The 57,671-nt window shown below is 64.7% G+C and carries 47 protein-coding genes and 2 pseudogenes (1 of these 49 only partly in view); 32 read left to right on the forward strand and 17 right to left on the reverse strand.

Annotation, left to right across the window (positions count from 1 at the left end; all coding sequences use genetic code 11):
* The 13 genes and pseudogenes from ACVWWJ_RS21860 to ilvN form a co-directional block, all read left to right on the forward strand.
* A protein-coding gene (locus ACVWWJ_RS21860) for a bifunctional 2',3'-cyclic-nucleotide 2'-phosphodiesterase/3'-nucleotidase (protein WP_456969461.1) crosses the window boundary here: on the forward strand, positions 1 to 1,402 show its 3' portion. The gene continues 590 nt to the left of window position 1, outside the view; the window shows 1,402 of its 1,992 coding nt (coding positions 591-1,992); its start codon lies off the left edge, out of view; its stop codon occupies positions 1,400 to 1,402.
* Between the two features lie 447 nt (positions 1,403 to 1,849).
* Positions 1,850 to 3,004, forward strand: a complete 1,155-nt coding sequence (locus tag ACVWWJ_RS21865) for a homoserine dehydrogenase (protein WP_456969755.1) — start codon at positions 1,850 to 1,852, stop codon at positions 3,002 to 3,004.
* Positions 2,998 to 3,948, forward strand: coding sequence for a homoserine kinase (locus tag ACVWWJ_RS21870; RefSeq protein ID WP_456969756.1), 951 nt, complete (start codon positions 2,998 to 3,000; stop codon positions 3,946 to 3,948). The genes ACVWWJ_RS21865 and ACVWWJ_RS21870 overlap by 7 nt, the downstream gene beginning before the upstream one ends.
* Positions 3,949 to 3,950: 2 nt before the next feature.
* The gene (gene thrC, locus ACVWWJ_RS21875; RefSeq protein WP_456969462.1) at positions 3,951 to 5,228 is read left to right on the forward strand and encodes a threonine synthase; all 1,278 of its coding nucleotides are present in this window, start codon (positions 3,951 to 3,953) and stop codon (positions 5,226 to 5,228) included.
* Positions 5,229 to 5,765: 537 nt separating this feature from the next.
* Positions 5,766 to 6,962 (forward strand): annotated as a pseudogene (locus tag ACVWWJ_RS21880) (2-isopropylmalate synthase); the annotation flags it as partial.
* 44 nt (positions 6,963 to 7,006) lie between these two features.
* A complete protein-coding gene (locus tag ACVWWJ_RS21885) occupies positions 7,007 to 7,957 on the forward strand; it encodes a branched-chain amino acid transaminase (protein WP_456969463.1) in 951 nt (316 codons plus the stop codon).
* Positions 7,954 to 9,369 (forward strand): 3-isopropylmalate dehydratase large subunit, encoded by a 1,416-nt coding sequence (gene leuC, locus ACVWWJ_RS21890; RefSeq protein WP_456969464.1) that lies wholly within the window; start codon positions 7,954 to 7,956, stop codon positions 9,367 to 9,369. The genes ACVWWJ_RS21885 and leuC overlap by 4 nt, the downstream gene beginning before the upstream one ends.
* On the forward strand, positions 9,366 to 9,962 hold the full coding sequence (gene leuD / locus ACVWWJ_RS21895; protein ID WP_456969465.1) for a 3-isopropylmalate dehydratase small subunit: 597 nt from the start codon (positions 9,366 to 9,368) through the stop codon (positions 9,960 to 9,962). Before leuC ends, leuD begins: the two co-directional genes overlap by 4 nt.
* The gene (leuB, locus tag ACVWWJ_RS21900) at positions 9,959 to 11,023 is read left to right on the forward strand and encodes a 3-isopropylmalate dehydrogenase (protein ID WP_456969466.1); all 1,065 of its coding nucleotides are present in this window, start codon (positions 9,959 to 9,961) and stop codon (positions 11,021 to 11,023) included. The genes leuD and leuB overlap by 4 nt, the downstream gene beginning before the upstream one ends.
* Before the next feature lie 26 nt (positions 11,024 to 11,049).
* Positions 11,050 to 12,789 (forward strand): dihydroxy-acid dehydratase, encoded by a 1,740-nt coding sequence (gene ilvD, locus ACVWWJ_RS21905; RefSeq protein ID WP_456969757.1) that lies wholly within the window; start codon positions 11,050 to 11,052, stop codon positions 12,787 to 12,789.
* Positions 12,790 to 12,833: 44 nt separating this feature from the next.
* Positions 12,834 to 13,853 carry a ketol-acid reductoisomerase gene (ilvC, locus tag ACVWWJ_RS21910; RefSeq protein WP_456969467.1) on the forward strand — a complete coding sequence of 340 codons (1,020 nt, stop codon included), beginning with the start codon at positions 12,834 to 12,836 and terminating at the stop codon, positions 13,851 to 13,853.
* 233 nt (positions 13,854 to 14,086) lie between these two features.
* Positions 14,087 to 15,880, forward strand: coding sequence for a biosynthetic-type acetolactate synthase large subunit (ilvB, locus tag ACVWWJ_RS21915; protein WP_456969758.1), 1,794 nt, complete (start codon positions 14,087 to 14,089; stop codon positions 15,878 to 15,880).
* Between the two features lie 2 nt (positions 15,881 to 15,882).
* The gene (gene ilvN, locus ACVWWJ_RS21920) at positions 15,883 to 16,389 is read left to right on the forward strand and encodes an acetolactate synthase small subunit (RefSeq protein ID WP_456969468.1); all 507 of its coding nucleotides are present in this window, start codon (positions 15,883 to 15,885) and stop codon (positions 16,387 to 16,389) included.
* Here ilvN and ACVWWJ_RS21925 read toward each other — a convergent pair.
* The 8 genes from ACVWWJ_RS21925 to ACVWWJ_RS21960 form a co-directional block, all read right to left on the reverse strand.
* The gene (locus ACVWWJ_RS21925) at positions 16,366 to 16,998 is read right to left on the reverse strand and encodes a hypothetical protein (RefSeq protein WP_456969469.1); all 633 of its coding nucleotides are present in this window, start codon (positions 16,996 to 16,998) and stop codon (positions 16,366 to 16,368) included. The genes ilvN and ACVWWJ_RS21925 overlap by 24 nt on opposite strands.
* Positions 16,998 to 17,669 carry a hypothetical protein gene (locus ACVWWJ_RS21930; protein ID WP_456969470.1) on the reverse strand — a complete coding sequence of 224 codons (672 nt, stop codon included), beginning with the start codon at positions 17,667 to 17,669 and terminating at the stop codon, positions 16,998 to 17,000. Before ACVWWJ_RS21930 ends, ACVWWJ_RS21925 begins: the two co-directional genes overlap by 1 nt.
* A gap of 25 nt (positions 17,670 to 17,694) precedes the next feature.
* The gene (locus ACVWWJ_RS21935) at positions 17,695 to 18,363 is read right to left on the reverse strand and encodes a DUF1120 domain-containing protein (protein ID WP_456969471.1); all 669 of its coding nucleotides are present in this window, start codon (positions 18,361 to 18,363) and stop codon (positions 17,695 to 17,697) included.
* Between the two features lie 35 nt (positions 18,364 to 18,398).
* On the reverse strand, positions 18,399 to 19,568 hold the full coding sequence (locus ACVWWJ_RS21940; protein ID WP_456969472.1) for a hypothetical protein: 1,170 nt from the start codon (positions 19,566 to 19,568) through the stop codon (positions 18,399 to 18,401).
* A 17-nt stretch (positions 19,569 to 19,585) separates the two neighbouring features.
* Positions 19,586 to 22,054, reverse strand: a complete 2,469-nt coding sequence (locus ACVWWJ_RS21945) for a fimbria/pilus outer membrane usher protein (protein WP_456969473.1) — start codon at positions 22,052 to 22,054, stop codon at positions 19,586 to 19,588.
* Positions 22,055 to 22,061: 7 nt separating this feature from the next.
* Complete coding sequence (locus tag ACVWWJ_RS21950) at positions 22,062 to 22,793, reverse strand: fimbria/pilus chaperone family protein (RefSeq protein WP_456969474.1); 732 nt, start codon at positions 22,791 to 22,793, stop codon at positions 22,062 to 22,064.
* A gap of 56 nt (positions 22,794 to 22,849) precedes the next feature.
* Positions 22,850 to 23,506 carry a hypothetical protein gene (locus tag ACVWWJ_RS21955; RefSeq protein ID WP_456969475.1) on the reverse strand — a complete coding sequence of 219 codons (657 nt, stop codon included), beginning with the start codon at positions 23,504 to 23,506 and terminating at the stop codon, positions 22,850 to 22,852.
* 184 nt (positions 23,507 to 23,690) lie between these two features.
* The gene (locus ACVWWJ_RS21960) at positions 23,691 to 24,290 is read right to left on the reverse strand and encodes a short chain dehydrogenase (RefSeq protein WP_456969476.1); all 600 of its coding nucleotides are present in this window, start codon (positions 24,288 to 24,290) and stop codon (positions 23,691 to 23,693) included.
* Positions 24,291 to 24,337: 47 nt separating this feature from the next.
* Between ACVWWJ_RS21960 and ACVWWJ_RS21965 the strand changes: the two genes are divergently transcribed.
* The 7 genes from ACVWWJ_RS21965 (at position 24,338) to ACVWWJ_RS21995 (ending at position 31,420) form a co-directional block, all read left to right on the forward strand.
* Complete coding sequence (locus ACVWWJ_RS21965) at positions 24,338 to 25,264, forward strand: AraC family transcriptional regulator (RefSeq protein ID WP_456969477.1); 927 nt, start codon at positions 24,338 to 24,340, stop codon at positions 25,262 to 25,264.
* 254 nt (positions 25,265 to 25,518) lie between these two features.
* On the forward strand, positions 25,519 to 26,886 hold the full coding sequence (locus ACVWWJ_RS21970; RefSeq protein WP_456969478.1) for an ABC transporter substrate-binding protein: 1,368 nt from the start codon (positions 25,519 to 25,521) through the stop codon (positions 26,884 to 26,886).
* Positions 26,883 to 27,761, forward strand: coding sequence for a carbohydrate ABC transporter permease (locus ACVWWJ_RS21975; protein ID WP_456969479.1), 879 nt, complete (start codon positions 26,883 to 26,885; stop codon positions 27,759 to 27,761). Before ACVWWJ_RS21970 ends, ACVWWJ_RS21975 begins: the two co-directional genes overlap by 4 nt.
* A gap of 11 nt (positions 27,762 to 27,772) precedes the next feature.
* Positions 27,773 to 28,603 carry a carbohydrate ABC transporter permease gene (locus tag ACVWWJ_RS21980; RefSeq protein WP_456969480.1) on the forward strand — a complete coding sequence of 277 codons (831 nt, stop codon included), beginning with the start codon at positions 27,773 to 27,775 and terminating at the stop codon, positions 28,601 to 28,603.
* A 9-nt stretch (positions 28,604 to 28,612) separates the two neighbouring features.
* Complete coding sequence (locus tag ACVWWJ_RS21985) at positions 28,613 to 29,683, forward strand: ABC transporter ATP-binding protein (protein ID WP_159894320.1); 1,071 nt, start codon at positions 28,613 to 28,615, stop codon at positions 29,681 to 29,683.
* Between the two features lie 9 nt (positions 29,684 to 29,692).
* Positions 29,693 to 31,177: a mannitol dehydrogenase family protein gene (locus tag ACVWWJ_RS21990; RefSeq protein ID WP_456969481.1), complete on the forward strand. Its 1,485-nt coding sequence runs from the start codon at positions 29,693 to 29,695 to the stop codon at positions 31,175 to 31,177.
* An 84-nt stretch (positions 31,178 to 31,261) separates the two neighbouring features.
* Positions 31,262 to 31,420: a hypothetical protein gene (locus tag ACVWWJ_RS21995; RefSeq protein ID WP_159894316.1), complete on the forward strand. Its 159-nt coding sequence runs from the start codon at positions 31,262 to 31,264 to the stop codon at positions 31,418 to 31,420.
* A 556-nt stretch (positions 31,421 to 31,976) separates the two neighbouring features.
* Here ACVWWJ_RS21995 and ACVWWJ_RS22000 read toward each other — a convergent pair.
* Positions 31,977 to 34,190, reverse strand: a complete 2,214-nt coding sequence (locus ACVWWJ_RS22000; RefSeq protein WP_456969482.1) for a hypothetical protein — start codon at positions 34,188 to 34,190, stop codon at positions 31,977 to 31,979.
* Positions 34,191 to 34,288: 98 nt separating this feature from the next.
* Between ACVWWJ_RS22000 and ubiA the strand changes: the two genes are divergently transcribed.
* The 3 genes from ubiA (at position 34,289) to ACVWWJ_RS22015 (ending at position 39,423) form a co-directional block, all read left to right on the forward strand.
* Positions 34,289 to 35,296 carry a 4-hydroxybenzoate octaprenyltransferase gene (ubiA, locus tag ACVWWJ_RS22005; protein ID WP_456969483.1) on the forward strand — a complete coding sequence of 336 codons (1,008 nt, stop codon included), beginning with the start codon at positions 34,289 to 34,291 and terminating at the stop codon, positions 35,294 to 35,296.
* A gap of 138 nt (positions 35,297 to 35,434) precedes the next feature.
* Entirely contained in the window at positions 35,435 to 37,930 is a 2,496-nt protein-coding gene (locus ACVWWJ_RS22010) for a TonB-dependent receptor (RefSeq protein ID WP_456969484.1), read from the forward strand.
* Positions 37,930 to 39,423 (forward strand): CehA/McbA family metallohydrolase, encoded by a 1,494-nt coding sequence (locus tag ACVWWJ_RS22015; RefSeq protein WP_456969485.1) that lies wholly within the window; start codon positions 37,930 to 37,932, stop codon positions 39,421 to 39,423. The genes ACVWWJ_RS22010 and ACVWWJ_RS22015 overlap by 1 nt, the downstream gene beginning before the upstream one ends.
* Here ACVWWJ_RS22015 and ACVWWJ_RS22020 read toward each other — a convergent pair.
* The 3 genes and pseudogenes from ACVWWJ_RS22020 to ACVWWJ_RS22030 all read right to left on the reverse strand — a co-directional run bounded on the left by ACVWWJ_RS22020 (position 39,417) and on the right by ACVWWJ_RS22030 (position 40,361).
* Positions 39,417 to 39,905: a ComF family protein gene (locus tag ACVWWJ_RS22020; RefSeq protein WP_456969759.1), complete on the reverse strand. Its 489-nt coding sequence runs from the start codon at positions 39,903 to 39,905 to the stop codon at positions 39,417 to 39,419. The genes ACVWWJ_RS22015 and ACVWWJ_RS22020 overlap by 7 nt on opposite strands.
* A 42-nt stretch (positions 39,906 to 39,947) precedes the next feature.
* A pseudogene (locus ACVWWJ_RS22025) lies at positions 39,948 to 40,139 on the reverse strand (double zinc ribbon domain-containing protein); the annotation flags it as partial.
* 15 nt (positions 40,140 to 40,154) lie between these two features.
* Entirely contained in the window at positions 40,155 to 40,361 is a 207-nt protein-coding gene (locus tag ACVWWJ_RS22030; protein WP_159892876.1) for a hypothetical protein, read from the reverse strand.
* Positions 40,362 to 40,757: 396 nt separating this feature from the next.
* Here ACVWWJ_RS22030 and bioB point away from each other — a divergent pair, with 396 nt between their 5' ends.
* From bioB to bioC, 5 genes are read left to right on the forward strand one after another with little or no spacing between them, the layout of a single operon-like run.
* Positions 40,758 to 41,765, forward strand: coding sequence for a biotin synthase BioB (bioB, locus tag ACVWWJ_RS22035; RefSeq protein ID WP_456969486.1), 1,008 nt, complete (start codon positions 40,758 to 40,760; stop codon positions 41,763 to 41,765).
* Positions 41,762 to 42,976, forward strand: coding sequence for an 8-amino-7-oxononanoate synthase (gene bioF, locus ACVWWJ_RS22040; RefSeq protein ID WP_456969487.1), 1,215 nt, complete (start codon positions 41,762 to 41,764; stop codon positions 42,974 to 42,976). The genes bioB and bioF overlap by 4 nt, the downstream gene beginning before the upstream one ends.
* Before the next feature lie 28 nt (positions 42,977 to 43,004).
* The gene (locus tag ACVWWJ_RS22045) at positions 43,005 to 43,754 is read left to right on the forward strand and encodes a sulfurtransferase (protein WP_456969488.1); all 750 of its coding nucleotides are present in this window, start codon (positions 43,005 to 43,007) and stop codon (positions 43,752 to 43,754) included.
* Complete coding sequence (bioH, locus tag ACVWWJ_RS22050; RefSeq protein ID WP_456969489.1) at positions 43,751 to 44,524, forward strand: pimeloyl-ACP methyl ester esterase BioH; 774 nt, start codon at positions 43,751 to 43,753, stop codon at positions 44,522 to 44,524. The genes ACVWWJ_RS22045 and bioH overlap by 4 nt, the downstream gene beginning before the upstream one ends.
* The gene (bioC, locus tag ACVWWJ_RS22055; protein WP_456969490.1) at positions 44,521 to 45,408 is read left to right on the forward strand and encodes a malonyl-ACP O-methyltransferase BioC; all 888 of its coding nucleotides are present in this window, start codon (positions 44,521 to 44,523) and stop codon (positions 45,406 to 45,408) included. Before bioH ends, bioC begins: the two co-directional genes overlap by 4 nt.
* 3 nt (positions 45,409 to 45,411) lie before the next feature.
* Here bioC and ACVWWJ_RS22060 read toward each other — a convergent pair whose 3' ends face one another.
* The 4 genes from ACVWWJ_RS22060 to ACVWWJ_RS22075 form a co-directional block, all read right to left on the reverse strand.
* Complete coding sequence (locus tag ACVWWJ_RS22060) at positions 45,412 to 46,275, reverse strand: DUF72 domain-containing protein (RefSeq protein WP_456969760.1); 864 nt, start codon at positions 46,273 to 46,275, stop codon at positions 45,412 to 45,414.
* Positions 46,276 to 46,321: 46 nt separating this feature from the next.
* Entirely contained in the window at positions 46,322 to 46,876 is a 555-nt protein-coding gene (locus ACVWWJ_RS22065) for a DNA-3-methyladenine glycosylase I (RefSeq protein ID WP_456969491.1), read from the reverse strand.
* Between the two features lie 92 nt (positions 46,877 to 46,968).
* Positions 46,969 to 47,913: a threonine ammonia-lyase gene (locus tag ACVWWJ_RS22070; protein WP_456969492.1), complete on the reverse strand. Its 945-nt coding sequence runs from the start codon at positions 47,911 to 47,913 to the stop codon at positions 46,969 to 46,971.
* Positions 47,910 to 48,914: an aldose epimerase family protein gene (locus ACVWWJ_RS22075; protein ID WP_456969493.1), complete on the reverse strand. Its 1,005-nt coding sequence runs from the start codon at positions 48,912 to 48,914 to the stop codon at positions 47,910 to 47,912. Before ACVWWJ_RS22075 ends, ACVWWJ_RS22070 begins: the two co-directional genes overlap by 4 nt.
* A 75-nt stretch (positions 48,915 to 48,989) precedes the next feature.
* Here ACVWWJ_RS22075 and pepN point away from each other — a divergent pair, with 75 nt between their 5' ends.
* Entirely contained in the window at positions 48,990 to 51,638 is a 2,649-nt protein-coding gene (pepN, locus tag ACVWWJ_RS22080; protein ID WP_456969494.1) for an aminopeptidase N, read from the forward strand.
* 21 nt (positions 51,639 to 51,659) lie between these two features.
* Here the strand turns inward: pepN and ACVWWJ_RS22085 are convergent, their stop codons facing one another.
* On the reverse strand, positions 51,660 to 52,022 hold the full coding sequence (locus tag ACVWWJ_RS22085; protein WP_456969495.1) for a hypothetical protein: 363 nt from the start codon (positions 52,020 to 52,022) through the stop codon (positions 51,660 to 51,662).
* Between the two features lie 397 nt (positions 52,023 to 52,419).
* Between ACVWWJ_RS22085 and mnmG the strand changes: the two genes are divergently transcribed.
* The 3 genes from mnmG (at position 52,420) to ACVWWJ_RS22100 (ending at position 57,607) form a co-directional block, all read left to right on the forward strand.
* Positions 52,420 to 54,294 (forward strand): tRNA uridine-5-carboxymethylaminomethyl(34) synthesis enzyme MnmG, encoded by a 1,875-nt coding sequence (mnmG, locus tag ACVWWJ_RS22090; protein WP_456969496.1) that lies wholly within the window; start codon positions 52,420 to 52,422, stop codon positions 54,292 to 54,294.
* Positions 54,295 to 54,379: 85 nt separating this feature from the next.
* On the forward strand, positions 54,380 to 55,156 hold the full coding sequence (locus tag ACVWWJ_RS22095) for an RDD family protein (RefSeq protein WP_456969497.1): 777 nt from the start codon (positions 54,380 to 54,382) through the stop codon (positions 55,154 to 55,156).
* 105 nt (positions 55,157 to 55,261) lie between these two features.
* Complete coding sequence (locus ACVWWJ_RS22100) at positions 55,262 to 57,607, forward strand: Tex family protein (protein ID WP_456969498.1); 2,346 nt, start codon at positions 55,262 to 55,264, stop codon at positions 57,605 to 57,607.
* Positions 57,608 to 57,671: the final 64 nt, after the last annotated feature.

Consider the following 57,671-nt stretch of genomic DNA (forward strand, 5'->3'; position numbering starts at 1 on the left):
GGCCATGGGCAAGGTCGTTCCCACCACCCTGCGAATTGGCATCATCGGTTTCACGCCCCCGCCGATTCTCGACTGGGACAAGCGCAACCTGCAGGGCAAGGTCACCGTCGACGGCGTGGTCGAAGCGGCGAACAAGTACATGCCCGAAGTGCTCGCGCAGAAGCCGGACCTGGTCGTCGCGATCCTTCACGGCGGCCTCAACACGGCGCCGTACACACCGCAGATGGAGAACGGCGGCTGGTACCTCGCCGGCGTACCGGGTATCGACGCGTTGCTTCTCGGGCATTCGCACACCGAGTTCCCCGGGCCGCGCTACATGGACATGAAGGACGTCGACGCCAGGCGCGGCATCGTGCGTGGCGTGCCGGCCGTGATGGGCGGCTTCTTCGGCAAGGACCTCGGCGTGATCAACATGTCGCTCAAACGCGAGGGCGATCGCTGGGTGGTGGAGAAGGACAAGAGCCACAGCCAGGTTCGTCCCATCTGCCCGAAGAAGAACGAATGCGTCGCCGCGGATCCCGCCATTGCGCCGATCGTAAAGGACGCACACGAAGCCGCCATTGCGTACGTCAACACGCCGATCGGCGCGACCGATCACGATCTCAGCAGTTACTTCGCTGACGAGGGCAACATGAGCGCGATTGCCGTGGTCAACGCCGCCCAGGCCGACTATGCACGTGATGAGCTGAGCCGCACGCATCCGGAATGGAAGGACGTGCCGGTGATCTCGGCGGCCTCCGCGTTCCGCACGGGCTTCGGTGGTCCGGACGATTACACCGATGTGCCGAAGGGTTCAATGACCATCCGCAACGCGGCGGACCTGTACTTCTATCCGAACACCCTTGCCGCGGTGAAGATCGACGGTGCGGGCGTGAAAGCCTGGCTGGAGGAGTCAGCGCGCCGCTTCAACCAGATCGATCCGTCGAAGGACGGCGAGCAGCCGCTGACCGGCAAGTTCGTCGCGTATAACTTCGACCAGATGCAGGGCGGCATCACGTACACCATCGACATCACCAAGCCGGAAGGGCAGCGCATCGGTAACCTTCGCTACAAGGGCAAGGCGGTCACGGACAGCCAGCCGTTCATCGTAGTGACCAACAGCTACCGTGCGAACGGCGGCGGTGGCTTCCCTGGTATGAACGGCGCGTCCGTCGTGCTTAACGCGCCGGACGGCAACCGCGAAGTCGTCATCAAGTGGGTGGAAGCGAAGAAGACCATCACCGCAAAGGACGTCGACAAACGTTCGTGGAGCTTCGTGCCGGTGAAGACCAAGGGCACGCTGACTTTCTCGGCCGCCTCCGGCAAGGAAGACATCGCCAAAGCCCAGCACCTCGCCATCAGGCAGCTCCGCGACAACGGCGACGGCACCGCCGTCTACACCCTGGACCTCTCAAAACACTGACCTTCCCAGTCGGTGCGGATCGCTTCCTGTGGGAGCCGCTTCAGCGGCGATAGGGGACTTGCCCAAACCCCCATTCGCCGCTGAAGCGGCTCCCACACGAGGCAGCAGACGACTCCCCCGGCCGCTTCAGCGGAATCCACATAGGCCATCCGGCCAGCACGGGCCCGCTTGACAGCCCCATACACGCGGGCATAACGTCGGGCCATGCATCTCAACGCGCCAGCGCTGCGTTTCACCACCCCGGCCCTCACGGCCGGTGCGCTTGCGTCCGTCATCACCACCGCGACTACAACGACAACGGCCACTACCGTGGTCGGAGGATCGGAGTTCGCGCGCGCCTAGTTCCTTGTCGCTGCCGGCCCCGACCTCCCGCAGGACGGGATCGGCGCCGGGACTCCCAGCGAAGACACCCCACCTGATGTGACGAAGGGCCTCTCACCGGAGGCTTTGATCGTGTCCATCGCTGTCGCACTACCCCGTTCACCCTTACGTGTCGCGCCTGTCCGCGCGGCCGTCGCCCCCCTCGTGATCAACATCGGTGTTGTCGGACCGGGCAAGGTAGGCAGCGCCTTCCTGACCCAGTTGCGCCTCGCCGCGCCCCGCCTGCTGCGCGAGTGCAACCTTCAGCTCAGCCTGCGGGCGGTCAGCGACAGCCGGCACATGTGGCTGGACTGCGACGACGACGCCCTCAACGGACGCCAGCACGGTGCCCAGATATGGCGCCCGGCCGAACTCGACGAGTTCGCCGCGTATGTGTCCGGCCGCGAGGGCGAGGTGGCCGTGCTCGCCGATTGCACCGCCAGCGAGATGGTGGCCAATCACTACGCCGGCTGGCTCGCGGCCGGCATCCACATCGTCACCCCGAACAAGCGCGCTGCCAGCGGGCCACTCGATCGGTGGCACAAGATTGCCCGAGCGTCCGACGCCAGCGGCGCCCGCCTGCACTACGAAGGTACGGTGGGCGCCGGCCTCCCCGTGGTCCAGACCCTGCGCGACCTGATCGACACGGGCGACGAGCTGCTCGCGGTGGAAGGCATGCTTTCCGGCACGCTGGCCTGGCTGTTCAACCGTTTCGACGGCTCGGTGCCGTTCTCCGCACTGGTGCGCGAGGCGCACGCCATGGGTTACACGGAGCCCGACCCGCGTGACGACCTCTCCGGCATGGATGTCGCCCGCAAACTGGTGATTCTCGCCCGCGAAGCCGGCGTGGCGATCTCGCTGGACGACGTCGGCGTGCGCAGCCTGATCCCTGCCGAACTGGCCGAGGGGTCCCGCGAGGACTTCATGGATAACCTCGCCGTGATGGACGCGCCGATGGCGGCTTTGCTCGCCGATGCCCGCGCCGCCGGCGGCGTCCTTCGCCATGTGGCCCGCCTCGACGGCCGCCACGCGTCGGTAGGTGTGCAGGTGATCGGCTCCGACCATGCCTTCGCCCATTCGCGACTGACCGACAACGTGGTGCGCTTCGCCACGCGCCGTTACTGCGACAATGCCCTGGTCGTCCAGGGGCCGGGTGCCGGCCCCGAGGTCACCGCCGCGGCGGTCTTCACGGACCTGCTGCGCGTGGCCGGTGCCATGGGAGTAAAACGGTGCGCATGCTGAAAGAAGAATCCTCGCCCCTGGTCCGTGCGGATGTCGCCGTGGCCGAGGCATACGCCAGTGTCGGCAATGTCGGCATCGGCTTCGACATCCTGGGCCACTGTGTAGAAGGCGCGGGCGATCGCGCTGAAGTTCGCCGCATTCCCGAGCGCGAGGTGCGCATTGCCGCTATCGACGGCGTGATCACCGACCTGCCGATGGCTGCCGCGGATAACACCGCCGGTGCCGCCCTGCTGTCGATGATGCATGCGCTCGACTTGCCCTTCGGGTTCGAGCTGGTCCTGCACAAGGGCATTGCGCTGGGCTCCGGCATGGGTGGGTCCGCCGCTTCCTGCGTCGCTGCCGTCGTCGCCGCGAATGCCTTGCTCGACGAGCCGCTGTCACGCGAGGCGCTGTATCCCTTTGCACTGGATGGCGAGGTCGTCGCCAGCGGCAGCCGTCATGGGGACAATCTCGGGCCCATGCTGCTCGGCGGCCTGGTCCTCGCGACGGACAAACGCCTCGTCCGTATTCCGGTGCCGGCCGAGTGGCACTGCGCGCTGGTCCACCCGCACGTGGTGCTGGAAACCCGCCGGGCCCGCGCCGCGCTCGCCGGGCCTTACGCGCTGGGCGAGTTCGTCGCGCAGAGCGCGAACCTTGCCCTGGTCCTCGCCGGTTGCTATCGCGGCGAAGCAGCCCTCGTGCGTGAAGGCCTTTCCGACGTTTTGATCGAGCCGCGACGCGCTCCGTTGATTCCCGGCTTCGCCGCCGTCAAGCAAGCCGCGATCGACCATGGCGCCTTTGGTGCCAGCATTTCCGGTGCGGGCCCGAGTGTCTTCGGCTGGTTCGAAGACCGCGCCTCCGCCGAAGCCGCGTCACGCGACATGCGTGCCGCCTTCAGGGCTGCCGGTCACGACAGCGATGTACTCGTCGCGCCCATCGACGGCCCCGCCGCCCGGCTGCTCTGACCATGCGCTATGTCAGCACGCGCGGCGGTGCCGCGCCCACACGTCTTTCCGATGCCATCGCCGCGGGCATCGCGCCCGATGGCGGCCTGTATGTTCCCGAGAAGATGCCGCGGGTGCCGTTGCCACCGGCAAACGGCTATCTCGCGGGTACCGCGCTGCGCATGCTCGAGCCGTTCTTCGAGGGAGACCCGTTGGAGGACGACCTGCCGGCGATCTGTGCCGAAGCGTTCTCGCATCCGGCGCCGCGCCGTGAGCTGAGGATCGAAGGCGCCTACCTCCTCGAGCTATTTCACGGACCGACGGCTGCGTTCAAGGACTTCGGCGCACGCTTTCTCGCCGCTTGCCTGAGTCGCCTCCGGCGCGAAAGCGATCGCCCACTGACGATTCTGGTAGCAACCTCGGGCGATACCGGTGCGGCCGTCGGTGCCGCCTTCCACAATCTTCCCGGTGTACGCGTCGCCATTCTCTATCCCGACAACCGCGTGTCTCCGCGGCAGGCCCACCAGCTCGGTAGTTTCGGCGGCAACGTACGCGCGCTACGCGTGGAAGGCAGCTTCGATGACTGCCAGCGGCTGGTCAAAGGCGCGCTCGGCGATGTTTCGTTACAGGGTGACGTGCCGATGTCCTCGGCGAACAGCATCAGTCTCGGTCGTCTGTTGCCGCAGATGGCGTACTTCGGGCACGCCTCGTTGAACGCGGATGGCCCGATGAACGTGATCGTGCCGACCGGCAATCTCGGTAATGCCGTGGCCTGCCTCTGGGCACGCGATATCGGTCTGCCTATCGGCGAAGTGGTCTTCGCCTGTAACGCGAACGATACATTGCCGGAGTTCTTTGCCGGTCAGCCGTACCGGGCGCGCGACGCCGTGGCGACCATCGCAAACGCGATGGATGTCGGGGCGCCGAGCAACTTCGAGCGATTGAGTCACCTGTTCGGTGGCGATGACAACGCACGCCGCCAGGGCCACGCGGAAGGCGTCGACGATGCCGAGATCCGCGATGTCATACGCCGCCATGCTGCCAGCGATAGTGAAGTCTTCTGCCCACATACAGCGACGGCGATTCGTGTGTTCGAACGTTGGCGCATGGCGGGTGATACCCGGCCTTGGACGATTGCCGCTACGGCGCATCCGGCCAAGTTCGATACAGTCGTGGAACCACTGATCGGGCGTTCGGTCGAGGTTCCTGAGGCACTCGGCGCGATGCTCGAGCGTGAAGCTCACGCCGAGCCGCTGGCGGCGGATGCGGGAACGTTCGCGGAGTGGCTACGTCGCTGGTGAGGGATTCGCGACCGGGTTATCGCCGATGAATCGGCTCCCACAGAGAGCATCGCCGATGAATCGGCTCCTACATAGGGCTTGGGCGCGCCAATCGCTCATGTGGGAGCCGATTCATCGGCGATGCTTTTCGTCCAGATATCCCGTCAATACCACTTCCAGATTCCCCCGCCAGAATGCGATCTGTGACGGCAAACCACGCCCTCAGGCGTCTAGCCGTCCAAACGTCCCGGGAAACAAGTTTCAAGAGAAAGTGTTGACACGCGTCGACGAACTGACTTACGTTCGGTGACATGACGCAGCGCACCACCAATGGCCGCTTTGCCCTGAACCGCCTTCCGGCGGCAGCAGGCAAGCTGCGTCTCGGCGGCGGCCTCCTTCTTATTAACCTTGTACTTATTACCTGCGGAGGTGCGGGCTAAGGGCAAGTGTCCAGGTAACCAGAAACAAACCTGAAGACTCCTGAAAACCCCGCACCCGGCAACGGATGCGGGGTTTTTTATTGCCCCAGGCCCGCCTCATTCACGAGCGGAGCCAGACATGAAACCAGCGACCCAGGGCAGCACCGAATCCGTCGAGAGCGACGTAGGCGGCCGCGTGCGCATCTTCGACACCACCTTGCGCGACGGCGAGCAGGCCCCCGGCTTCTCGATGGACCGACGTGCGAAATTGCGCATGGCACATGCCCTGGAGGAACTGGGCGTCGACATCATCGAGGCGGGCTTCCCCCAGGCCTCACCCGATGATTTCGCCGCCGTGGCGGAGATCGCGAGGACGCTGAAAACGCCCACGATCGCCGCATTGGCCCGATGCCAGCCGGCAGACATCGACAGTGCGGGCAAGGCATTGCAAGGCGCGCGACACTCCCGGATCCACCTGTTTCTGTCTACCAGTCCCCTGCACCGCGAGCACAAGCTCGGTAAGAGCAAGCAGGAAGTGATCGATATCGCTGCAACGGCGATCCTCCGGGCCAAGGCCCTCGCTCACGAAGTCGAATTCTCCGCCGAAGACGCCATGCGCACCGAGCCGGACTACCTCGCCGAGATCTTCTCTGTTGCTATCGAGGCGGGTGCCTGTGTCCTCAACGCGCCCGACACGGTCGGCTACGTGACGCCGCAGGAAATCACCGAGATGTTCACCTACCTGCGCAAGCACGTGCGCGGCGCGGACCGCGTGGTGTTCTCTGCGCACTGCCACGACGATCTGGGCATGGCCACCGCCAACAGCCTGGCCGCCATCAGCGCCGGCGCACGGCAGGTCGAGTGCACCATCAATGGCATCGGCGAACGTGCCGGCAATGCCGCGCTGGAAGAGATCGTCATGGCGCTGCACACGCGCCGCCCGCTGTTCAAGGTCGATACCGGCATCGTCACCGAGCGCCTGTTCCCGACCTCGCGCCTGCTCGCCGAAGTCACCAGTCAGGCCGTGCCGCGCAACAAGGCCATCGTCGGCGACAACGCGTTCGCCCACGAGTCCGGCATCCACCAGCACGGCATGCTCAAGCACCGCGGCACCTACGAAATCATGCGGCCGCAGGACGTCGGTGCGAAGACTTCGCTGGTGCTGGGCAAGCATTCCGGTCGCCACGCCCTGCGCCAGCGCCTCGTGGAACTCGAGTTCGAGATCGACGAAGCCACGTTTGACGCTGTTTTCGACCGCTTCAAGGTACTGGCCGACAGCCAGCGCTCGGTCACCAACGACGATCTCAGCGCGCTGATGCGCGCCCACCAAGACCACCACACCACCGCGCGCGTCGCGGTCGAGTCCTGAAGGAGCAACACATGGAAGCCCCGACCCATCTCTGGCACAACGGTCGCATCAAGACCTGGGCCGACGCCACCGTGCATGTCGGCGCACACGCGCTGCACTACGGCTCCTCCGTGTTCGAAGGCGTTCGCGTATACGCCACGCCAGACGGACCACGCTATTTCCGCCTGGAAGAACACACCGAGCGTCTCTTTCATTCCGCGCGCATCTACGACCTGGCGATGCCTTACGACGCCGATGCGATCAATCGCGCCTGTCGCGACGTCATCGCCGCCAACGGCCTCACCTCGGCCTATGTCCGCCCGATCGTCTTCCGCAGCGGCTTTACCTTCAGCCTCGCGCCGCCGTTGGACACCGCCGTGGATGTGGCCATCATCGCCCTGCCATGGGGGGCTTACCACGGTGCGGACGCCATCGAGAATGGTGTCGACGTGTGTGTCTCGTCGTGGAACCGCGCTGCGCCCAATACCTACCCGAGTGGTGCGAAGGCCGGCGGCAACTACCTCAACAGCCAGCTGATTGCCCGTGAAGCGATCAATGGCGGTTTTGCCGAAGGCATCGCCCTGGGCACTGACGGTCTGCTGAGCGAAGGCGCCGGCGAGAACCTGTTCATCGTGCGCAAGGGCACCATCTACACGCCGCCCGCCGCCTCCTCCATCCTCTGCGGCATCACGCGCGACTCCGTGCTGACCCTCGCCCGCGAGCGCGGGTTCAACGTGGTGGAACAATCGCTGCCCCGCGAGATGCTGTATTTCGCGGATGAAGTCTTCATGACCGGTACCGCGGCAGAAGTCACCGCCGTTCGCTCGGTCGATCGCAAGCCTGTCGGCAACGGTCGTCCCGGGCCGATCACCCGCCAGCTGCAGGAAGACTTCTTTGGCCTGTTCGATGGCCGCACCGAGGACCGCTGGGGCTGGCTGACCGCCATCGAAGAACCGGCCGTCGCCGGGAGGGCCGCCGCATGAGCGCCCGTACCCTCTTCGACAAGCTGTGGGACAGCCATCAAGTCGCACCGGAAACCGACAGAACACCCGGCGTGTTGTACATCGATCTGCATCTGGTCCACGAAGTGACCTCTCCGCAGGCCTTCGATGAACTGCGCTCACGCGGCCTGAAGGTGCGCCGCCCGGATCGCACCCTGGCAACCCTCGATCACTCCACGCCCACGCTGCCCGCCAATGCGAGTGGCGTCCGCCCCTATTACACGAAGGAAGCCGAAGCGCAGGTAGCAAAGCTGGAGTCCAATGTCCGCGAGTTCGGCATCGACCTGATGGGCTGGGACAGCCCGCAGCGCGGCATCGTGCACGTGGCGGGCCCCGAGGTCGGCGCGACGCAGCCGGGCATGACCATCGTCTGCGGCGACAGCCACACTGCGACGCATGGCGCCTTCGGAGCACTGGCTTTCGGTATCGGCACGACTGAGGTGGGCCACGTACTGGCGACGCAGTGCCTGCTCCAGCGCAAGCCGAAGTCGTTCGCGATCCACGTCGACGGTGCGTTGCAGCCCGGCGTCACCGCGAAAGACCTCATCCTGCACATCATCGGGACCATCGGCATCGGCGGTGGCACCGGCTACGTGCTCGAGTACATGGGCGACGCCGTGCGTGCGCTGTCGATGGAAGAGCGCATGACGGTTTGCAACATGTCGATCGAGGCGGGTGCGCGCGCCGGCTTGATCGCACCGGACGAGACGACGTTCACGTGGCTTGAAGGTCGCGAACGCGTGCCGAAGGGTGAGGCGTGGGACCGCGCTGTCGCGCGTTGGCGTGCACTACCCAGCGACGAAGGCGCGACCTACGACCGCGAAGTACGCATCGATGCTTCGAAGATCCAGCCGTCGGTAACGTACGGTACGCACCCCGGCATGGTCGTCGCTATCCACGCCAACGTCCCCGCCGCAGCGGACGCCGTGGAACAGCGCGCGCTGGATTACATGCAGGTCGTTGCCGGCAAGGCCATTGCTGGCGAGATCGTCGATGTCGTCTTCATCGGTAGCTGCACCAATGGACGCCTGTCCGATCTGCGCGCGGCCGCCGGCATCCTGCGTGGGCGCCGGGTCGCCGCCGGGGTGCGCGTGCTGGTGGTGCCGGGCTCGGAACAGGTCCGCCGCGACGCCGAGCGCGAGGGCCTGCACGAGATCTTCCGCGCGGCCGGTGCCGAGTGGCGGGAACCGGGCTGCTCGATGTGCATCGCCATGAACGGCGATCTCGCCCAGCCGGGTCAGCTCGTCGTCGCTACCAGTAACCGCAACTTCGAAGGACGCCAGGGCAAGGGCGCACGCACGGTGCTGGCCAGCCCGCTCGTCGCCGCCGCGTCTGCGGTGGCCGGTTGCGTTGCCGATCCCCGCGAATACATGACCCAGGAAGTTGCCGCATGAGCCAGACCAGCCGCCCACTCGCCTACGTGCATTCCTGCACTGCTGTGCTGCGTAATGAAAACATCGACACCGACCGGATCATTCCCGCGCGCTTCCTCACCACGACCGAACGCACGGGCCTGGGCAAGCACTGCTTCGAAGACTGGCGCTACGCCGCGGATGGCAGCGACAACCCGGAGTTCCCGCTGAACCAGTCCAGTGCCCGGGGCTGCGCGATCCTTGTTGCCGGGCATAACTTCGGCTGCGGCTCGTCGCGTGAGCATGCTCCCTGGGCCTTGCTGGATTACGGCATCCAGGCAGTCATCTCCAGCGAGATCGCCGACATCTTCCGCGGAAATTCCCTGAAGAACGGCCTGCTCGCGATCGTGGTGAGCGCCGCCGAGCATCGCTGGCTGCTCGACAACCCCGGCATCGAACTGCGCATCGACATCGCCGAAGGCTCCATCCGTCTGCCCGACGGTGGAACGATCCGCTTCGATCTCGACGCTTTCTCACGCCACTGCCTGCTCAACGGCGTCGACCAGATGGGCTTCCTGCTGCAACAGGAAGCAGCGATCGCCGCTTTCGAGCATCACATGGAGGAAGCCGCATGAAGGCCGAGATCGTCGTATTGCCGGGTGATGGCATCGGCCCGGAAGTCGCTGCGGCAGGTGTCGCCGTGCTGCGCCAGGTTGCCGAACGCTTCGGCCACCAGTTCACCTTCAGTGAGCACGCGATCGGCGGCGATGCGATCGACCGCTTCGGTGATCCACTGCCGCCCGAGACGCGCGAAGCGCTGCTGGCGGCCGACGCCATCCTGCTGGGTGCGGTCGGTGGGCCGAAGTGGTCGGATCCGAATGCAAAGGTCCGTCCTGAGCAGGGTCTGCTGGCCATGCGCAAGCTGCTCGGTGTTTTCGCCAACGTGCGTCCGCTCAAGCTTCATCCGCGCACCGCCGCGCTGTCTCCTTTGAAACCGGAGCGGACGCAGGGCGTGGATCTGGTGTTCATCCGCGAACTCACCGGCGGCATCTACTTCGGCGCAAAGACACGCAGCGAGACGGACGCCACCGACGAGTGCCGCTACAGCGTCGAAGAGATCGAACGCGTCGTCCGCCATGCCTTCGAACTGGCACGCACACGCAAGAAGAAGGTCACCTCGGTCGACAAGGCCAATGTGCTGGAGACCTCGCGCCTGTGGCGCTCGGTGGCGACGCGTGTCGGCGCCGACTATCCCGACGTCGAGCTGGAACACCAGCTGGTCGACTCGATGGCCATGCACCTGCTGACGCGCCCCGCCGACTACGACGTGATCGTTACCGAGAACATGTTCGGCGACATCCTGACCGACGAGGCGTCCGTGCTGGCCGGTTCGCTGGGCCTGTCACCCTCCGCCTCGGTCGGCGGTCCGGGGGCGGGCGTCTACGAGCCGATCCACGGCTCCGCGCCGGATATCGCCGGGCAACAGCTGGCCAACCCGCTCGGCACGATCCTCTCGGTCGCCATGCTGCTGCGTCATTCGCTGGGGCTCGCCGAAGAAGCCGCCGCGGTGGAAGCCGCCGTGGATCACGTACTGGAGCACGGTAATCTCACGCGCGACCTGGGTGGCACGGCGAGCACGAGTGCTGTCACGCACGCGGTTCTGGATGCATGTAACGCCAAGGCGGAGGCCGCATGAACAAGAAGACCATTCCCATTCGTACGCTGCGCAGCGACGCGATCAAGACCGGCCCGGATCGCGCACCGGCGCGCGCCATGCTCCGCGCAACGGGCCTGGACGATGAAGCCATCGCACGGCCGATGGTTGCCATCGTGCACAGCTGGTCCAACGTGTCGCCGTGCAACCTCAACCTGCGTGATCTGGCTGAAGCTGCTGCCGAGGGCGTACGCGCCGCCGGCGGTACGCCGGTGGAGTTCAACACCATTGCGGTTACCGACGGCATCGCCATGGGCACGTCCGGCATGCGGTCCTCGCTGGTCAGCCGGGAGCTGATCACCGACTCGATCGAACTGGCTGTCGACGGCCATTGCCTGGACGCCATGGTGGTGTTGTGCGGCTGCGACAAGACCATTCCCGCCGCCGCCATGGCGTTGGCACGGCTCAATATCCCGGGCGTCGCACTATATGGCGGCAGCATCGCCCACGGCAGCCGCAACGGTTGCCCGATTACCGTGCAGGAGGTGTTTGAAGCCGTCGGCGCACATGGCGCGGGCAAGATCGACGACGCCGAACTGGAAGACGTCGAGCGTCACGCCTGCCCGGGCGCCGGGGCCTGTGGTGGCCAGTTTACGGCCAACACCATGGCGATGGTGCTGACCACGCTGGGACTGTCGCCGGTGGGCCTGAACGATATACCGGCGACCGACCCGGCCAAACGCGACGCTGCCTTCCGCTGCGGCGAGCTCGCCATGGCATGCCTGGACAACAACCGCCTTCCGCGTGATGTCATGACGCGCGCGGCCTTCGACAATGCCGCACGCATGGTGGCCGCCACGGCGGGATCGACCAACGCCGTGCTGCATCTGCTGGCGATGGCCAACGAGGCACGCGTGCCCCTGAGCATCGAAGACTTCGAGCCCGCATCGGCGAACACGCCGGTGATCGCGGATCTGAAACCCGGCGGTCGCTATAGCGCCGTCGAGCTGACCGCCGCCGGCGGTACCGCTATCGTGGCGCAGGAACTGCGCAAGGCAGGACTGCTCACCGACACGCCGACCGTGACCGGACGCAGCCTGTTCGCCGAACTGGATGCCGCGCCATCCGCGACCCAAGGACAGCAGGTTGTTCGGCCCGTCGCTCATGCGTTCAAGCCGCGCGGTGGCTACAGCATTCTCTACGGCAATCTCTCACCTGAAGGTTGCATCCTGAAACTGGCGGGCCACGGGCGTACCAGCCATGCCGGACCTGCGCGCGTCTTCGAAAGCGAAGAGGACGCCTTCGCTGCCGTACAGGCAGGACGCATCCGTTCCGGCGACGTCATGGTCATTCGCAATGAAGGCCCCGCCGGTGGGCCGGGCATGCGCGAGATGCTGGCGGTGACAGCGGCACTCGTCGGTCGCGGCCTGGGCAACGACGTCGCACTGATCACGGACGGGCGATTCAGCGGTGCCACCCACGGTTTCATGGTGGGCCATATCGCTCCCGAGGCGGCGCGAGGTGGACCGATCGGACTGCTCCGCGAAGGCGACGCGATTTTCATCGACGCATCGACCCGCGAACTGCGCACTGACGCCGACCTCGCCTCACGACGTGGCACGTGGCAACCCACGGCACCGAGGGTGACTCGCGGCGTATTGGCGAAGTACGCGCGTCTGGTGGGCTCCGCGGCGGAAGGTGCTGTGACGCAGGCCTTCGATGACGCACCCGCGACCGCACCCGCCGCGACGCCCGGCCGCCGCAAGACCGACGAAGAAAGCATGACCCAGGAACTGATAGGCAACTGATCCATCTTTTTGTGCCACAACCTTCGCACCCCAGGAGACACCCCGTGACCGACAAGCAAGCCACCACCGCTCCCTTGCAGAATGCCCGTATCGCCGTGCTCGGCTACGGCAGCCAGGGTCGTGCGCATGCGCTCAACCTGAAAGACTCCGGTCTCGACGTCGTGGTTGGCCTGCGCCCCGGCGGTCCGTCGTGGAGCCGTGCCTACGTCGACGGTTTCGCCGTGGCCGAACCGGGCGACGCCGTGCGCGGTGCGGACCTGGTTGCCGTGCTGACGCCGGACATGACCCAGCCGGGGATCTACAAGGACGCGATCGAGCCGAACATCAAGCCTGGCGCGGCACTCCTGTTCGCCCACGGCTTCAACGTGCATTTCGGTCAGATCGAACCGCGCAAGGACATCGACGTGGTGCTGGTCGCGCCAAAGGGTCCCGGCGCGCTGGTTCGCCGCGAATACGAGATCGGGCGCGGTGTGCCCTGCCTGTATGCGGTGCATCAGGACGCCACCGGTCATGCCACCGAGCGCGCTACCGCCTATGCGGCTGGTATCGGTGGTGCACGCGCCATGCTGATCGAAACCGACTTCAAGGAAGAGACCGAAACCGATCTGTTCGGCGAACAGGCCGTGCTCTGTGGTGGTGCCAGCGAACTGGTGATCAAGGGCTTCGAAACCCTCGTCGAGGCCGGCTACCGACCGGAAATCGCCTATTACGAGGTGATGCATGAGCTCAAGCTCATCGTCGACCTGTTCTACGAAGGCGGCATCGCCCGGATGCTCGAGTTCATTTCAGAGACGGCGCAGTACGGCGACTACACGCGCGGCCCGCGCATCGTCGACGAAGGAACGAAGCAGCGCATGAAAGCCGTGCTCACCGAGATCCAGGACGGCACGTTCGCCCGCGAATGGACAGCCGAGTACAAGGCCGGCCTTCCGAACTACAAGGCATTCAAACAGCGCGACCTCGATCACCCGATCGAGAAAGTCGGTGCTCAGCTGCGCGCACGCATGCCCTGGCTGGCAACCAATCAACCGAAGCCGGACGTGCAACCCGCAAAGACCGAATAACCAAGCCGCACCCCGCCTCTTGTAGGAGCCGATTCATCGGCGATCCCGCGTAAGCGGGCAAGCGCGCCAGCACCTCAGGTCTCGGCGAGCACCCTTCGCCGATGAATCGGCTCCTACAACGGCAAGCCAAGGCTCCTCGCAATCGAAGGAAACGACACACCGTGAATGCGCAACTGGAATCCGTCGGCGACATTAGTCGCCGACCCGCAAAGCATCCCCTGGCCGGCACATCCATGACCGGGGCGGACATCGTCGTGCAGATCCTCGCCGATGAAGGGCTCGACGTACTTTTCGGTTACTCCGGCGGCGCTATCCTTCCCGTCTACGACGCGGTATTCCGTTACAACGAAACCCATCTCCGCGAGGACCTCAGCGAATCCCTGCCGCTCATCGTTCCGGCCAACGAGCAGGGCGCCTGCTTCATGGCAGCCGGCTATGCGCGCGCATCGGGCCGCGTCGGCGTGGCACTGGTCACCTCCGGACCGGGTGCGACGAACGCCGTGACCCCGGTGCGCGACTGTATGGCAGACTCGATTCCCCTGGTGGTCGTCTGCGGCCAGGTCCCGACCGGCGCAATCGGCACGGACGCTTTCCAGGAGGCGCCGATCACGGCGATCATGGGCGCGTGCGCAAAGCATGTGTTTCTGGTCACCGATGCCACCACGCTCGAGGCCACCCTGCGCACTGCGTTTCACATCGCACGCAGCGGACGGCCCGGACCCGTGGTCATCGACATCCCCAAGGATGTGCAGAATGCGCCACTGACTTTCGAAGGTCGCCGCGAGCTCGCCGTGCGTGGCTACCGTTCGCGCCTCCACGCGGTGGAGTCTGCCGTCATCGACGACGCGCACTGCTCGGCATTTTTCGCCATGCTCGCTCAAGCCAGGCGGCCGCTCATCTACGCCGGCGGCGGCATCGTTTCGGCGGGTGCGACGGACGCACTACGCGAGTTTGCGCACGCCTTCGGCTTGCCGGTCGTTACCACCCTGATGGGCATCGGTGGTTTCGACACCACCGATCCGCTCGCCCTCCACATGCTGGGCATGCACGGCGCTGCCTATGCGAACTACGCCATGGACGACTGCGATTTCGTCTTCGCCCTGGGTGCGCGCTTCGACGACCGCGTGGTGGGCGTCCCTGCCAAGTTCGCACCCAAAGCCCGAGCGATTGCCCAGATCGACATCGACCCCGCGGAGATCGGCAAGGTGAAAGCAGTCGACTGGCAACACATAGGTTCACTCGACACCTCACTGGAACGCCTGGTCGCCCACGGCCGCCGCATCGGATTCCGTGCGGACTACGCGCCGTGGCACGCTCACGTGGCCACATTGAAAAGCAGCCATGCCATGGATTTCTGTCGCGATGGCGAAGCGATCCACCCCTGTGCGGTTATCGAGGCGATCAACCGGATCACCGACGGCCGCGCGATCATCAGCACCGGCGTCGGTCAGCACCAGATGTGGGCGGCACAGTACTTCGACTTCCGGGAGCCACGGCGCTGGCTCACCTCGGGATCGATGGGCACGATGGGCTTCGGCCTGCCTGCGGCCATCGGCGCGCAATTCGCCCGCCGCGACCTCACCGTCATCGACATCGACGGCGATGCGAGCATCCGCATGAACATCGGCGAACTGGAAACGGTCACGACCTATGGCCTGCCGGTGAAGGTCGTGGTGATGAACAACGCCGGCGACGGCATGGTTCGCCAGTGGCAGAAGCTCTTCTTCAAGGGTCGCTTCTCCGCGTCGGACAAGAGCCTGCACAAGAAGGATTTCGTGCGCGCCGCGCAGGCCGATGGTTTCGAGTGGGCACAGCGTCTGGCCAACCCGGCTGATATCGAGTCGACCGTCGCGGACTTTCTCGCTTTCGACGGCCCGGCCTTCCTCGAAGTGGTGATCGACCCCGATGCCGGCGTCTACCCGATGGTTGGCCCGGGCTCGACGTACGCCGAAATGATCACGGGCGACTGGATCGCCAGCCGCCATGCGCCGGTGACCGATACCGCCGAACCCACAGGGATGTTCTGACCATGCGCCACCTGATTTCCATGCTCCTGCAGAACGAAGCCGGCGCACTCGCCCGCGTCGCTGGCCTGTTCGCGTCGCGCGGCTATAACATCGAAACGCTCACGGTGGCTGGGACCCAGGATGAAGATGTGTCACGGCTCAGCCTGACGGTGTCTGGTGACGACACTACTGTTGAACAGATCGTCAAACAGTCGGCGAAGCTCGTCGACGTGATCGAGATCGCCGACCTCACCGCACGCGAACACGTGGAGCGTGAACTGGTGGTGGTCCATATGACCGCCCCGCATGGTGCCGTGGACACATGCCTGGCCCGCCTGGGCGGCCGCCTCCTACAGCGGACCGAAGCGGGATCGATCGTCGAATACACGGGGCCGAGCAAGGCGATCGACGCGTTCCTCGATGCCATCGGCCCCGTGGACCCCCTCTTCACCCACGCCCGCAGCGGCGTCGCCGCCATCGGCCGGGCGTGGGCGCATGCAGTGGACTCAGAGGTACTCGATGTCGAATGAAACGTGACCTACAAGGTTGAGTTCGTCTTCCAGCACCAGGTCGATCTTCGGTGCAACGTAGACCGCAATGCTCAGCCACATCGACGCCGAGCCGACGAACGCAGGACCCGAGGTGGCGCCCTTGATCTTGTTCACACCGAGGTAGTACGCACCCTGGGAGAACGGGACGCTGGCATCGGTCGAACCGGTCCAGCCCTGCAAGTCTTCCGATGCAGTGACATAGGCCGCAACACCGTCAGCCAGCGCGCCGTTGTACTGCTCGGTCATCACGAAGTATCCGGTTGCCTTGCCGTTGCTTCCAAGCCCGAGGCCATATCGCTCCCGTGTATTGCCACCGCCGGTGGAAAGGTCGCGAGCCTTCATCGCGAACTGCGTCGGCCCGTCGCAGCCGATGAGCACCTTGTTGTCGAGATCGACGAAATGCGTGTACTCGGTCTCGATGGGGTTCAGATCTGACACGTGAAGATGTCCCAGATCCAGGGTGTCGCTATCGAGGGATACGTTGCATGACGACGGCCGTAGCGTCCCGCTGACCGCCAGCTCGGCACTCCCCCCAGCGAGAGCCGCCATGGGCACGCATATCAGGGCCAGGCCGATGACTCGCACCATCAGAAGTACCTGATCTCGAGACCCAGATCACTGGCAAACCCGATGTCGTCTGCAAGGTTCAGCTCGCTGGTCGGATCGATCTGCGGTCTGACGAGGAGGTCGACGCTCAGGTCCTTGATGCTGACCGGTACGTCGGTGCTGTACTCCGCCGTCACGAAGCCCACCGCATAACGTCCGTTGGTGATGGGCAGGTTCTCCCGCGACGGCGTGGATGGCCCCCACGTCGCGTGCCCAAGGTCACTCGTACCCTCGTTCGATCCCGTTGCATAGCCCTGCTTGCCTTCGATCTTGGTCGACTGTGCATCGAAAAGAAGGAACAGTTTTCCGGGCGTGCCACCGTCATCGTCGGCGCGCATATCGAAGACGAGTGGATGGGTGGCATCCGTGCCACCTGCCTCTGTCACGACAAACGCGTAACGCCGTGCACTCGGGCAATTCACCGCCGTCTTCACGCGCTGCTCGTCGAGTTTCGTCGGCTGGGCCGGGTCGGGATTCAGCATGCCTCGATGAATAGTGCCCAGATCCATCGCCGTGCTACCGAGCGTGACCGTGCACGCCGCGCCCGGCGTGATCGTGCCACCGACGGACAACTGGGCAGTGTTCGCCATGGCAACGCCGGACGCGACCAGAAGCAACGGTGCCGCGACAAGTGAAGGGATTCGGTAAGTCATTCAGCGTTTCCTTGTTGGGTGGTGATCAGAAGTACCGGATCTCGAAGCCCAGCTCACCGACCAGGCTGATCTGGTCGGTCAGGCCGATCTCGGACGTCGGCTTGATGTTTCCGTTGACGAGAAGATAGGTGTCGAAATCCTTGATCGGCAGCGGCGTCTCCCGACTGTCGTTACTCGTGACGAACCCCATGGCGTAGTGGCCGTTGGGGATGGGCCAGACACTGAACGTCGAGGGGCCCCACTGGGAAGTCGCAAGATCTCCCGGCAAGGCAGCGCCGGTGTAAAAGCCGGCCTTCCCCTCGATATGCGCTGTCGCGCTGTCGAAGCGAAACGTGAGATGCCCCATCACGGCCTGGTCGACATCCGAAACCAGCCTGAAGTTATCGTTGCTGCCAGCGCCCGTGCCGGTGCCGTCGCTTGCGATCAGTGCGTAGCGCCTCGCGGCAGGACAGTTGATGTACAGCTTGACATTCTTCTGTTCGAGTCTCGTCTCGCTGGCAGGATCGGGATTGAGCTCGATCCGCCCATAGTCCAGGGAACCCGCCTGGTCACCCAGCGTCATGACGCAGGCACCACCGGGAACAAGGGTTCCGCCGACGCGAAGGTCGGCGCTGGACGCGCCGGCCGAGCCGACCGAACTGGCAGCGACAAGCGCGAGAGATGCGCTGACAAGACCCAACAATCGATTCTTCATTCCAAGCTTCCTTATGTGAGATGGGTTTACGGTTTTCAATAGATGATCTCGAAGGTCACCAGCCCGTCCGCCTCGATCTCTTCGTCGAGGACAAGCGAGGACCGTGGTGCGATGTAGATCGTGGCGTCGAGATCGACGCTCAGGGCGGTGAGAGGGATGGGACCCGTGGTACTGCCGGGCACGCGGGCATAACCGTGTCGCTCCGATCCGTCATGGCTCGCCACGACGACGTCTCCTGCCGGCATCCACGATCGGCCACCATCCACCGAACGCGTCGCGTGAAGCTCGCCTTGATCGGATGTGGCAATCGCGGCCCAGCGCAGGACATAAGCACCGATCGGCCTTCCTGTACGGGTCGTCCCCAGCCCGAACAGCTCGCCAGGCAAGAGGCTGACGCCCGTATCAACGGGAATCGAGACCGTTCCCGATCGTTCGTCCCGCATAATGCGGAAGGCAAACGGCATCGGCGCGTCGCAAAGCACTTGCAAACGGCCTTCCCGGGACGACGGCACTCGCGTCGACGCACCGTGCGCATCGAGGTCCGTCGAACGAAGCGGCGCGAAAGTGATGTGCCGTGCCACGTCGACTTTGCAGTTACCGGCCAGCACGTCCGCCTGCAGCGACAACGTGCCCGAGGCTCCGGACACGAGCGCTTCAACCGAACCGGTGGCGGTCACTCGCGTGGTGTCACGAACATCCAGGGCGCGCTCATCCATCTGCGTGTCGATATCGATCTGTGCGGTAAAGACGCGACCCGGAAGCGCACTTCCGTCCTTCACTGGCACCAAGACCTGATCGGGCTCCCAAGGGAGGGAATCTGCCAGGCGGATCAGCTCGCCTCCTTCGCGACCCTGTTGTCCCACCTCCACCGATGCGCCATCGAGCGAAGCGTCGCGAAGGCGAAGCGTGAAACGCCCCCGGTCGCCGAAGCGATACGTCGTCGCGTCCACAGCCACACCTTGAAAGCGCACCGCCATGTCGCCGGGCTCGGGGCAGACGATGCGTAGCGAAGCCATGCGCGCTGGCAGGACCAGCTGGCCACTGGCAGAGACCTCCATCGTGGCGCGGCTCAATCGGCCGTAGTCGACCTGCGCCCCCGTCAGGCTTACGTCGCAGCCCGCGTCCATGCCGCGCACCGTCGGAACGAAGCCCACCAGCAACAGTACCGCCGCGACCCAGCGATACGTTGCTCCTCTGCGCGCCATGAACGCCGACCTTGCGGTCACGGCGCAAGCCCTCCTACCGCTCGGCACACAGCGGCCGCGGTCTCGTAGTACGCCGCCCTGTTCGTCTCGGAGGGCAACTCATAAACCAATTCGCAACGCGGCACCTCGGGGCCACTGACCCAAAGGCGCGAGGCCTGCAGCGCGTTGGGAACGAAGATCTGCCCGTCGCCCTGGACCAGGCTCACGAGGTCGCCGCTCTCGTCAGTCACGGTGGCGCCAACCGGAAAGCGACGTCCTTCGACCGTCGTCGCACTGAGCAGGACGCGGCGCGTGGTCGAGACGGCGAAGGCCAGAGTCGTCACCGCGCCACGTCCGACCTCGATGACGGCAGCGCCGTTCTCGATATCCACGTTGCGTGGCAAGGAACCCGTGTCGACGGCGATGCGGCTCTTGCCGAACGCACTCAATTGAGGAATCACCGCGTAGCCGCGTGCATCTGTCCAGACCGGCCCACCGGGAGTCGACACACGAACGTTGGGTGTATCACCCACCGACACCACACCAAAGGTATCGCGGACGGCATAGGGCGACGCGGTCAGGCCGTGGTTGTGGACAACGAGGCCGCCCCGAAGGCCAAGGCTATAGCTGTCACTTTCCGGGTTTCGCGTGTACCCCGTATCGAGCTGGAAGTATTTCGGCAGGAATGACATACCCGCCGACACACTGCCGCGCCGATCACTGGACCGATATTCCAGGCTGGTGCGGTAACTCGCGTACTCGTTGATCTGGTCCGAGAAGTTCGCGCCATAGCGAGTCTCGCCCCCGTATCGACGCACCGACGTTCCGAGACGGCGGTTTTCCCCGAGCGGAACGCTGAGATTGAGGTAGATGCTGTTGCCGTTGCGATCGGTACCGCGTTCGCGGTCCGGATTGCCCAGGCTCCATTCGGCCGACACCGACACCGAAGCGCGCCCCACGCGCGTTCCCCACGATGCCATCGCCCTGCTGGTCCGTCGCCCGTCGAAAAGCATCGTGCGCGCGTAGCCCGCACTCAGGCTGCCGAAGTCCGCGCGTGACCACGACAGGGAAGCCGAGGACTGGTCGCGCGTCCGGGTACGGCGAGAATCGATATTCGTCGTGACCGTGGTATCTGCGAGCTCACGATAGCCTCGCCCCTGTCGGGTATGCGACACCGCAAACGACCACTGATCGTCAAGGCGCTGTGACAGCGTCAACAGGGCCTGCAACCCCGATGATGCTTCTCGTGGCGCCTGTGCGGCGCTGAGATTGAATTGAAGCTGTGAACCAAAACGAGTCGACGCGACGACACCCAATCCCGCCGCCCGGTACCTCGATGCGCCCAGGACGCCACCGCTCAACAGGACGCCCCGGCGGAGTGGACGTGTCCACCCGCCACTCATCAGCCACGGCGCTTCACCACTGCCCGTGTTTCGTGCCCTGCCCGCGCCGAACGAAAAACCGGAGGAGGACATCGTGTCGCTGGCCATCGCCGCGCTGACCACGAAGTGCTGCGCATCGCCGCCTGACCCTATGACGGTGACATCCAGATCGGCGTAACGATTGATACGAGGAATGTCCGAGAGCGAAAAGGGGCCTGCGGGCACGACCGTGGTGTAAACCAGCACGCCGCCCTGGCGAACCTCCACGCGCGCCTGGCTCTGCGCGATACCCTCGACGGCGGCCCCGCTACGCTGGGTAGCCAGCGCCTGTTCGCTCAGGATCTGCGCACCGACCATCTGCGCGCCGGACAGGACCGGATTGACAAGGTTGATTTCGCCTACCTGCAATACGGCGCGGTGTCTGGCAAAGGTGCGCTGTGCGTAAGTGTCCAGCACCTCCGTGCGGCGCCGACCATCGGTCATCGTGGAGACCTGGCGGCTACGAACGACCCAGTCGCCGGCATTGACACCCAGCTCGGTGTTGGCGGACCCATAGCGGCTCGAACGCGATCCCCAACGACTATCCAGCGCGACGATCTCGTAGTTCAGCAGTGCCGCGGTACCGCCGCCGGAGAATTCCGGGGCGTCTTCAGTGGGTCGACGCAAGGCATCGGTGGGCACCAGCAGGGCGACGCTCGCCGCGCTGGAGTCGACCTCGATGCTCGCCTGCGGCCAGTGCGCCATCAGGTCGACGCAGGCCGGCTCCGCGGATGTCTCGCGCGTCGATGGTGGGTCGATGCCTGCGGACTGCAGCAGTGTCGTATCCGCGCAGAGCTCGCCGTCGCGATCGAAGCGCGCGCTGACCTGCCCGAGCGGCCGGCCATTCACGTGCAGCGACACGGTGTGGCGTCCGGTAGTGAAGCGAGGCGCTTCGCGAAAGTAGCCGGCGAGCTTCGGATCGATACCTCGTAGCCGGAGCATGTTTTCATCGAACTCGACTCCCTTCTCCCGGGGCGGTGATGCCGGCGACGCGACAGGGTCTTCGGGTGAAACGCCATAGGCTTCGACCATCTCGGAGACGCATGCGAGCGGCAACCACACGAGTCGCATGGGAGTAACGCGCATGAGACTTTCAGGGCGTAACGGCGACGACGGGTGCGTCGTAGGCATCCACCGCGAAGCCATAGACGGTGGCCGGATACATGCGTACGGATGTCGCAGTGCGGGCCGCATCGGGTAGTGCCAGGGTATGCCGTGTTCCCGGCAACACGTACGACGCAGGAAACTGCACTGAGGCCATCATGGGCAGGAGCTGGAGTTCCTGGCCCATGCGAACCACGTACGGTGTGTCGTTGCGAACGATCAGCTCACCCTGGACGATCGACCATGTGAGGCCCTTCCAGGGCTCGCGATTCGGCGACAGCCCCTTGGGATGGATGATGACCGGGAGGTTCTGCCTGATGTTGACAGCGACGCTGGCGCGACCCGGTTCCAGCTTGTTCTTTGCCTGCAGCCCCTCGAAGAGCACGCGTTTCAACCGCTGTGTCTTCAACGGCTCGGCGTTGCGCAGGATGAATCGCACGAGTTGGCTCTGGCCCGGCTCGACGCGCGACACGGGCGGCGTGACAAACAGGAGCGGCTCGGCATCCTCGGGGATGTCCTGCAACGTGACGTGGAGCAGGGACGGACGCGGATCCGTGTTCCTGACATTGACCGCAGCCTCGCCTTCGTCCTCATACACGATGACCACCGAGGTTTCCGGCAGCATGCCATCAGCGAGTACAGGCGCCGCGGTCAGGCACGCGAACGGCATCGCGACGAGCGCAAGGTACTTGCGGCCGTTGCGCAGGATGATGGTATTCATTACATCGACACTCCGGACTGCCTGGCCCCCGGCATCGGCGCCGGGGGCCGCATCACTTAGTAAAGGATTTCGATCGTGGCCGTTCCGCCGAACTCGAGTTCTTCCGTTACTACCGGATCCTTCGCCAGTACCGCATCGATCTTGAGCGGGACGATGAGCGAAGCCAGCTTCGCCGGCTCGGTGGCCGCGCTGCTCGCTGCGAAGGCGAAGGCTTCCTTGTCGATATGGTCGAATGGAACGATGCCGGTGACGGGCGCAGCCCAGACCTTCCCTTCGCCTTTATCCATGGATTTCAGGACGAACGTGTTGTCCGTCATCTGGGCCGCGTCGATGCTCAGCTTGAAATAGCCATTCGCGACGTTCTTGCCGCTCTGGTCGTTGCGTCCGAGGCTGTAATGATTGTCACCCGGCGTTGAGACGCCAAGGCCCGAGTCCGTCGCCTTCAGGCGAAACTGCGCCGCGGCACCATCGCAAACGACACTCAGCGCAGAGGTCTTCGACGCGAGCTCCAGATCCTGACCCGCGGTGAAGTCGCTCAGGTTGACCGTACCCAGGTCCACCGCGGCATCACCCACGATCGACACGTTGCACGATGCCGGCGTGATAGTGCCCTTGACCTGGAGGCTTGCCGAACTCGCCGCGCCGGCGGCCATGGAGGCCAGGGGAGTGAGAAGGGCGATGGTGACGCCAGTAAACAATGCAAGATGACGCATGGGACAACTTCTCCTTCAGTGGCCGATGTGGCCGTAAAACTCCTGCGTACCGATGCGTTGCATCACGGTTGCGCTACAAGAGGTCGGCCATCGTAGCGATGGCTTCCTCAGGCCGACATAGGATCACTCCTAATTCCGTCGGCGAATAAAAAAGTTCCCGCTCAATGCAGGAGCCGATTCCGATTTACCAGACCTTGTAGACCTGCCCGGTCTGCCGTCCTTCCACGGAGCGCGCGAAAGCCATTGCCGCGCGTGCTGCGCTAACTGGCTCGAAGCCTCGAAAGTACGGCGCGTACGCGTGCATCGCTTCCGTCAACACCGTCGGGCTCACGACATTGATACGGATGCCACGCGGTAGTTCGACCGCGGCCGCACGAACGAAGGCTTCAACCGCACCATTCACCGTGCTGGCGACGGCGCCCGAGAGGATCGGCTGCTCGGTAAGGATGCCGGTAATCAGCGTGAACGAGCCACCGTCCCTCAGGTGCGACGTGCCCGCCTGCACCAGCCGGATCTGGCCGAGCAGTTTGTCCTGCAGGCCTTCAACGTACTGGGCTTCGGTCAGTTCGCCGAGTGGTGCGAACGGCACCTTGCCCGCCGCACAGATGACAGCGTCGATCGTCCCCACGTTTTCGAACATGGCCTGGACACTCGCGGCATCTCGCAAGTCGACGCGTACATCACCGCTGGAACGACTCGCCCGCACGATCTCGTGCCGCTCACCCAGTTCCGCCGCGATGGCCTTGCCCAGGGTGCCATTGGCACCGACGATGAGGACCTTCATGTCTGACTCCTTGGTGATTGATAACCGGAAAGAGTACGCTCAGGCGCATGAACCGTCGTGCTGCCCTCTCGCTGCCGCCGCCCATGGCCGATACCTCGGCGCTCGGCCGTGAGCAGGATGTGCTCGGCCTGTCTGACGAGCCCTCGATCCACTACCTCGATCATGGATCACGCAGCCGCCTCATTCGTTGGCACTACCACCCTGCCTACGAGTTGCATCTGATCGTGGCGACCGAGGGTACGGCTTACGTGGGTGACTACCAGGGCCGCTTCGCTCCCTACACCCTGATGCTGACCGGCCCGAATGTGCCGCACAACTGGGTGACCGACACCAGCTGCGAGCCGGCGGCGCTTCGCGATCGCGTCATCCTGTTTTCCGAAGCCTTCGTGCGCCGCTGCATCGAGTTCTTCCCTCTGGCCCGGCACGTGAAGTCGTTGCTGCTGGAAGAAGCCCGCTATGGCATCGAATTCGCACCGGAGCTCGGAAGGGAGCTTGAGCCCTATTTCCGGCGTGTTGCCGAGAATCCCGGCCTGCGACGCATAGCCAGCTTCTTCGAAATGGTCGAGGCGCTGTCGGAAGACGCTACGCGGCGTCCGCTCAGCAGCCGCCCCTTCCAGGCGTCGGCTGATCCGAGCCAGTCGATGAAGCTGCACCGCGCGGTGACCTTCATCGACCGTCACCATGCTGGCGATGTATCGCTGAAGACGGTAGCGGATCGCCTTGGCATGTCGGAGACCGCGTTCTCGCGCTTCTTCCATCAACACACCGGCTACCGCTTCATCGACTACGTGAACCAGACACGCGTGCAACGCGCGTGCGAGAAGCTTGCCGGCTCGGCCGGGTCCATCACGGATATCTGTTACGAGGTCGGCTTCAGCAACCTATCGAACTTCAATCGTCGCTTCCTCACCCTCACCGGCATGACACCGCGTGAATATCGGATGCGACATCGGGAGCCTGCTGCGGATCTGTAATGCCGCGATGCGTCACGCATCGCCTTCCAGAAAGCCGACAACTCGCGTGCCATACGTACTTTGTTGCCATGGGTGGCGCGTGCTGCATAGCAGCAATTGGCGCAGTCTGACTGCGGATGCCAGCAACGTTCCGGTACCCGATCTGCAAGAAAGTATGCATCTTCACCCCAAAACGACGCGCCACGTATTGGTGGTCGTAGTGCCATTGAACCTATAAACGCTCATCCATTCGGTTCGCCGTAAAGGGAGGCAAGATGAGCGATTACCGGAACGGCCTTGGAAAAGGCATCGTCACCGTCCTGTTCGCCGCGTTATTCGGGGCGGCGGGTATCGCGCATGCCGACACCACGCTCACCATCGGCACAGTGAACAACGCGGACATGGTGCGCATGCAGGCACTCTCGTCCGAGTACGAGAAGACGCATCCCGGCGTGCACCTGAACTGGGTGGTGCTTGAGGAGAACACGCTCCGCCAGCGCCTGACGACGGACATCGCCACGCATGGAGGACAGTTCGATGTCGTCACCATCGGCGCGTATGAGGCACCGCTGTGGGGTGCGCAGAAGTGGCTCAAGCCCCTCGACAACCTGCCCGCCGACTACGACACCAACGACATCTTCAAGAATGTGCGCGAGCAACTAACGGTGGATAACCATCTGTACGCCGTGCCGTTCTACGCCGAAGCCAGCATTACCTACTTCCGCACGGATCTTTTCGCGAAGGCGAACCTGACCATGCCGGCCGAGCCGACCTGGGACCAGATCCGCGGTTTTGCGCAGAAGCTGCACGACCCCGACCACGGTGTGTACGGCATCTGCCTGCGCGGCAAGGCCGGCTGGGGCGAAAACATGGCGTTACTCGGCACCGTCGTCAACAGCTACGGCGGCCGCTGGTTCGACGAGCAATGGCATCCGCAGATCGATACGCCGGAGTGGCACAAGGCCGTCAACTTCTATGTCGACCTGCTGAAGAACTACGGGCCACCCGGCCCGTCCGACAACGGCTTCAATGAGAACCTTGCGCTGTTCGCCTCGGGCAAGTGCGCCATGTGGGTCGATGCGAGCGTCGGCGGCGGCACCGTCACCGATCCGAAGGAAAGCAGGGTCGTCGGTAACGTTGGTTTTGCGCGCTCGCCGCATGAAGTTACCGACCGCGGCTCTTCATGGCTGTGGGTCTGGTCACTGGCCATCCCCGACAGCACGAAGCAGCCGGACGCCGCACGCGAGTTCATCCTGTGGGCCACATCGAAGCCTTACCTGAAGATGGTCGCCGACAAATACGGCGCGCAGGCGACGCCGCCAGGTACGCGTGAGTCCACCTATGCGAACGCCGCATACATGAGCGCAGCACCCTTCGCCAAGGTCACCTACGACTCGCTGAAGGCGGTCGACCCGTCACACCCCACACTGAAGCCCGTGCCCTACAAGGGCATCCAGATCGTCTCGATCCCTGAGTTCCAGGCGGTCGCCACCCTGGTCGGCCGCGAGATAGCGGGCGCCCTCGCGGGTCGCGGCAACGTGGACGAGCTGCTACACACCGCCGACGCCGCCGTAAGCCGCACGATGAAACGTGCGGGCTATTACGACCAGAAACCCGTCATCTCCAAGGAGGCGCCGAAATGAGCGCGCGTATCCGTAAACGTCCGGAGCGGCTTCTCGCCCAGCCCGCGATCATCATGCTGCTGGTGTGGATGATCGTGCCGCTGGCGATGACGCTGTACTTCTCCACGCAGTACTACAACCTTCTCTATCCGGGAAAGAGCGCCTTCGTCGGCCTGGAGAACTTCGCGTATTTCTTCACCTACCCGAGTTTCTGGACCTCGGTACTCAACACCATCCTCCTGGTCGGCAGCGTGCTCGTTGTCACCGTGGTGGGTGGCGTGTTGGTCAGCGTATTGGTGGACGAAACCTTCCCCGGTCAGGGCATCGTGCGGATGCTGCTTATTTCCCCATTCTTCATCATGCCAACCGTCGCGGCGCTGGTGTGGAAGAACCTGCTGATGAATCCCGTCTCGGGCTTCCTCGCCTGGGTATGGAAGTTGTTCGGCGCCACCCCGGTGAACTGGTTCGCCGACTGGCCGCTGTTCTCGATCATCACGGTGGTGTCGTGGGAGTGGTTGCCCTTTGCCATCCTGATCTTCGTCACCGCGCTGCAGTCACTGGACCGCGAGCAGATGGAAGCCGCCCGCATGGACGGGGCGCGAGGCTTCGCCATCTTCCGCTACCTCACCCTGCCCCACCTTGCCCGGCCCATCGCGGTGGTCGTGATGGTCGAGGCGATCTTCCTGCTCAACATCTTCGCCGAGATCTTCGTCACGACGAACGGCGGGCCGGGGGATGCGACGACCAACGTGCCGTATCTGGTCTATACGCAGGCCTTGCTCGAGTTCGATGTCGGCGCCGCTTCGGCGGGTGGCCTGGTGGCCGTGGTGCTCGCCAACATCATGGCGGTGTTCCTCATCCGCCTGATCGGCAAGTCGCTGACAGAGAAGACATGAGGAATAACAACATGACCAGGCGCAAGCACAATCAAACCGCCCGCACGATCCGCATCATTGCTTCATGGATCGTCGCGATCATCGTCTTCTTCCCGATCCTCTGGATGCTGCTTACCAGCTTCAAATCCGAGCTCGACGCCTTCAGCATGCCGCCACATTTCTTCTTCACACCCACGCTGGAGAATTACGAGCAGATCCTCGCGCGTGCGAACTACCTGCACTACGCGTGGAACTCCGTCGTCACCGCCGGCGGCGCGACCATCCTCGGCATGATCGTCGCCGTGCCAGCCGCTTATGCGTTCGCTTACCACCCGACGCTGAAGACCAAGAACATCCTGCTGTGGATGCTCTCGACCAAGATGCTGCCGAGCGTGGGTGTGCTGGTGCCGATCTACCTGATCTGCCGCAACCTCAACATGCTCGACTCGAAGACGGCGCTGATCATCATCTTCGCCCTGATCAACCTGCCGATCATGGTCTGGATGATCTACACCTACTTCCGCGACATCCCGTACGACATTCTCGAGGCGGCACGGATGGACGGTGCCAGCACGGGCCAGACCATGTTCCGTGTGCTCATCCCGGTCAGTCGCGGCGGCCTCGCCTCCACCGCCCTGCTCTGCCTGATCCTGTCGTGGAACGAGGCCTTCTGGTCGCTCAACCTCACCACGGCCAGCGCCGCGCCTCTTACCGCGCTGGTCGCCTCGTTCTCCAGTCCCGAGGGCCTGTTCTGGGCGAAGTTGTCTGCCGTGTCGACCCTGGCTTGCGCACCGATCCTGGTGCTCGGCTGGCTGTCGCAGCGCCAGCTCGTCCGTGGCCTCACCTTCGGCGCAGTCAAATAGGAGTCACTCATGTCACGTCTGGAAATCCGTTCGCTGCGCAAGTCGTTCGAGGGTGTCGACGTCATCAAGGGCATCGACCTCGTCGTCGAGGACCGCGAGTTCTGCGTGTTCCTGGGGCCTTCCGGTTGCGGCAAGTCCACCACGCTGCGACTCATCGCCGGGCTCGAAGAAGCCGACGAAGGGCAGATCCTCCTCGACAAGGACGACATTACCGATCGCGCCGTCGACAAGCGTGACCTCGCCATGGTGTTCCAGAGCTACGCCCTGTATCCGCACATGACCGTGCGCGAGAACATGTCGTTCGCGCTGCGGTTGGCAAAGATGGACCAGCGCGCGATCGACGAGAAGGTTGGCCGCGCGACGAAGATCCTCGCCCTCGAACCTTACCTCGACCGCAAGCCCTCTGCCTTGTCGGGTGGCCAACGCCAGCGCGTGGCGATCGGCCGTGCCATCACCCGCGAGCCGCGGGTTTTCCTGTTCGACGAGCCGCTATCCAACCTCGACGCCGCGCTGCGTGCGGCGACGCGCCTGGAGATCGCACGCCTGCACCAGGAACTCAATGCGACGATGATCTACGTGACGCATGACCAGGTCGAGGCCATGACCCTGGCCGATCGCATCGCCATCTTCAATGAGGGGCGCATCGCGCAGATCGGCAAGCCGATGGAGCTCTACCACCGGCCGGTCAACAAGTTCGTCGCTGGCTTCCTCGGCATGCCGCAGATGAACTTCTTCGAGGCCACGGTCGAAGGCGGAAGCGTTCGGCTCGACAACGGCAACGTCGTGAGCATCCCTGGCACCAGCCAGTTGAGCGGGAAGGTCACCGTTGGCATTCGTCCTGAGCATCTGCGTGTATGCGACGGCGACGGAACGGGTGAGACGGTCAGCGGGAAGCTCGCGGTTGTCGAGCGCCTGGGCAGCGAGACCTATGCCTATGTCGACGTGCCACAGGTCGGCTCGATCACCGTGCGTGCCGACGGTGACTTCGAGCGGCGGGCAGGCCGCGACATCTGCATCCGCCTCGACCTGACGCACGCCCATGTGTTCGACGCCTCCGGCGCCGCCATCCATCATCCCTGAGATCGCCTCATGTCCGTCCCCCTCGGTAACGCCACGCTCGACCGCCTTCCCCAGGGCGTCGACGCCCCGACCTTCGATCGCACGAAGGTCACTGCCGGCATCGCGCATATCGGTGTCGGTGCCTTTCATCGCGCGCACCTGGCGATCTACACCAACCACGTTCTCGCTGATGACGACATGCACGAGTGGGGCATCCTCGGGATCAACCTGCTGGAGCACGATCGGACGCTGGCTGACGCACTGAAAGCGCAAGGAGGCCTCTACTCGGTCAGCGAATTCGATCCGCGCGGCGAGCGGAAGACACACGTCGTCGGCGCCATGGTCGAGTACCTGTTCGCCCCCGATGACGGTGACGCCGTGCTCAAGCGCCTTGCCGATCCCGCGATTCGCATCGTCTCGCTGACGATCACCGAGGGTGGCTACCTGATCGACGAGCACGGCACGTTTCGCCTCGACGACGAGACCGTGGCGCATGACCTGAAGCATCCCGACACCCCGAAGGGCGTATTCGGCTTCATCGTCGGTTCGCTCGATGCGCGCCGCAAGGCCGGCGTCGCACCGTTCAGCGTGATGTCCTGTGACAACCTTCGACACAACGGCTCGCAAGCGAAGAAGGCCGTGCTGGCCTTCGCCAACGCGCGATCGAAGGAGCTCGCGGACTGGATCGACAAGGAAGTGGATTTTCCCAACGGCATGGTCGATCGCATCACACCCGCAACCACGCCCGAGGTACGAGACCAGCTCAACGCGGCTACCGGGCTGGACGACAAGGCGCCGGTCGTCTGCGAAGACTTCATCCAGTGGGTGCTCGAAGACCGGTTTCGCCAGGGTCGTCCGGCCTGGGAGCGTCATGGCGTACAGATCGTCGACGATGTCTCGCCCTACGAAGACGCGAAGATCCGCCTGCTCAACGGCTCCCACCAGATGTTGTCGTACCCGGCCTTCCTCTCGGGCCATCGCCAGGTCGATGTCGCCGTGAGGGATCCGTTGTTCAACACCTACCTCACCGACTTCCTCAACGAGGACGCTGGCGTGTGGCTGAAGTCGCTACCGGGCATGGACCTCGGCCCCTACAAGAAGAAACTCCTCGACCGTTTCAGCAATGCCTCCATCGCGGACCAGCTCGACCGCCTGTGCCTGGATGGTGGCTCGAAGATCCCTGGCTTCCTCGGTCCGACGATCACGGCATGCCTGGAGAACGGCAAGGACGCGCGACGCCTGGCTTTCCTGCTCGCCGCCTTCGACCGCTATGTGCGCGTCGGCAAGGACGACAACGGCGAGACATATCCCCTGCGCGAGCCCAACGCCATGCGGCTGGTCCAGCCACTGATAGACAACGACTCGAAAGACACCCTGATCGAGAGTGTCGAACTGGTCGGGCCCCTGCCGGCGAAGGACCAGCGCTTCCGAAAGCAGTACGACATCTACGTCACATCCCTGGACAAGAAGGGCGTGCGATCGACGCTGGAAAACCTCGATACCCTCGTCGACTAAAGGGTAACGTTATCGTCGCAGGCGCTTCACTGCCTCGAACCTACGTTGGATACCTTCCCCGTAGTCGAGTGGAGTCCCCCGCCGATGCCGTACAACCCCGAAAACCCGCAACCGCCCTTCGCCGAGCCGGGCAAGAACCGCCCGGATAGCGAGATCCGCAAACCGGGCAGCTACAAGCCCGAATACGATGCGGACCCCGAACCGCCTGAGGACGATGATCCCATCGAGCCGCTCAAGCGTTGATGTGCTTCCCGGGCGCCGAAAGGCGCCCTTTTTTTCGGTTCTTCACGCACTGCCGGGGCCCGCGCGCGCGTCGTGCCGGGCATTCTGTCGCACCTCGCACATGGCTCGCCTTCGTCGTTGCGTTCTACACTTGGGCGTCGCGCGATGAGACCTTGGTGTCCACCCTCGCTGCTCAGACAGGCCCTCCGCGTTCGAAAAGGAAGGCCGCTACCGCGGCTCATGTACTTATTGGCCTACGGCCGCTCCACTTGTCCGGAACTCGCCTCGAGGGTGGACACCAAGGTCTCTCACGACGATACGGTCAGTGGGAAGGAGAGCCAACAGCCAAAGCGGCGTTGCTTCGTCGGCTCGACCCGCACGAACCTCAGGGTTCGGAAGAGTCTTCGGTGCCCACCCTCGAGGCGAGTTCCCGACAAGTGGAGCGGCCGTAGGCCAGATGGATACATGGGCCGCGCAGCGGCCTTTCCGGTACGAAACGCGAAGGGGTGTCTGAGCAGCGAGGGTGGGCACCGAAGTCTCTGCGCCTCGCTAGCCAGGTACCGAAGGCTCTGCGCCGCTAACCCCCCGCCCGCTGTTGCCACGCGTACGCAACCAGTTGCCAGGGTCGGAACATGAAGCTCAGGCGGTGGTTGCCGGCGGGTACGCAGACCGCGCGGAACATACCGTTGGCGCGATGCACCGTGATCGGCGCGCCGTCGAGTTCCGCTTCCCATCCGGGATAGTCCAGTTCGCCAGCCACCACCCACCCCGCCTCGGTCGATCGGGTGAGCAAGTCCACCCGCGTATGCGCGGCGGAGCCGACATCGATGGCCACGGTGCCACCGCATGAAAAAGAGTCCGCTCGCCCCGCCACGAAATCGGCGTTGTCGCGCGGCGTCAACCACAGCGTGGACGCGAAGTCGGTGGCCGCGAACGCAGTGACATCCGGCCATTCGTCCACGTTGAGCGAGTGCGACCGGGTCGGGTTGAGGAAGCGCGGGTAGGCGCTTTCGCTGCGCCAGAGGTCCACGTCGGCTGCGGCCTGGACCCTTCGGTACTGCGGCGGCGGCGCATACGGCGCCATGTCGGTACGGTGCCCGACCACCATGTAGCGGACACCGAGCAGATCGTCCAGGCGATGCGTCGGATCGGCGTTGTACGGCGCACTGACCGCCGGCGCGTTGCTGCTTTCCCGCGGCCCGTACCAGCGCTCATACAACGCGTAGCGCAACGGGTTGTAGCCCTGTGTCGACGCGATACCCGCCACCATGCCGGTGTTGTCCCAGATCGTGTGCGTATTCGTCGTCGTGATCCGGTCGGCGATTCCTTCGTGACCTGATGCCAGTTGTTTCGCCAGAAACAGAACGGCAGGATGCTGTGCGAAGCGCGCGGCGCCGTTGCCCGTCTCGTTGAAGGTGCCGTTCAGATTGAAACTACGATAGTCCGCGACGACGACGGCCAGCAGCCAGACGGCCGCACGCCAATCGCTACCCGTCTTGCGCAAGCGCCATAGCGCGACCAAGGCAACCGCGACGCAGACGAAGGCGCTCCCGTGATGCATCGACGCGGCGATAAGCGCCAGCCAGCCGGTGGCGACGACCAGGATGACGGTGAGCTCGCGGCGCGACTGCAGGTTGATCCGACTGGCGGCGATACCGCTGGCGAAGGCAAGCGCGAAGTTCAGCACATAGGCTGCGTCGGCGGGTCGCCGGAAGTGGACGAGCCCGGGCATCCAGGTGTAAAGCCAGCCATACAGGGGTGTGTGGGTGCCGAGCATGTAGAGGCTGGCCACGACCGCCGTGACTCCGAAGAACGCCAGCGCCCGACGCTGGCTGCCGTCCGCCCAGGCACGCCGCAGCGCAAACATGCCGAGAAGCGGCAGGACGCCGATGTAGAGAAAACCCTCCACGACGTCGACGGGCGAATGCGCCATGTCACGTTGTGCATTGAACGCATTGGGATGGAGAAGGAAGGCGAACGTGCGCAGATCCAGCGAGCCGACCGTCGCCAGCGAGAGTGGCATCTCGGTGCGGTTCGACAGGCTCATGGCGGCCCAGCTGAAAGCCAGCTGCGGAAGACCGACGGCGAGCGCGACGATCATGGCCGCCGTCATGCCGGCGACCAGCGCCCTGTGCCGCGCCGCGGTATCCGCTGACCACTGGCGTACGATCGCCACGACGGCATAGCCCACGATCATCAGGACGAAAAGGTAGGTAACCTGCGTGAGCTGCGTCACCATCGCGCCGGCAGCGAGGCCAAGGAGCGCTCCACGCGCGATGGATGGCCCGGCTAGCAAATAGCGCAGCGCCAGCAGGACGACCGGCACGTACGCATACGCGATGACGCAGGGTGTGTGTTCCAGACGCGAGGCCGCCACGCCACCGGCCATGAAGACCGTCGCACCAATGAGGCAGCCGAGCGCATTGGCCCCGTGCCTGCGTAGCAGATCGAGCATGGCCGCCCCACCCAGCAGCAGGTGCAACAGCACGCCCCAGCAGAACCAGACGGCACCCGGCTCCTCGCGCAACAGCATCCACGCCATCAGCAGGGGCGAGAACAGCATGCTTTGCGGATCGCCGATCTGGGCATAGCCCCCGTAGATATACGAGTTCCACCACGGCCACTGGCCGGTGCGCAAGGTGTGCGCGTTGAAGTACACCGTGGGGTAGAACTGGTCGATGGCATCCCAGGGCAGCACGCGACCCAGGAACAGCACATTGAAGTTCAGCAACACCCAGATGATGCACAGAGCCAGAAGCAAGCGGCGGTACGAAATGGTCTGGGGGATCAAGGCGTCGCCGCGTTTTTCGAAAGAAGGCGGCGGCAGTGTATAAGATCCTGCGACCGACTCCCCTGTGGCACGGTGTGCCTACCGGATAGACTTCGCCCATGAGTCCCCCTTCGAAGAAGCCCGCTCCTCGGCGCACGGCGGCGCCATCGGCGCGCAAGGTCGCCCCGCCCAAACCGGTGGCACGGCCGGCCGACGCCTCGACCACGGCCGAGCGCGTCCTCGCCTTCCTGCTCAAGGGCCTGCCGCCCGAGCGTCGCGAGAAGATCCACGCCTACCTCGTACTCACCCGCATGGACCGGCCCATCGGCGCGCTGCTGCTGCTCTGGCCGACCTGGTGGGCGCTATGGCTCGCGGCGAAGGACTTCCCGCCCATCGGCCCCCTGGTCATCTTTACCCTGGGCGTGTTCGCCATGCGCTCGGCCGGGTGCGCGATCAACGACTATGCGGACCGCAAACTCGATCCCCAGGTGGCACGCACGGCGGGGCGGCCTATCGCCAGTGGGCGGGTGACGCCTCGCGAGGCGCTTTATGTTTTCGCAGGGTTACTGGTGTTCTCGTTCCTGCTGGTCCTGCTCACGAACCGGCTGACCATCCTGCTGTCCTTCGGTGGCGCGGCGCTGGCCGCCATCTATCCGTTCTGCAAGCGCTACACCAACCTGCCGCAGGTGGTGCTCGGTGCCGCGTTCGGCTGGTCCATCCCGATGGCCTTCGCCGCGGTGACCAACAGCGTGCCGCCGGTCGCCTGGCTGCTCTTCATCGGTAACATCCTGTGGTCGGTGATCTACGACACCGAATACGCCATGGTCGACCGCGAGGAAGACATCAAGGCTGGCGCAAAGTCCACCGCCATTCTCTTTGCCGACGCCGACCTGGTCATCATCGGCATCCTGATGGGCACCTTCCTGGTCACCATGCTGCTGGTCGGCACGCGCTCGGCCCTGGGCTGGCCGTACTGGCTCGGGCTCGCCGCCACCGCGGGGCTGTTCGCGTACCAGCAGTGGATGATGCGCGACCGCGCCCGCGATGCCTGCCTGCACGCCTTCCGGCACAACAACTGGGTGGGCCTGGCGCTGTGGCTGGGCATCGTGATAGCTCTGGCCTTGTGATCCTCGTCACGCTGCGAGCTTTTCGCCTCGATTTATCACGATTGAAACCGCACGGTCATACGAGGTGCGTCGATCCGTCATGACTGACGCATAAGTTCCTACGGGTTGCGTTGCCCCTTCCCCGGAGCTTTACCCGTCATGCGTATCAAGCCACTCCACCGCGCCATCCGCGCGGTGCTAGCCACTGCTTTGCTCGTTTCCACCGTCACGGTCGCTTACGCCGACGACACGCCGCCGCAGAAGAAAACGACCGACCTGGACAACGTCGTGGTCACCGCCCGCTCGGGCGTCGAGACCCGCACCAAGGCGCAGACCAGCTACTCCATCACCACGATCGACGAAGATCGCCTACGCATGCAGGCACCGACCAGCGTCACCGAGGCGGTGAAGTCGGTTCCCGGCTTCTGGGTGGAGTCGTCCGGCGGCGAGGCCTCGGGCAACATCCGTGCGCGAGGCATCCCGGTGGATGGTTACGGTTCGGTCACCCTGCTCGAAGACGGCATCCCCGTGCAGCATGACCCGGCTCTTGGCTACCTCAACGCGGACCAGGTCTTTCGCCTTGACGAAACCATCGAGCGCGTCGAAGTGGTCCGCGGTGGCCCCTCGTCGATTTTCTATTCGAATGCGCCGGCGGGTGCGATCAACTTCATCCCGCGCCAGGCCGGCGATACGCCCGAGGGCCTGATCAAATACACGGTCGGCAACTATTCGTTGAACCGGCTGGATTTCTGGTACGGCACGCCGATCGGCGGAGGCTGGAAACTGGGCGTCGGCGGCTTCTGGCGCGTGGACGATGGCCAGCGTAATCCGGGTTACCGGGCGAACGACGGTGGGCAGCTCCGCGCCACGCTGTCGAAGAAACTCGAGAACGGTGACATCAGCTTCGACGTGAAGCATATGGACGACAAGGTGGCGCTGTACCTGGGCATCCCCATGCGCACGAACGGTGACGGCGACATCCGTGCCGTGCCCGGCTTCAACGGGAACTACGGCACGCTGGCCGGCCCGGAGACCGAGCACCTGCAGATGCGCGAAGGCGATGGCAGCCTCTACAACTTTGATAACAGCGAAGGCACGCACGTCAAGCGAACGCAGGTCTCGTTCAAGTTCAACCACGACCTCGGTGACGACTGGAAGCTTGCCGAGTCCATGCGTTACAACACGACGGATACGCAGCGCAACGGCGTATTCCCCAATGCCCTGCAAAGCGCGGCATCTTTCATCACGCAGGACAGCAAGCGGCTGTCGTTGATTCCCGGCGCAACCGCGCTGCAGTTCCGCTACGCCGGCATCCCCTCGCAGGTCTACGACACCGCCAACCAGAACGGTAACGGCCTGGTCCTTACCGATGGTTTGCGTGGCGTGACCATGCCGGTGAACGAATTCATCAACGATACGCGCGTACTGCGCCAGTTCGAGTTCGGCGAGCAGACGCACGATGTCACCTTCGGCTACTACCACGCCAACTTCCAGCAGGATTTCGATCGCTATTCGTCCACGGTGCTGACCGATGTGCGCGACAACGCGCGCCTGCTCGACCTGGTCGGGGTGGACGCGAACGGCAATGTCGTCGGCTCGCTGACGGATCACGGCGTGTACCGCTACGGGTACGAGTGGGAGCACGCCAGCGGCAAGTCGAATACCAACGCTGCCTATGTTTCGGATGAGTGGACGATCACCCCGGAACTGCGCATCGATGGCGGCCTCCGCTACGAGCGGGTGAATGTGCAGGGCTATACCGAAGGCAAGCAGACGGTCGACCTCGGCGGCTCGCCGGCGGCCGCCACCGTGCTCACGGGCAACGGCCAGTTCACCCACTACGACCAGACCTTCAGCAAGACCGGCTGGACGCTCGGCGCCAACTGGCAGTTCTCGCCACGCCAGGGCCTTTTTGCGCGTTGGACGTCCGCGTTCCGCCTGCCCAACCTGAGCACCTATATCACCAGCCCGACGGCAACGCCGTTGCTGCAGACGATGGACCTGGCCGAAGCGGGCTGGAAGTACAGCGACCGCTTCATGGACCTGTACGCCACCGCGTTCTACACCAAGTACGACAACGTCAGCTTCACCAACAACGTTTTCGATCGCAATGGAAACACGTCCGTCCCACAGACCGGCTTCGCCAGCACCAAGACCTACGGCCTCGAACTCGAGGGCACGCTGTATCCGACGAAGTGGTTCGACGTGCAGTTCAACGCGACCCTGCAGGATCCGAAGTACAAGGGCCTGTCTTACACGGACAACGTCAACAACGGTCCGGTACTGCGCGACTACGATGACAACCAGCTGATTCGCGTACCGAAGATGAGCTATCGCATCGTCCCCGGCGTGAACCTCATGGAAGGTCGCCTGCGCCTGCAGATGTCGTACGAACATGAAGGCAAGCGCTTCGTCGATACCGCCAACTCGGTGATTCTGCCTTCCTACCATGTGGTCGGTGCCAGCGCCCGCTTCGATGCAACGCCCGAACTGTCGTTCTACCTCTACGCCGACAACATCTTCAATTCGCTCGGCCTGACCGAAGGCAACCCGCGGGCCGGTGAGCTGGCGAGCTCCGATGCCGGGGCCAACACCTTCATCGCACGCCCGTTGCTCGGTCGCTCGTTCCGCGCCGCCGTGATGTACCGCTTCTGATGCGAGTCCTTGTCGCCCTGATGCTCGCCTGCTTCGCCGCCACCGTGGCGGCGGAGCGAGCGCCTGACCTCGTCCTGCGCGGCGCGTTGTCGGGTAAGGACCAGCACACTTATCGCGAAGTACCCTTCGACGTACCGGCAGGAACGACGCGGATCACGATCGATGTCGACTACACCGGCCGCGAAGAGAAGACGACGATCGATCTTGGCTTGCTGGGTCCGACAGGCTTCAGCGGACAGGATGGCTTCCGTGGCTGGAGCGGCGGCAGCAAACGCCGGTTCACGGTGTCGGCCACCGATGCGACGGCGTCGTTTCTTCCGGGAGCCATCGAGCCCGGCAAGTGGCGGTTGCTGCTCGGTATCCCCAATATTCGCCCCACCTCGACCGCCGGATTCACCGCGAAGGTATGGCTTTCGCACGACGATGAGGGATTCGGTCCGGAGCATGGATTGTCGGCGCCGCTGAGCCCGGAGCCCCGCTGGTATCGCGGCGACCTGCATATGCATACCGCTCACAGCGACGGGGGTTGTCTCAATGCATCCGGCACGAAGAAAGTGCCCTGCCCATTCTTTCTTACCGTCGCTTCCGCTGCGAAGCGCGGCCTCGACTTCATCGCCATTTCCGAACACAACACGATGTCGCAAGTGTCGGAGATGCGTGAGCTGCAACCGTACTTCGACACGATGCTGATGATTCCGGCGCGGGAAATCACCACCTTCGAAGGCCATGCGAACCTGTTCGGTGTTTCGCGACCGCTCGACTTCCGCCTGGGCAGCGCCAGCGTGCCTGACTGGAACACCTTGCTCGCCGAGGTGGCGAAGGCGCACGGCGTGATCTCGGTCAATCACCCGAGGCGGCCGAACGACGAATCCTGCATGGGGTGTGGATTCACGCCGCACGACGCCGTGGACATGCGTGGTTTTCAGGCCATCGAGGCGATCAACGGTGGTGACGCCAGCCGGACCGATAGCGGTATTCCGTTCTGGGAGTTACAGTTGAACGCCGGACTGCGAGTGACTGCCATCGGCGGCAGCGACAGTCACGACGGCAGTGATGCGCCGAGAGATACGTTTGCCGGGCGCATCGGTTCGCCGACAACCGTGGTGTACGCACGCGAGCTCTCCATGGAAGGTATCCTCGATGGCATTCGTGCGGGGCACGTGTTTATTGACACTGAAGGCACGCGTGACAGGTCACTGGAGATTCGCGCTTCGGTAGGCTCGAAGACAGCCGGAATGGGTGACGCACTCGGTGTTGCAAGCGGAGTGTCCCTCCATGTCGTCGCGGACACGGCGGTAGTCGTCGGACAACGCCTGAGCGTCACGGACAACGGCAAGCCGGTGAAGCTCTCAACGAGCGACGTCATTCCATCCAACGGCGAAGTGGGCTTCGACTGGACGAGCGACGGCCTTGCGCACTGGCTACGTGTGGACGTGCGCTCACCCGAAGGGAAGCTGCTGATACTTGGCAATCCCGTCTACATCAATCACTGACGGGCGCCAGACGATGGCGTGCGTGCAAGCGCCCAGATATCCACGCGCTCGACGCCCGCAGCAAGAAGCGCCTTCGTGCACTCAATCAGGGTTGCACCCGTCGTCATCACATCGTCGACGATCGCAACGTGCTTCTGCGGCGGCACACGACGTACAGCGAACGCGCCACGCACGTTGCCCAGACGCGCCGCCGCATCGAGCTCGGACTGCGCCTCGGTGCGGCGCGCGCGATAGAGAACGTCGTGGGCGACCGGAACGCGATAGCGCCTGCCCAGCGGCCGCGCCAGCTCGAGGGCCTGGTTGTAGCCGCGCGAGCGCAGGCGCGTCAGGTGAAGTGGCACGGGAAGAATGAGTTCGGGCGTGGTCGGCGGCGGACCTGCATCCATCCAGGCGTCCGCAAGCACGCGCCCGGCCGCCAGGCTGCCACCAAACTTGAAGCGCGCTTCGAGCGCATCGAGCGGCCAGCCGTATTCGTAGGGCACCCATAGGTCCGCCCAGGGGCGCGCTTCATGCTGGCAGCGGTCGCATTCGGGAACTGCGACGGGAAGCGGGAGGGCGCAACGTCCACAGCAGGCGAGGTTACGCGGCAGGGAGGCGTGGCAGGCGTGGCAGAGTTCACGCGTTTCATGGCCGGCATCACCGCATACCAGGCAACGCGGCGGCAGGATAAACCGGCCAGCCGCTGCGAAACATCGAACCAGGCGGGACGCCTCCATGCGTCGCTAGTCCGATCAGTAGCGGCGGCGGTAGAGCGCCGCGTCGACGATGGACCACAAATGGATGATCCAGCCCAGCCAGATGACCCAGAGCACGGCAGCCATCACGAACATGATCAACGCCTTGAACACGCGGCCCTGCACCAGCTGACCCAGGCCGGGAATGAAGAAACTGCAGATCGCCGCAAGTACGTTGCCGCTGCTGCCTTGTCCATCGCTCATGGGGAAGCCTCCTTTGGGGACGGTTGATGGTAAGCGGAATTTACTTCCAGCCCTCTTTTACCGAGCAGATCCGCAATGTCGCCTGACCGGTGGGGACTCGCGAAAAAGTTGGAGAAGTTAGGATGGAACCGTAAACCGGTTTAACTTTCCTATACCCGCCGCCCGATCGTGCCGGTAGGCCTTTTCGTACTTTCATGAACGAACTGGCCTATTGCTTGGTTCTTCGCGGAATTTCGGGGCCGCTGGATGCGGCGCCTGCGACCAGTTCACGCCATCACAGATAAATCGGCTCCTACGGGGGCAGGCAGGCGTTTGGTAAACCCTTTTGCTATCTATTTGGTTGACAGTGGTCCGGGCGGGCGTCGACACTTCGCGCCTTCGCCCCGGGAGCCCACCATGACCGCAGCTATCCGCCACGACTGGTCCCGCGAGGAGGTCGAGCACCTTTTCGCATTGCCTTTCAATGACCTGCTCTTCCAGGCGCAAACCGTGCACCGGGAGTACCACGACCCCAATGCGGTCCAGGTGTCGACCTTGCTGTCGATCAAGACCGGTGGCTGCCCCGAGGATTGCGCCTACTGTCCGCAAGCGGCGCGCTACTCGACCGGGGTCAAGGCCGAGAAGCTGATGAGCGTGGAGGCCGTGCTCGCGCGGGCCCAGGCCGCCAAGGACGCCGGTGCCAGCCGCTTCTGCATGGGCGCCGCGTGGCGTTCGCCGAAAGATCGCGACGTGGTCAAGGTGGCCGAAATCGTCGCCGCCGTGAAGGGCCTCGGCCTGCAGACCTGCGCCACGCTGGGCATGCTGTCGCAGCCGCAGGCCGACACGCTCAAGGCCGCCGGTCTCGATTTCTATAATCACAACCTGGATACCGCGCCGGAGTATTACGGCGAGATCATCCACACCCGCGACTTCCAGGATCGCCTGGACACGCTCGAGCACGTACGCCAAGCCGGCCTGAAGACCTGCTGCGGCGGCATCGTCGGCATGGGTGAGTCCCGCGCACAGCGCGCCGGATTGCTCACTACGCTGGCCAACCTGCCCGAGCATCCGGAATCCGTTCCGATCAACCGCCTCGTCCAGGTAGCCGGTACACCGCTGGCCGGCACCGAGGCACTGGATCCGTTCGAGTTCGTCCGCAGCATTGCCGTTGCGCGCATCATCATGCCGGCCTCGGTCGTGCGTCTGTCCGCCGGGCGCGAGTCGATGGATGACGCCCTGCAAGCGCTCTGCTTCGCCGCCGGCGCCAACTCGATCTTCTACGGCGAGAAGCTGCTGACCACGGGCAACCCGGACGTCGAGCACGACCGCCGCCTGTTCGAACGCCTCGGCCTCAAGCCGATGGAAGTCGAGATCGAGCCGGGCACCGTCCACGCGGATATCGTCGAACGCGCCGACGCGGCGTGAGCCGACCGGACCTCCGTGCCCGCGTGGAAGCCGCACGGGCACAGCGCGAGAGGGAGGGCCTCCTGCGACGCGCGCGCACCTGCGAGGTCTCGACGGACGGCGGTCGTGTTGTCGACGGACGGACGCTGGTCGACTTCTGCGGCAATGACTATCTCGGCCTCGCGCGTCACCCGGACCTGGTCGCGGCGCTGACCCGCACGGCTGCCGTGGAAGGCGTCGGTACGGGTGCCGCGCACCTTGTCTCCGGCCATCGCGGTGAACACGCGGCCCTCGAGGAAGAGCTGGCGGACTGGACGGGACGCCAGCGCGCCGTGTTGTTTTCCACGGGAGTGATGGCCAACCTCGGCGCCTTGCAGGCCCTGCTCGGGGCCGGCAATTTGCCAGGCCGCGGCGATGCCCTCTGCGTGCAGGACCGCCTCAACCACGCCAGCCTCATCGATGGCGCCCAACTGGCCGGCGCGGAGCTACGCCGCTATCCGCACGGCGATGCCGAGGCGGCCGCACGACAGCTCGATGCACGGCCCGATCACCCCGCCCTGCTCGCCACCGACGGCGTGTTCAGCATGGATGGGGACGTTGCGCCGCTGGCCGCGCTGGCAACGGCATGTAGCACGCATGGCGCCCTGTTCTACGTGGACGACGCGCACGGACTCGGGGTCATGGGTCGCGAAGGGAGCGGAAGCGTGGCCGCGGCGGGCCTCGACGCAAGGCAGGTACCGGTGCTGATGGGCACCCTCGGCAAGGCCCTGGGCACGGCCGGGGCCTTCGTTGCGGGTGATGCCGACCTGATCGAGGCCATCGTCCAGTTCGCGCGCCCCTACATCTATACGACGGCCATGCCGGCAGCCCTCGCTGCGGCGACGCGGGCGTCGCTACGTCTCGTGCGGACTGACCCGGACGGACGTCGTGAGCGCCTTGCGGCGAACATCGAACGGTTCCGCGCCGGTGCCGGGCAGCTCGGTCTGGCCATGATGCCCTCGCAAACGGCCATCCAGCCCCTGCTGGTCGGCTCGGCCGAGGCCGCCCTGGTCGCCTCACGATCGCTGGAAGCCGCCGGATTCCTCGTCGTCGCCATCCGTCCACCCACCGTTCCCCAGGGGGCGGGCCGCCTGCGGATCACGCTCTCGGCGGCCCATTCCGCTCACCAGATCGACGCCCTGCTGGACGCCCTGGCCCGTCTGCCCGGCCGCGCCGGAACCGCCGACGTATAATGGGCGGCCGCGCCCCTCCCCTATGCCCATGCCGATCCTCAACATTTCCGCCTACAAGTTCGTCGGTCTCGACGATCTGGACGCGCTACGTGCGCGCATGGTCGAGCGCTGTGAGGCCCTGGCATTGAAGGGAACCATCCTGCTCGCGCCGGAAGGCATCAACCTGTTCCTGGCTGCGCCGCGTGACGCGATCGATGCCTTCGTGAGCTGGCTGCACGAGGACTCGCGTTTCGCCGACATCACGCCGAAGGAGAGCCTCTCCGACGAGGTACCCTTCGGACGCATGCGGGTGCGCCTGAAGAAAGAAATCATCACCATGCGAGCGCCGTCGATACGTCCTGAAGAAGGGCGTGCGCCGCACGTGTTGCCGCTTGATCTGCGCCGATGGCTCGACCAGGGTCACGATGACGCCGGCCGCCCCGTCGTGCTCGTCGATACGCGCAACGATTACGAAGTCGCGGCCGGCACGTTTGAGAACACCGTGGAATATGGCTTGTCGAGCTTCACAGGTTTTCCCGAAGCCATCGCTGCGGATCGCGCGCGCTTCGACGGCAAGACCGTGGTCTCGTTCTGCACCGGTGGGATCCGTTGCGAGAAGGCCGCCATCCATATGCGCGAGATCGGCATTGACCATGTGTTCCAGCTGGAAGGCGGCATCCTCAAGTACTTCGAGGAAGCCGGCGGTGCGCACTGGCGCGGCGATTGTTTCGTCTTCGACGAACGCGGCGCCGTCGACGCGACGCTGGCACCGAGCGACGCATCGAGCGACGCCGCGTGAGCGGCCTGCACATCGAGCGCCACGGCAGCGGCGAAACGCCGCTGGTGTTGATCCACGGATGGGCCATGCACGGCGGCATCCTTTCGCCGCTGGTCGACGCCCTCGCCTCGCGCTACACGATGCATGTGGTCGACCTGCCTGGTCACGGTTACTCACGCGACTGCGACATCCCGCTGGAGCCGCTCGCCTGCGCACGGGCGATCGCGGCGGCCACGCCGCCGTCCATCTGGATGGGCTGGTCGCTCGGTGGACTGGTTGCCCTTGCCGCGGCACTCGATCTTCCCGAGGCCGTGACGTCGGTCGTCGCGATGTGCTCCACGCCGCGATTCGTCCGGACGGAAGGTTGGCCTTACGGCAATGACGCCGCGATGGTCGAGAAACTCGCTGCCGATCTCGAAACCGATTATCACGGCACGCTGGAGCGCTTCATCGCGCTCGAAGCCATGGGCAGCGCCGATCCGCGCGCCGAGGCCCGGCGCCTGAAGGAAGAAGCTTTTTCGAGAGGCGAGCCCGACCCGCGCGTGCTGATGGAAGGCCTCCGCCTGCTCGAGAGCACCGACCTGCGACCACGCCTCCCTGAACTGCGCAAGCGCAGCCTCTGGATAGCAGGCCGACGCGACCGCATTGTTCATCCGGAGGCCATGCGTTGGTGCGCCGAAGCGGCGAGTGGCCGCTTCGAGGAAATCGCCCACGCCGGCCACGCCCCCTTTATCGGTCACGCAGACGCCGTGGCCGATGTCCTTACGCAGTTCACCGAAGCAGACGCATGAGCGATTTTCATTTCGACCGCACCCAGGTCAGGCGCAATTTCGGTCGCGCCGCCGGCACCTACGAGAAGCACGACGCACTTCAGCGTGAAGTGCAGTCGACCCTGGTCGACCGTCTCGATATGTACGAGCAGGTGCCCGAGATCATCCTCGATGTCGGTGCGGGTACGGGCCGTGGCAGCGCGGCGCTGAAGAAGCGCTATCCCAAGGCGCAGATCATCGCGATGGATCTTGCGTTGCCCATGCTGCGTCAGGCTAAGCAGCACAGCAGTTGGCTGAAGCCTTTCTCGCGCGTCGCTGCCGATGCTTACACCCTGCCGATGCCTGACCAGAGCGTCGACATCCTGTTCTCGAACCTCTGCTTCCAGTGGTGCGAGGATATCGCCCGCCTCTTCACCGAGTGCGCGCGCGTGCTCAAGCCCGGCGGCCTGCTGACGTTCTCCACCTTCGGTCCGGACACACTCAGCGAACTCCGCGCGGCGTGGGCAGAAGCCGACCAGCATGCGCACGTGGCGCGATTCCTCGACATGCACGATGTGGGTGACGCCATGCTGAGCGCCGGACTGCGCGACCCCGTGTTGTTCGCCGAGCGCTACACGCTGACTTACCCCACACCGCGAGCCTTGCTCGACGAACTGCGTGGCCTCGGTGCGAACAACGCCGACGCCGATCGTCAGCGCGGGCTCACCGGCAAGCAGCACTACCGCCGCATGCTCGATGCCTACGAGGCCATGCGTAACGAGGGCGTCATTCCGTCCACGTGGGAAGTGGTGACCGCACACGCCTGGGGCCCGCCGGCCGGGCAATCGCGCCGTGAAGGCGGCGGCGAGATCGCCAGCTTCCCGATCGAGAACCTGCGCGGATCGCGACGCAAGACGCCATTCTGACTGTTATAAAAGCGCCGCCAGCGAGCGTGCGTCGCCCGGCGCCTTAACCTTCATGTCGTTGTCGAAATACACATACACATCGCGAGACGACCGGCGCGCCGGCGCCTTGCGACTGATGCGGGGGTCGCCCGCCGGCTGCGCCCCTCGCCGCCATGCCCGGATACGGCTTGCCCAGGCCTCGAGCGCCGTGTCGCCATAGCCGCTCGCGTAGAGCTTCTTGTCTCCATGTAGCCGTACATACACGAAGGGCGCGGTGACATCGAAGTAGCGCGGAAACTTCCCTGCGGTGTCGGCGACCACGAACCCGACACCGTGCCTGCGAAGAAGGTCGATGAAATCCGGGGTGACGAAGCTTTCGTGACGGATCTCCACGGCGTGCCTGATCCGGTGATTGTGTTCGACCGAGAGCCATGCGTCCCGCTTCAGGTGCGCGTCGTGCTTCTCTCCGAGAGCGGCGGCGGCTTTCAGGGATTTCGGCAGTAAACGAAGGAATGCTGCAAACACCGCTGGCTCGAAGCGAAAGTTGGGCGGGAACTGCCACAGCACAGGACCGAGTTTTTCACGCAGCGCGAGCACCCCGGAAGCAAAGAAGTTAGCCATCGGTCTCTCGATGTCGCGCAGCCGCAAGACATGCGTGATAAAGCGCGGCCCTTTGACTGCGAAAACAAATCCTTTCGGTGCGGTCTCGTACCAGGCTTGCCAACTTTCCGGGCGCTGCAACGAGTAGAACGAGCCATTGATCTCAATGGTCGAGAACTCGCGCGAGGCGAATGCGAGCTCGTCTCTCTGCACGAGACCTTGCGGATAGAAAACGCCGCGCCATGGCGCGTAGCGCCAACCCGATATGCCGATGCGTGTCTTTCCCATGACCCGATGGCAACGCGCTGCCGGTGCAGCGGAAGTGAAGGCAGCGTCACGGGACGGCGCGGTGCTGACAGCCGGGCTCATGGCCGTCGACCATCCCCGTGGCCTGCATAAGTGCGTAGCAGATGGCCGTGCCCGCGAAGCGGAAGCCCCGCTTATGCAGGATCCCGCTCATGATGTCCGAGGCGTCGCTGCGCGAACGTAGTCCGAAACCGCCACGCGACGACGTGGCGGTGGCGTTGCCGACCTCGAATGCATAGAGAAACGCCGCCAGCGACCCTTTGTCTTCGATCAACCGCAGCGTCGCACGCGCATTGCCGCGCACCGAGGCGATCTTGAGGCGATGCCGGATAACACCCCGGTCGCGTCGAACCAGGGCGAGCTCCTCATCGGTCATGGCAGCGATGCGGGAGAGATCGTAATCGTGAAAGAGACGGCGGTACCGCTCGCGCTTGCCGAGCACGGTTCGCCACGAAAGACCCGCCGCCGCGCCGCGCAAGGTGATCAGTTCGAAGAGCTGCCGGTCGTCGCGGATCGGCAAGCCCCATTCGGTATCGTGATAGACGCGTTCGGCGTCACTTTGTTCTGCCCAGGCGCATCGCATGTCCCGTCTCACACGTCCTGAAGGAGAGACGAGGTTAGCCACACAAAATAGACACGAATGTCCGCTTCAGGTGGCGGGCGGTGTGCGGATGTTTACCAGGGCAAGTCGTCCAGATCGACATTGCCGCCAGTCAATACCGCGCCTACCTTGCGGCCTGCCACGCGCCCGGGGTATCGCAGCAAGGCGGCGAGCACGGTGGCGCTCGACGGCTCGACCACGATGCGCAGCTCGGACCAGAGCAGGCGCATGGCGGAGACGACTTCGCCATCGCTGACACGCAGCACAGTCACGCCCTGCTCGCGCAGCACGTGAAAATTGGGCTCGCCAATCAGCGTACGCAGGCCATCGCAGATCGTGTGAGCTGTGAACGGGCCGACGCGTTCGTCGGCTTCCAAAGAGCGAGCCGCATCGTCTGCGCCTTCCGGCTCTGCGCCGAAAAGCTTGATCGCGGGGTCCATGCCATGCGCAGCAATGGAACAGCCGGATGCCAGGCCACCACCGCCTACCGGAAAGATGATCGTGTCGATCCCGGCAGACTGGCGAAGCAGTTCCGGCACCAGGGTGCCCTGGCCCGCCATGACGCGTGAATCGGCATATGGATGGACAAGGGTGGCACCCGTGCTCGCGACAAGCTCGGCAGCCTTCGCCTCACGCGCCGCCGTCGTAGGCGCACAACGGTGCACGGTGGCGCCCGCAGCGACGATCGCATCCACCTTCGTCTTCACGGCACCTTCGGGCACCACCACGTGCGCCACGATCCCGCGCGTACGCGCCGCCATGGCCAGCGCATTACCGTGGTTGCCAGACGAATGGGTCACGACACCGCGTGCAGCGTCCTCATCGCTCAACGACCACACGGCGTTGGTCGCGCCACGGAACTTGAAGGCCCCGCCACGCTGCAGGTTCTCGCATTTGAAGACAATCGTCGCACCGACCAACGCATCGATGCGATCGCTTCGCAACACCGGCGTAACCAGAGCATGAGGCGCAATGCGCGCCGCGGCGTCACGTACGTCGGCAAAGGTCGGCAAGGTCACGAATCGAACTCCACACCACAGACGAAGCGACGCTCCTGGCCGGCAGGCAGCGTGATCAACGGCGTGCAGTCGTCACGATTGAACGCGTCCGGCATGCATTCCATCGGCTCCAGCGCGACCGATTTCCGGGCATCGCGATCGGCGGTGTCGGACGTGAACGCAAGCATCACGCCTTTCTCTTGCCAGACGGCGATGCCGACACCGGTTTTCGGGTCGCGCAGGTGCGTACGCGCCTTGCCGTCCGTATCCAGCTGGAGGTCGGCGTAGGTGTGATTGAGTTCCACGCTGCCGATCGCGCGTGACTTGCGGAAATCGAGCGCACGATCGGCCTTGTCCATCGACTGCCAGGCGCTCGTGCCAGGCAGCGGGATGAAGTCCTTGTCGGTGGCGATGACCTTGTCCGCGGGCACCTGCAGTTCCCAGGTCTCGATCGGGTTGTCCGAGAGACGGAAGTAGGGATGCCAACCGAAAAATGTGGGGGCGGCGTCCTTGCCGACGTTGCGCGTTTTCGCTTCCACCGTGAGACCGTGCTCGTCCAGGGTGAAGGTGACGCTGAAGTCGAGCGCGAACGGGTAGCCCGGATTGGCCTCCGGACGGATGGCATCGGTGAAAAGGGTGACCGACGCCTTGCTGTCATCGGCGTGTTCGCGCTGCACGGCGAACAACGTGCCGCGCAGGAAACCGTGGCGACTGGCGCGGTCCGCGCCGACGGCACCTGGCTGCAAATCGTAAGTCGTTCCTTCAAACGTGTAGCGCGAATTGTTAACGCGGTTGGCGAACGGCGTCATGATCGCGAAGCGGGAACCCTTGTGCCCGACCAGCTCTTTTCCGTCACGGAAACCGTCCGTGACGGTGCGCGTCTGGTCGCGCCAGCGCGTGCTGATCGATAGCACGGTGGCGCCGCGCCGGGCGATGCGAACCTCGCGATCGGCGTCGGCATCGACCAGCACCACCAGTTCGTTGGCGCCCAGGGCGGAGCGCGTGACGGTGAATCGGGACATGGGAGGCTTCCTTTTGACGAATCCGACCGCATGTTAGCCTGCCTGTCAGACCAGAACATGTGTTGTCCTACCGCCATGAGTGATCGTTCAGACGCCCCCACGTCCGTCATCCGCCTCGCCGACTACCGCCCGCCGGCCTGGGCGGTGGATGACGTGGCCCTCGAGTTCGACCTCGGTATCGACCACACCGAGGTCACCAGCCGGCTGACCCTGGTGCGGCAGGCGGACGAGCCGATCCGGCTGAACGGCGAAGGCATCGATCTGCTCGAACTCACGCTGGATGGCCGGCGGCTTGGCGATGGCGAGTACATCCTCGCCAACGGTGTCCTCGAGGTGGCCGTGGACGTGGAACGCTGTGTCCTGGGCGCTCGCGTGGCGGTCCGCCCGGCGGAAAATACCGCCTTCGAGGGCCTCTACCTTTCCGGTAGCCGCGATCGTGGATTCCTGTTGACCCAGTGCGAAGCCGAGGGCTTCCGCCACATCACGTATTTCCCCGACCGTCCGGATGTCCTGTCGAAATATACGGTGACGCTGCGTGCCGACCGGGAGCGCTTCCCGGTGCTGCTCGCCGGCGGGAATCCGGATGGGACAGGCGACCTGCCCGACGGTCGTCACTGGGCACGCTTCGTCGATCCCCACCCCAAGCCCAGCTATCTGTTCGCCCTCGTCGCCGGGCGCCTGGAACGCATCAGCCACGACTACACCACGGCCGACGGCCGCGCCGTTGCCCTGCATATCTGGGCCGAGGCCGATGTCATCGATCGATGCGACTACGCGATGGACTCCCTCATCCGCAGCATGCAATGGGATGAGCGGACGTACGGGCGCAATTACGATCTCGACGTGTTCCATGTCGTCGCCACTCACGATTTCAACATGGGGGCGATGGAGAACAAGGGCCTCAACATCTTCAACGCGAAATACCTGCTCGCCGACCCGGACTCCAGCACCGATGACGAATACCGTCACGTGGAAGCCGTGGTCGCGCACGAGTATTTCCACAACTGGAGCGGCAATCGCGTCACCTGCCGCGACTGGTTCCAGTTGAGCCTGAAAGAAGGCCTCACCGTATTCCGTGAGCAGAGCTTCTCCGCGGACATGAACTCGGTGTCGCTCAAGCGCATCGAAGACGTGGCCCTGCTGCGCCGCGCGCAGTTCCCCGAAGATGCCGGCCCGCTCTCGCATCCGGTGCGGCCCTCGCAGTACAGCGAGATCAACAATTTCTATACGGCGACTGTCTACGAGAAGGGTTCCGAGCTGGTGCGCATGCTCGCCGGCCACCTCGGCCGCGACGGCTTCCGCAAGGGCATGGACCTCTACTTCCAGCGCCACGATGGTGATGCCGCGACGATCGAGGACTTCCTGAAAGCGCTGGGCGATGCCAACAACACGGATCTCTCGACGTACCTGGCCTGGTATGGGCAGGCAGGCACGCCGCGACTCACCGCCGAAGCCCGCTACGACGCGGCGCAGTCGCGCTATCGCCTTACGCTGCGCCAGCGCACGCCGGCAAGCGCCGGACAGACCGTCAAGCACGCGCTGCCCATCCCGGTTCGCCTTTCGCTGTTCGACGCCTCGGGCAAGGCCCTTCCGCTTCGCCTCGAAGGCGAGGCCACGGCCGGTGCCGCCGAACGCACCATCGTGCTCGATGGCGCGGAGCGCAGCATCGTCTTCGAGGACATCGCCAGCGCGCCGGTGCCGTCGCTCCTGCGCGGCTTCTCCGCCCCGGTGATCCTCGAATTCGACTACGCCCCCGACGAACTCGGCGTACTGCTCCGTCACGATCCGGACGGCTTCAATCGCTGGGAAGCCGGGCAACAGCTTGCCGGCCTCGCCTACGACGACTGCCGCGATGGCAAGCTCGACGGCGCGGCGATTGGCGCATGGACGTCGGCCCTGGCCCAGCTCTTCGGCGATGCCACTATCGAAGATGCACTCCTGGCCGAACTGCTCACCCCACTTGGCGAGATCGAACTGGTCGAGCGTCAGCCCGAGCGCGATCCGGACCGCATTCGCGCCCACCGGCAGGCCATGTTGCGGGTCCTGGCCAGCAGGATTGGCGTCCCTGCGCTGCGCGCGCGTTACGACGTGCTGCGTGCGGCGACGAGCGCCGCGCTGGACGCGGCCAGCCAGGCGCGGCGCCAGCTCAAGCGCCGCATACTCGATCTGCTTTCCCTGGTCGATGAGAGCAACGCTCGCGACCTCGCACGCGCTCAGTACGACGAAGCCCCCGGCATGACCGACCGCCTCGCGGCGCTGGCCACCCTGGCCACCGTAGACCCGGAGTCGGCGGCCCCTGCGTTCGCGCACTTCCGCAAGCGATACGAAGGCAACGCGCTGGCGCTCGACAAGTGGTTCGCCGTGCAGGCGCAGCTGCCGGGCGAAACGGCGCTGGGACGGATCCAGGCACTGGAGCGCGACGACGCGTTCACTCTGAAGAATCCGAACCGCGTGCAGTCGCTGCTGGGCAGCTTCGCTCGAGCCAATCCAAGCGGCTTCCATCGCGCCGATGGCGCGGCGTATCGTTGGCTGGCCGACCGCCTGGTGGCGATCGATGCGCTCAATCCGCAGGTCGCCGCTCGCGTAGCGACGGCCTTCAATGGATGGAAGCGTCTTGAGCCTGTGCGACGCGAGGCGGCGCACACGGTGGTCGCGGAACTGGCATCACGCAAGGACCTGTCGCGTGACCTGACCGACATCCTCGCTCGGGTGGCCCTGGGCTGATCCCGGGGCTGATCCCTGTGCTCAGTCTTCCAGGCCGGCCAGGGTTTCGCGGATACGTGCGAGGCGTTGTTCGATGCGTGGTCGCAACCGGCCCTGTTCGGTCTGATTGCGCTCGTTGAGTTTTTCCATGGCCATTTCCAGGCTGCCCATTTCGATGAGCAGATCGTGGTGGCGGATCATGGGTTCGTTAGTGGACATGACAGCGTTCATGGCATTCAGCCCCTTCCCTCGTTGATCGCCATGCTGCAATGCATCGGGCGTGCCATTCGCTGCGACGCGCGAAAAAATGTGCGCTACGTCACGTTCGATCTCGTCCTGCGGGAGAAACTGACGTACTGCGTCACCAATTGCCGAAACCGAGCACTTCGTTGACGAAAAAGTCACACACGGTTCATTGGATCGGTGTAGTGTTCATTTCAACGAAAAAAAGCCGAGGCTTTGCCTCGGCTCTTCGTGCCAGTCACTCGGTTTCTGGCGCCCGGCAGCACGGTCATCCTGGATTCCCCCTGTTCCTGAGACCGCCGGGCGCCAGATCTCATTCGTTAGATCGAATGGGGCATCCTTGCCCACATCCCGCTTCCTCCCACCGGCACACGACCAAACCCCTGTCGTTCGGTCTCGGCGCGCGTGTATTCGCGCAGCGTCTGCCCGGGTGAAGTGCACGGAATAGAAAGCACGAGCCGTGCCAAACCCTGCCATATGACGATCGCGCTGCAATGCAACGCGGGTCGTCCGGCAGGCGTAAAATGCCGATCTGGCCCTACGCCCGAAACCCTTGACCATGCTGCATACAGAAACCTACGACGTCATCGTGGTCGGTGGCGGACACGCCGGCACCGAAGCGGCGCTCGCCTCGGCGCGCGCTGGCGCGCGCACGCTGCTGCTCAGCCACAACATCGAAACGATCGGCCAGATGAGCTGCAACCCGGCCATCGGCGGCATCGGAAAAGGCCATTTGGTCAAGGAAATCGACGCCCTGGGCGGCGCCATGGGCCGTGCCGCGGATCGCGCCGGCATCCAGTGGCGTACGCTCAACGCCTCCAAGGGACCTGCCGTGCGCGCCACGCGTTGCCAGGCCGACCGCTCGCTGTACAAGTCGGCCATCCGCTACCTGGTCGAGACGCAACCCAATCTCGTGCTGTTCCAGCAGGCCGTGGACGATCTCATCCTCGTGGATGGCCGCGTCGCCGGCGTACGTACGCAGATGGGCCTGGACTTCCATGCACCGGCCGTCGTGCTGACAGCAGGCACCTTCCTCGCCGGGAAAATCCACATCGGGTCCGCGCAGTACGCCGGTGGCCGCGCGGGCGACCCGCCGGCGTCCACGCTGGCCGCGAAGCTGCGCGAACTACCCGTGGCCGCCAACCGACTCAAGACGGGTACGCCACCACGTATCGACAGCCGCAGCATCGATTTCTCGGTCCTCGAGGAGCAGCCCGGCGACAGCCCGATGCCGCATTTTTCGTACATGGGGTCGGCTGCGGAACATCCGCGCCAGGTGAGTTGCTGGATCACCCACACCACCGAGGCCACGCACGAGCTGATTCGCGGCTCGCTCGACCGGTCACCGCTGTACAGCGGACAGATCGAAGGTGTCGGCCCGCGCTATTGCCCGTCGATCGAAGACAAGGTGGTTCGCTTCGCCGACAAGAACTCGCACCAGATCTTCGTCGAGCCGGAAGGCCTCGATACGTTTGAGATCTACCCCAACGGCATCTCGACGTCGCTCCCCTTCGACGTGCAGTACGCCCTTGTGCGCTCCATCCCCGGCTTTGAGCGTGCACACATCACTCGCCCCGGCTACGCCATCGAGTACGACTACTTCGATCCGCGCGGCCTGCATCCGTGGCTGGAAACCAAGGGCATTCCGGGGCTCTATTTCGCCGGCCAGATCAACGGCACCACGGGCTACGAAGAAGCCGGCGCGCAGGGGCTCATCGCCGGCATGAACGCCGCACTGGCCGTGCGCGGCGAGACACCGTGGTACCCGCGCCGCGACGAGGCCTATATCGGCGTACTCATCGACGACCTCACGACGAACGGCACCATTGAGCCGTATCGCATGTTCACCTCGCGCGCTGAATATCGTCTCCATCTGCGCGAAGACAATGCCGACCTGCGACTGACGCCCCACGGATATGCGCGAGGTATCGTGCCGGAGGATCGCTTCCGGCGCTTCGAAGCCAAGCGGGACGCGGCGGAACGTGAAACAGCGCGCCTGCGCGGAATCTGGGCCGCACCGACCAACACGCTCGGGGCGGCGATCGAACGCTCGCTCGGCATTGCCGTGAGTCGCGAGACCCACGCGCTCGACCTGCTCCGCCGACCGGAGTTGAACTACGCGACCCTCACCAGCGTTCCCGAACTGGGGCCACCGGTGGACGATGCGGAAGTCGCCACGCAGGTGGAAGTGCAGGCCAAGTACTCCGGGTATCTGGAGCGCCAGCGCGATGAGATCGAGCGCCAGCGCCGACACGAATCCACGGCCATTCCGGAAGGCTTCGACTACGACCGCGTGCGGGGGCTCTCCGCTGAGGTATTGCTCAAGCTGAAGCGCGCCCTTCCCGTGACGATCGGACAGGCCTCGCGTGTCAGCGGGGTGACGCCGGCGGCCATCTCGTTGCTGCTTGTCCACCTGAAGCGTCGCGCCGCGTAGGCACATGTGCCAACCAGCAGGCGGCGGCATGCCGGTCCATCTGGCATCATCGGCGCCAGTCAGCGCATCAGTAAAAAGGTAGGCCATGCAAGTCTGGATCGGACGTAACGGTGAGCGCTTTGGTCCCTACACGGACGACGAAATCCGTCAGTGGCTGCGCGACGGTACCTGCCGCCCCGAGGAACTCGGCTGGTACGACGGCATGGTCGACTGGCGCCCCCTGGGCGAACTGTTCCCCGAGGAGCGGCCCGCCGCGACCGCCGACGGCGTGCCGCCCGTACTACCCTCCCCGCCGCCCTTCCTGGGGGTCACCGATGTCGCCGCCCCGGAGTACGCCGGTTTCTGGCTGCGTTTCGGCGCCTGGGTGATCGATTACCTGATCCTCATCGTGCCGTTCACGGCGATCAGCCTGAGCATGGGCCTGGGGGCGGTCATGGCCACGGTGATGGAGCAGATGAAAACGGACCAGGTTGCGGCCCTGCAGGCGTATGCCACCGCGATTCTGCCGATCACCTACGTGCTGATGGTCATCGGTTTTGTCTACTACACGGTGTTCGAAGCCTCGAAGTGGCAGGCCACCCCCGGAAAGATGGCCGTGGGCATCCGCGTCACCGGCACCGACGGCCAGCGCATCTCGCTGGCCCGCAGTGCCGGCCGCAACGCCGTGCGCCTGACCAACGTGCTGCGCTTCCCCGTACCCCTTCCGCTGATCTGCTACGTGGTCGCCGCCTTCACCGAGCGCAAGCAGGGCGTACATGACCTGCTGGCCCGCACCTACGTGTTGATGGGCCGTGCCGACCAGGCATCGGCACCGGCCGTCGCTCCACGCAGCAACAGCGATAGCGGCCGCTTCGACGCCTGATCGCCCTGCCCGCCCCGGCCACTCCGGCCGGGGCTTTCCCTGTGCTTGCTATCATTCACGGCTCGACCCGACGTTTCGGCCGGCCGAGCAACGCACAGGAACCACATGCAGAGCATCGAACAACGTATTGCCCAGGACATCGCCGCGAAGCCCGAACAGGTGCGCGCCGCGGTGGAACTTCTCGACGGCGGCGCCACCGTGCCGTTCATCGCTCGCTACCGCAAGGAAGTGACCGGCGGTCTGGACGACATTCAGCTGCGTCTGCTCGAAGAGCGCTTGCGCTACCTGCGCGAGCTGGAAGACCGCCGCGCAGCCATCCTCGACAGCATCGTCGAGCAGGGCAAGATGACCGACGCCCTCAAGGCCGACCTCCTCAGCGCGGACACCAAGGCGCGCCTGGAAGATCTCTATCTTCCATTCAAGCCCAAGCGTCGCACCAAGGCGCAGATCGCCCGTGAAGCGGGCCTGGAACCGCTCGCCCTCGGCCTGCGCGAAGACCCCACCCAGGATCCGGAAACCTTTGCCGCGGGCTTCGTCGACGCCGAAAAGGGCGTTGCCGACACCAAGGCGGCACTGGACGGCGCGCGCGCCATCCTCATGGAGTCGATCGCCGAAGACGCGGCCCTGGTTGGCGAACTTCGTGACTGGCTGTGGGACAAGGGCCAGATTCGCGCCGTGGTCGTCGCCGGCAAGGAAAACGAGGGCGCCAAGTTCCGCGACTACTTCGACCACAGCGAAGCCGTGTCGAAGATTCCCTCGCACCGTCTCCTCGCGCTGATGCGCGCGCGCAACGAAGGCGTGCTCGAGATCGACCTCAATCCTGGCCTCGACGCTGACCAGGGTCACGCCGAAGGCGAAGGCCGCGTCGCCGCGCGTGCCGGCATCGTCAATCGCAACCGCGCCGCGGACGCCTGGCTGCGCGAAACCGTTCGCCTGACATGGCGCGTGAAGCTGCACCTGCACCTTACGCTGGACCTGTTCGGTCGCGTACGCGAAGGCGCCGAGGACGAAGCCATCCGCGTGTTCGGCGACAACCTGAAGGACCTACTCCTGGCCGCACCCGCCGGCGCAAAGACGGTGATGGGCCTGGACCCGGGCATTCGTACCGGCTGCAAGCTGGCCATCGTGGACGCCACGGGCAAGCTGGTCGCCTTCGATACCATCTATCCGCACGAACCACGCAACCAGTGGGACCAGTCCGTGGCGCGCATCGCGCAGCTCAGCAAGCAGCATGGCGTGAACCTCATCGCCATCGGCAACGGCACCGCCTCGCGCGAGACCGACAAGCTGGCGGCGGAAGTGATCAAGAAGTACCCCGACCTGAACCTGTCCAAGGTGGTCGTGAGCGAAGCCGGCGCATCGGTTTACTCCGCGTCCGAACTTGCTTCCAAGGAATTCCCGGACGTCGACGTCTCGATCCGCGGCGCCGTCTCCATCGCGCGCCGCCTGCAGGATCCGCTGGCCGAGTTGGTGAAGATCGAACCGAAGGCCATCGGTGTCGGCCAGTATCAGCACGACGTAAACCAGGTGAAGCTAGCGCGCGCCCTGGACGCCCGCGTCGAGGATTGCGTCAACGCGGTTGGTGTCGACGTCAACACGGCATCGGCCCCCTTGCTTGCGCGCGTTGCGGGCCTGTCCAGTAGCGTTGCCGAGAACGTCGTGAAGCATCGCGACGCCAACGGTCCGTTCCCCAGCCGCAAGGACCTCCTGAAGGTGCCTCGCCTGGGCGACAAGGCCTTCGAGCAGTGCGCCGGCTTCCTGCGCATTTCCGCCGGCAGCAATCCGCTCGACGCGAGCTCGGTGCATCCCGAGGCCTACCCGGTCGTCGAGCGCATCCTCAAGCAGTGCGGGCGCGAAGTGAAGCAGGTCATCGGCGATACGTCCTTCCTGCGCGCCCTCAAACCGGAAGACTTCACCGATGCCACCTTCGGTGTGCCGACCGTCCGCGACATCCTCAAGGAACTGGAGAAGCCCGGCCGCGATCCGCGCCCCGAATTCGTCGCCCCCAGCTTTGCCGAGGGCGTGGAAGACCTGAAAGACCTGCAGGTCGGCATGGTGCTCGAGGGTCGCGTCACCAACGTCGCCGCCTTCGGCGCCTTCGTGGATATCGGCGTCCATCAGGATGGCCTGGTTCACGTGTCGGCGCTGTCGCATACCTTCGTCAAGGATCCGCGTGACGCGGTGAAGGCCGGCGACGTGGTCAAGGTCAAGGTCATGGAAGTGGACCTGCCCCGCAAGCGCATCGCCCTGAGCATGCGCCTGGACGATGTCCCGGGCGAAGCGCGTGGCGGTCGACCGGCGCAGGGCGGCGACGCCGCGCCTGGCGGCGGTGGTGGCAACCGCCGCGGTGGGCAGGGCGGCGGCGCCCGTCCCCAGCAGCAGCCGAAGCCGACAGCGGCTCCGGCGAACAGTGCTTTCGCCGACGCGTTCTCCCGCGCCAAGAACAAATAAGACCGCGCTTCCACCGGGCAGGGGAGCCCGGTGGAAGCGCCTCCCTTTTTCGGCAAATTCCGAG

This window comes from Luteibacter sp. HA06, from assembly GCF_054061215.1.

What these genes read in the sequence shown, in the direction of transcription:
- ACVWWJ_RS21995 (WP_159894316.1), top strand. Translation starts at nt 31,262, where the DNA reads ATGCCGTACAACCCCGAAAACCCGCAACCGCCCTTCGCCGAGCCGGGC.
- ACVWWJ_RS22095 (WP_456969497.1), top strand. Translation starts at nt 54,380, where the DNA reads ATGCAAGTCTGGATCGGACGTAACGGTGAGCGCTTTGGTCCCTACACG.
- ACVWWJ_RS21950 (WP_456969474.1), bottom strand. Translation starts at nt 22,793, where the DNA reads ATGAATACCATCATCCTGCGCAACGGCCGCAAGTACCTTGCGCTCGTC.
- ACVWWJ_RS21870 (WP_456969756.1), top strand. Translation starts at nt 2,998, where the DNA reads ATGCTGAAAGAAGAATCCTCGCCCCTGGTCCGTGCGGATGTCGCCGTG.
- ACVWWJ_RS21985 (WP_159894320.1), top strand. Translation starts at nt 28,613, where the DNA reads ATGTCACGTCTGGAAATCCGTTCGCTGCGCAAGTCGTTCGAGGGTGTC.
- ilvN (WP_456969468.1), top strand. Translation starts at nt 15,883, where the DNA reads ATGCGCCACCTGATTTCCATGCTCCTGCAGAACGAAGCCGGCGCACTC.
- leuB (WP_456969466.1), top strand. Translation starts at nt 9,959, where the DNA reads ATGAAGGCCGAGATCGTCGTATTGCCGGGTGATGGCATCGGCCCGGAA.
- ubiA (WP_456969483.1), top strand. Translation starts at nt 34,289, where the DNA reads ATGAGTCCCCCTTCGAAGAAGCCCGCTCCTCGGCGCACGGCGGCGCCA.
- ACVWWJ_RS22010 (WP_456969484.1), top strand. Translation starts at nt 35,435, where the DNA reads ATGCGTATCAAGCCACTCCACCGCGCCATCCGCGCGGTGCTAGCCACT.
- ACVWWJ_RS21960 (WP_456969476.1), bottom strand. Translation starts at nt 24,290, where the DNA reads ATGAAGGTCCTCATCGTCGGTGCCAATGGCACCCTGGGCAAGGCCATC.
- ACVWWJ_RS22075 (WP_456969493.1), bottom strand. Translation starts at nt 48,914, where the DNA reads ATGTCCCGATTCACCGTCACGCGCTCCGCCCTGGGCGCCAACGAACTG.
- ACVWWJ_RS21940 (WP_456969472.1), bottom strand. Translation starts at nt 19,568, where the DNA reads ATGGCGCGCAGAGGAGCAACGTATCGCTGGGTCGCGGCGGTACTGTTG.
- pepN (WP_456969494.1), top strand. Translation starts at nt 48,990, where the DNA reads ATGAGTGATCGTTCAGACGCCCCCACGTCCGTCATCCGCCTCGCCGAC.
- bioC (WP_456969490.1), top strand. Translation starts at nt 44,521, where the DNA reads ATGAGCGATTTTCATTTCGACCGCACCCAGGTCAGGCGCAATTTCGGT.
- mnmG (WP_456969496.1), top strand. Translation starts at nt 52,420, where the DNA reads ATGCTGCATACAGAAACCTACGACGTCATCGTGGTCGGTGGCGGACAC.
- ACVWWJ_RS21935 (WP_456969471.1), bottom strand. Translation starts at nt 18,363, where the DNA reads ATGAAGAATCGATTGTTGGGTCTTGTCAGCGCATCTCTCGCGCTTGTC.
- ACVWWJ_RS21930 (WP_456969470.1), bottom strand. Translation starts at nt 17,669, where the DNA reads ATGACTTACCGAATCCCTTCACTTGTCGCGGCACCGTTGCTTCTGGTC.
- bioB (WP_456969486.1), top strand. Translation starts at nt 40,758, where the DNA reads ATGACCGCAGCTATCCGCCACGACTGGTCCCGCGAGGAGGTCGAGCAC.
- ACVWWJ_RS22060 (WP_456969760.1), bottom strand. Translation starts at nt 46,275, where the DNA reads ATGGGAAAGACACGCATCGGCATATCGGGTTGGCGCTACGCGCCATGG.
- ACVWWJ_RS21990 (WP_456969481.1), top strand. Translation starts at nt 29,693, where the DNA reads ATGTCCGTCCCCCTCGGTAACGCCACGCTCGACCGCCTTCCCCAGGGC.
- ACVWWJ_RS22100 (WP_456969498.1), top strand. Translation starts at nt 55,262, where the DNA reads ATGCAGAGCATCGAACAACGTATTGCCCAGGACATCGCCGCGAAGCCC.
- ACVWWJ_RS21945 (WP_456969473.1), bottom strand. Translation starts at nt 22,054, where the DNA reads ATGCGCGTTACTCCCATGCGACTCGTGTGGTTGCCGCTCGCATGCGTC.
- ACVWWJ_RS22045 (WP_456969488.1), top strand. Translation starts at nt 43,005, where the DNA reads ATGCCGATCCTCAACATTTCCGCCTACAAGTTCGTCGGTCTCGACGAT.
- ACVWWJ_RS21955 (WP_456969475.1), bottom strand. Translation starts at nt 23,506, where the DNA reads ATGCGTCATCTTGCATTGTTTACTGGCGTCACCATCGCCCTTCTCACT.
- ACVWWJ_RS21885 (WP_456969463.1), top strand. Translation starts at nt 7,007, where the DNA reads ATGGAAGCCCCGACCCATCTCTGGCACAACGGTCGCATCAAGACCTGG.
- ilvB (WP_456969758.1), top strand. Translation starts at nt 14,087, where the DNA reads ATGACCGGGGCGGACATCGTCGTGCAGATCCTCGCCGATGAAGGGCTC.
- ACVWWJ_RS21970 (WP_456969478.1), top strand. Translation starts at nt 25,519, where the DNA reads ATGAGCGATTACCGGAACGGCCTTGGAAAAGGCATCGTCACCGTCCTG.
- ACVWWJ_RS21980 (WP_456969480.1), top strand. Translation starts at nt 27,773, where the DNA reads ATGACCAGGCGCAAGCACAATCAAACCGCCCGCACGATCCGCATCATT.
- ACVWWJ_RS21925 (WP_456969469.1), bottom strand. Translation starts at nt 16,998, where the DNA reads ATGGTGCGAGTCATCGGCCTGGCCCTGATATGCGTGCCCATGGCGGCT.
- ACVWWJ_RS22065 (WP_456969491.1), bottom strand. Translation starts at nt 46,876, where the DNA reads ATGCGATGCGCCTGGGCAGAACAAAGTGACGCCGAACGCGTCTATCAC.
- leuC (WP_456969464.1), top strand. Translation starts at nt 7,954, where the DNA reads ATGAGCGCCCGTACCCTCTTCGACAAGCTGTGGGACAGCCATCAAGTC.
- leuD (WP_456969465.1), top strand. Translation starts at nt 9,366, where the DNA reads ATGAGCCAGACCAGCCGCCCACTCGCCTACGTGCATTCCTGCACTGCT.
- ACVWWJ_RS22015 (WP_456969485.1), top strand. Translation starts at nt 37,930, where the DNA reads ATGCGAGTCCTTGTCGCCCTGATGCTCGCCTGCTTCGCCGCCACCGTG.
- ACVWWJ_RS21965 (WP_456969477.1), top strand. Translation starts at nt 24,338, where the DNA reads ATGAACCGTCGTGCTGCCCTCTCGCTGCCGCCGCCCATGGCCGATACC.
- ACVWWJ_RS22030 (WP_159892876.1), bottom strand. Translation starts at nt 40,361, where the DNA reads ATGAGCGATGGACAAGGCAGCAGCGGCAACGTACTTGCGGCGATCTGC.
- thrC (WP_456969462.1), top strand. Translation starts at nt 3,951, where the DNA reads ATGCGCTATGTCAGCACGCGCGGCGGTGCCGCGCCCACACGTCTTTCC.
- ACVWWJ_RS21975 (WP_456969479.1), top strand. Translation starts at nt 26,883, where the DNA reads ATGAGCGCGCGTATCCGTAAACGTCCGGAGCGGCTTCTCGCCCAGCCC.